The organism is Micromonospora zingiberis, from assembly GCF_004331455.1.
GTDB classification, from domain to species: Bacteria; Actinomycetota; Actinomycetes; order Mycobacteriales; family Micromonosporaceae; genus Micromonospora; species Micromonospora zingiberis.
Genome location: NZ_SJJR01000031.1, coordinates 1 through 47,766, shown reverse-complemented (window position 1 = coordinate 47,766; position 47,766 = coordinate 1). Strand labels below are relative to the sequence as shown.

Genomic DNA, 47,766 nt, shown 5'->3' with positions numbered 1-47,766 from the left:
TCGCGTCGCCTCGCGTCGCCTCGCGTCGCCTCGCGTCGCCTCGCGTCGCCTCGCGTCGCCTCGCGTCGCCTCGCGTCGCCTCGCGTCGCCTCGCGTCGCCTCGCGTCGCCTCGCGTCGCCTCGCGTCGCGTCGCCTCGCGTCGCGTCGCCTCACGTCGCGTCGCCTCACGTCGCGCCTCGTCCCGTTTCGCGTCGAGCCAGCAACTTCATGGATGTTGCTGCCTCGACCGCGAGCTGAGCCAGCAACATCCATGAAGTTGCTGACGCGGTCGGGTGGAGGGGCGCAGTCAGGTGGGGTGGGTGCAGTCAGGTGGGGCGGTGTGGTCAGGTGGAGCGGGTGCGGTTAGGCGGGAGGGGGCGCGGTTAGGTCGGGCTCGTGGATCTTGGTACGGAACGGCCCCCATGGGGGCCGTTCCGTACCAAGATCCACGGCTAGGTCCAGGAGGTCGACCAGCGATGTTGGATCGCGCCGTGGACGAGCAACGCAGTCAGGTCGGACGCGGCTTCAACGGTGCAGGCACTGGCGCGACCAGGCGGCCAGGTACGACATCCTCGGTACCCACGCCTTGCTCGACTCGTCGAACTTCGATCGGCCTACCCGCCGTCCCTGACCAACAAGATCCGTGAGACAGAACCTAGGCGAGGCGGGTGGGTGGAGGGGGGAGGGGGCGCGGTTAGGTGAGGCGGGTGGGTGGAGGGGGTTGATGCGGGGCGGGTGTGGTGATGGTGGGTGGGGGGTCAGGAGGCGGTGGGGGTGAGGGTGGGGGTGGTGTCTTCGTGGGTGGTCTCGGTGGTGGCGTCGGCGCGGCGGTGGCGTAGCTCGATCGGTAGTACCGCCAGGGCCACCAGGGCGCCGACCGCGCCGGTCACGGCGAAGCCCCACAGTGGTGCCGAGGCGTCGATCACCGCGCCGGCCAGCGGGGCGCCGACGGCGATGCCGACGGTGACCGCGGAGCCGTGCAGGCCCATCGCCTCGCCCCGGACGCTCGCCGGAGCGAGTTGGCTGACCGTGTCGGAGGTGGCCGCGATGGTCGGTGCGCAGAGCGCCCCGGCGGGGATCAGCGCCAGGCAGAGCAGCCACCAGTGGGATCCGCCGAGCCCGACCGGGATGGTGCACAGGCTCAACGCGCCCATCAACGCGACCGGGGTGACCGAGCGGCGGACCGCGCCGTAGGCGAAGCCGCCGACCAGCGACGCGACCGCCCACACCGAGAGCACCGCGCCGGTGAAGGCGGCGTCGCCGTTCTCCCGCAGTACGGCGATGACCGCCACGTCGGTGCCGCCGAGCACCAGGGTGGCTGCGGCGCTCACCGCGAACACGGCGACCATGCGGGAGGTGAGCCACTGCCGGCGGGCGATCCTGGGCTGCGGTCCGGTCGCCTCGCTGGCGCTGCGTACCGGCGGATTGAGCAGCCAGAGCACCGCCCCGGCGACGACGATTCCGGCCCCGACCAGGTAGAGCGTGAGGCGGGCCGAGATGGTGGTGACGCCGACCGTGGCGAGGGCGGGACCGATCATGAACGACAGCTCGACCGACATCGAGTCCAGCGCGTACGCCGGCCGCCGCTTCTCCGGCGGCACCAGCGCGGCGACGGACTGCCGGATCACCGAGAAGATCGGCAGGGCCAGCAGGCCGGCGAGGAACGCGGCCGGCAACAGCAGGGCGTACGACAGCACCGGCGCGGTGGACCAGAAGATCGCCTCGGCCACGGTGGTGAGGACCAGAACGGGACGCAGTCCACGGCGGTCCACCAGCCGGCCGAGCAGCGGACCGCCGACCGCCGCGCCGACGGTGATCGCCGCGCCGACCAGTCCGGCCGCGCCGTAGCCGCGCCCGAGGTCCTGCACGACGTAGAAGGTCAGCGTGACCCCGGTCGCCGTCAACGGAACCCGTGCCAGCACTGCCACCAGCAGCAACGACCGCAGACCGGGTAGGGCGAGCGCCTCCCGGTAAGGCTTCATGTTCAATTCGGTCCGTACCTCCGCCGGACATCCTCGACCGGGGGTACGACGACCGCCAACGAATTACCGAATCATGCGGTCCTGATCACAGGTGCGCCGTGCGTGGTGATCCCGGCACCGTCGAACGCCCGCAGCGCGACGTCGAGGGTGTCCGGTGCGACGGCCGCGGTCAGGTCGAGCAGCACGGTGGTGGCGAAACCCTCCTCAGCGGCGTCCAGGGCGGTGGCCCGTACGCAGTGGTCGGTGGCGATGCCGACCACGTCGACCCGGTCGACGTGGTGCCGGCGCAACCAGTCGGCCAGACCCTCGCCGTCCTGGGCGTGCCCCTCGAATCCGGAGTACGCGGCGGCGTATTCGCCCTTGTGGAAGATGGCCGCCACCCGATCGGTGGCCAACTCCGGGTGGAACTCCGAGCCCGGGGTGCCGACCACGCAGTGCTCGGGCCAGGTGCTCACGAAGTCCGGTGGATTGCCGAAGTGGATGCCCGGATCGATGTGGTAGTCCTTCGTCGCCACCACGTGATCCCAGCGATCCGGCTCGCTGGCCAGCAACCGGGAGATCCCGGCGGCCACCCCGGCGCCGCCCGCGACGGCCAGCGAACCGCCCTCACAGAAGTCCTTCTGCACGTCCACGATGATCAGCGCGCTGGGCACCGACTAGCTCCTCTCACTGGGCGGGTACCACGGTGACCGGGATGGCCGGGTCGCCGGTGGAGAGCTTCAGGCCCTCCCACGGGATGGAGATCAGGCACTGCCGCAGGTGCTCGCGCGACTCTTCCAACGTCGGCAGCGTCACCTCGTCCCCTGCGCTCAGGTACGACCGTTGCAGCAGGCGGTCGTTCGGGTGCCGGTCCGGTACCCCCTGCGGGACGATGACCTCCTCGGTGGCGGTGCCGGTCGGCTTGTGCCGGCGGACGGCGACCTTGCGACCGCCGATGGTGGCCTTCTGCTCGGACCGCTTGACCACCGGGCGCCCCTCGACCTCGACCAGCTTGTAGACCAGCCCGGCGGTCGGCGCTCCCGAGCCGGTGACCACGGAGGTGCCGGCGCCGTACATGTCGACCGGCTCGGCGGCCAGCGCCGCGATGGCGTACTCGTCGAGGTCACCGGAGACGATGATCTTTGTCTCGGTGGCGCCGAGGGAGTCCAGCAACTGCCGGGACTGCTGGGCGATCACCGCCAGGTCACCGGAGTCGATCCGGACCGCCCGCAGCTCCGGCCCGGCCACCTCGATCGCGTTGCGGATGCCCTGGCTGATGTCGTACGTGTCGACCAGCAGCGTGGTCTCCTTGCCCAGCGTGGCGACCTGCGAGGCGAACGCCGCCCGCTCGTCGTCGTGCAGCAGGGTGAACGCGTGCGCGGCGGTGCCGGCGGTCGGAATGCCGTAGCGCTGACCCGCCGCCAGGTTGGAGGTGAACCGGAACCCGGCCAGGTACGCCGAGCGGGCCGCCGCGACCGCGGCCTCCTCGTGTGCCCGCCGAGACCCCATCTCGATCAGCGCTCGGCCCCGGGCGGCGGTCACCATCCGGGCTGCGGCGGCGGCCACCGCGCAGTCGTAGTTGAGCACCGACAGCACCAACGTCTCCAGCACCACGCACTCGGCGAAGGTGCCGGTGACGGTCAGGATGGGCGATCCGGGGAAGAACAACTCTCCCTCGGCGTACCCGTCGACGTCGCCGGTGAACCGGTAGTCGGCCAGCCAGGCGGCGGCCGGCTCGTCGACCACGCCGGTACGCCGCAGGAAGTCGATGTCGTCCGGGTCGAAGCGGAACTCGCGGATCAGGTCGATCAGCCGCGCGGTGCCGGCGACCACGCCGTAGCGGCGCCCGGCGGGCAGCCGGCGGCTGAAGACCTCGAACACGCAGTTTCGGTGCGCGGTGCCGTCCCGCAGGGCGGCACTGATCATGGTCAGCTCGTAGTGGTCGGTCAGCAGTGCGGGACGAAGGGTGTGCACGCCTTCAGCCTAAGGTTCAGTTCGCCGCCGTGCCGTTGTGGCCCGGCATCGCCCGCAGCGCCGCCTTGAGCTCCGCCCGACCGTTCAGCCCGAGCTTGCTGTAGACCCGTTGCAGGTGGTTCTCCACGGTGCGAGCGGAGAGGAAGAGTTGCTCGGCGATGGCCCGACTGGTTTCGCCGTCCGCCGCCAGCCGGGCCACCTGCCACTCCCGGTCGGTGAGCGTCGGCGTGGCCGCCCGCAGGGCCGGGGTCTGCACCATGTCGCAGCACCCGAGCAGGACGGCGAGCCGTTCGCTGGCCCCGCTGACCTCCGGCGAGCGGCGCTGCCGCAGCAGGTGTACGGCACCCGCGGCGGCCTCCGCGGCCAGCAGCGTCAGCCCCAGATCCATGAAGTTGTCGGCGACCGAGAGCAGTTGCTCGGGCGAGCCGTCGGCGACCGCCCGGGCGTGCCGGGCCAGCAGCGGGGGAAGCTCCCCGTCGACCTGCTCGGACAGCTCCGCCAGCCGCTGCGCGACGGTGCGGCGGCTGTCGTCGGAGCAGGTCGGGCCGGTCGCCGCGGTGGCCTCACCGAGGCGTACCAGGTCGTGCAGGGCCAGGGTCTCGTGCCCGGCGAAACCGTCGGTACGCAACCGGCCGACCAACTGGTGCAGGTGTGCCACGGCACCGGACAGGTCGCCGCCGGCGGCGAGGGCCGCCGCCCGGGCCTGCTCCAGCCACGGATACAGCACCGCCATGCTCGGTGCGTGGATGCGGTCGGCCTCGGCCATCGCCTCGGCCGCCTGCCGGGCATCGCCGCGCAGCGCGGCGGCCTGCGCCCGCTCGGCTTGGGCCAGGCCGGCGTAGACCCGGCTGGTCGCCAGGATCGCGCAGCCGCCGAGCGCGGCCTGCAGGGCGGCGTCGCTGCGCCCGCGCAGCCGTGCCGCGTACGACCGCAGGATCGCCAGGTAACCGCTGCCGAGCCGGAAGTCACCCGCGTCGGCCAGGTCGGCGAACTCGTCCGCCACCAGCCGGTCGATGCCGGCCAGGTCGCCGGAGAGCGCCAGTCGGGTGCCCCGGGCCAGCTCCACGGCCAGTTGCAGGTACGGCATCTCCGCCCGCCAGCTGGCGGCCTTCGCCTGCACCAGATCCACCGCGGTGGCGCTGCGGCACAACTGACCCTGCACGGCCTGGAGGTGGGCGATGGTGCACCGGGCCAGCTCGCGCGCGGCGACGCTGGCCGCCGGCCGGTCCAGCACGCCCTGCGCGAGGCGCAGTGCGGCCGGTGCGTCCAACCGGTGCAGGCGCATGATCGCCTCGAAGGCGCGGATCCGGGCCTGGGCGGCCGAGTCGGCCAACCGGGTACCTTGCTCGGCGATCTTCTCCACCGTGGACTCCTGACTGAGTCCCCAGTAACTGACCATGCCCCGGACGGTCAGCCACCGGCTGAGGCGTTCCTCGTCGCCGGTGTCCGGGGCGACCGCGTCGAGCACGCCGAGCGCCTCGGCCGGCCGGTCGGCGAACATCAGGATGGTGGCCAGCAGTTCGGCTGCGGCGAATCCGCCGTCGGCATCGAGCGCCGCCCGGGCCAGCCGGGTCGCCAACGGTACGTCGTAGCGCGCGAACGCCTGCGCGGCGGCGGAGGCCAGCAACGACGGGTCCTGCGCGGTGCCGGAGTCCAGCCGCCACACCGCCACCCGGAGCAGATCCTCCCGGCGCCGCGTGCCGACCCCCTCCAGCAGTTCGGCCAGGTGCGCCTGCAACCGGCGGGTCCGGCTGACCGGGCACTGCCGGCGTACCACCTCGCCGTAGAGCGGGTGGGCCAGGCGGACGTCGAGCCGCCGGTCGGAGTTGACCATCGTGATCAGGCCGCGCTCCTCGGCGGTCTCCACATCGGTCTGGTCCACCGCCTTGTTGAGCAGCCGCAGACCCAGTGGTTCACCGAACGCGACCAGCTCGACCACCGCGCGTACGCCGGGGCTGAGCTGGCCGATCCGGATGTCGATCAGATCGGTCAGGCTGGGCGCCAACTCCAGACGGCCGGTCCAGGTCCAGATGCCGTACCGCTTGGTGAGTTCCTCGCTGCCCTGGGCGGCGTGCACCAGCTCACGCAACAGCAGTGGGTTGCCGGCGCTGAGCCGACCCAGCCGGTCCGCCGAGCCGCCGTCGACCGGACCACCGAGGATGACGGCGAGCAGCCCGGCGGTCTCGGTCGGCGCCAGCGGACTCAGCTCGGCAAGGTCGACAAGCCCGTCGGTCCACAGTGCGCGGATCGGCAGCGGGATCTGCTCACCGTCGCGCAGGGTGCCCACCACGCAGGCGTTCTCGGAGCGGGCCAGCAGGTGCACCAGGGCGGCCGACGGTGGGTCCAACAGGTGCGCGTCGTCGACGGCGAGCACGATCCGCCGGCCGGCGGCCTGCTGCTGCAACACGTCGACGGCCCACCGCAGGATCCCGGCGGGCGACAGGCCCTGCGGCTGCTCGACGGGCAGGACCTGCACCAGGCCACCGAAGGGCATCGCCGCGGTGGTGGCGCTGGCCGCGATCCACCAGACCGCGTACTTCTCGGCGGGCAGGGCATCCACCGCCTCCCGCAGCAGGCGACTCTTCCCGATGCCCGCGCTGCCGGTGAAGAAGATGCCCCGCCCTTGGGCACCGGTCACCGCGACTTGCAGGCGGTCGAGTTCCATCGTGCGGCCCACGAACCTCCACCGACTCATTTGCGCAGCATATCGATGGAAGCCGGACCCGGCCGGTAGCCCGAGCGGGCCAAGTTGAGTAGTCAGAGAGTTACCGCTGAGTACTTGAATTGTCCCGTTCCCGACGCTGGCGCCCGTACTCTTCCGGCATCCGGGTGTCGTCACCGGATGTTCACCGCGACCGGCTGTGCCGGCCGCCTTGCCTCGGAGGCCACCGCCTGATGAAGCCGGGCCCTCTCCACCACCTGGGTACGCCCGACGACGCGGCCGGGTCGGCTGATGCCGGTCCCTTTCCGGAGCGGCTCGGCGTCACCGCCACCAGCCCGCACGAGCCGCTCGCGGTGATCGCTGCCGGTCCGGCGGGCGCCGGGCGGGCCGATGTGCTCGCCGCGCTGTTGGGCCTCGACGCCGGCATGCTCTCCGCGCCGGCCGGCAGTTGGCTGGTGGTACGCCACGCGGCCGTGCCCGCCCGGGCCGCCTTCGTGCCCGGCTACCGGCAGTCGCACTCGTACCGCCCGGACCTGCCGGCCGTGGGGCCGGCGCTGGCCAGACCGCCGCGCCGGGTCGAGCTGAGCCTGCCCGAGCCGTTGCTCAAGCGTCTCGCCCTGGTCGACACGCCGGACACCGGGGCGCTGGGGCTGGCCGGCAACAGGATCCTGCTGGACGCGGTCGGCCGGGCCGGCGCCCTGCTCTTCGTGATCGCGGCGGATCAATCGTTCAGCGCCGCCGAACTGAACCTGCTCGCCGAGGTCGCGGGAACCCGGGTCCGGGTCCTCTTCGCGGTCACGCCGGGCACCGGTGGGTGGGCGGCGGCGCCCGAGGGCACGGTGGTCGGGCAGCGTTCGGGGGAGCCCGGCAGCCCGACGGTCGATCCGGTCGCGGTCACCGTCGAGGCGTGCCGGGCCGCGTTGCTCGCCGCCGTGCCCGGACTGGCCGACGCCCGCTGGTTCCCGATTCTCGACGGCGACGCGGCCGACCTGAAACGGGCGCTGGTCGCCTGGGCCTCCGACGAGGGGCTGTGCCGGGCCAGCGGCGAGCCGCCGGAGTTGCCCGGCGAGAACGGCCGGGTGCCGGTGCTGGCCGAGCCGGGCGACTGGTCCGAACAGCTCGACCGGCAGACGCGTTCGATCGCCCGGCGGATCCGCCAGTATCTGGCGCTGGAGCTGGCCAAGATGCATCTGCGCCTGGTGCAGGAGATCCTCTTCGGTGCCGGCTGCGCCGGCCTGCCCCAACTGCTCGACCGCGAGATGGAGGCGTTGTCGCTGCTGGCCACCAGGCAGTGCGACCACGCCGCGCGGGTACTCGTGGACGACACCGCCGGCCGCCTCTTCGGCGCGCCGTTGGCGGCCGGTGTCCGCCGCCGCATCTACCAGGCCGTCCGCTGGAGCATGCCGGAGTTGACCACCGGGCCGGAGCTGGAGCGGGTGCTGCTGATCACCAGCACCGCGGGCGTGGCGGGACTGAGCGGTGCCGCCGCGATCGACGCGCTGTCCGCGTATCCGGTGCCGGCCCGTAGCGAGGTGCTTCCGCCGGTGGCGGTGGCGCTGTCCGGCGGCTGCTGGCAGCACTGGCGTACGCCGGGCAACAACGACCCGAACGCGGCCCGGGCCTGGGCCCAACGCGCGGTGCGGGAGGTCGAACTGGAACTGTCCCGAGAGGTGGCCCGCCGCTTCGAGGTGATCCGCATCTCGCTCGGCACGGTGCTTTCCGATGCTGCCGAACACGGCATCCTGCTCGCCTGACGGCCCCGCGGTGCACCCTGTCGACGGCGCCGGTGGGGCGCCCACGGGCGGTGCGGGAACCGGGTCCGGCGTTCCGGTTCCTCGGTTCCGCCGATCCGGTGGCACGATGGGGGGCATGGCGGCTCCGCAGGTTGCACCGGTCGAGACTCCGGACACCGATGAGGTGCCGGCTCCCGACCGGCCGTGGGTGACGATCGTGTGGGACGACCCGGTCAACCTGATGACCTACGTGACCTGGGTGTTCCAGAAGCTTTTCGGCTACAGCCGGGAGAAGGCCGAGCAGCTCATGCTGGACGTGCACCACAAGGGCAAGGCCGTGGTCTCCAGCGGTGCTCGGGAGCGCATGGAGCACGACGCTTCGCAGCTGCACGCGTACGGGCTCTGGGCGACGGTGGACCGCTCGTGAGCATGTTCCGCCGCCGGGGTGACCGGTACGTCGCCACGTTCGCCGTCGACGAGGTGCGTGTGCTGCGCAAGGTCGCCTCCGAGGTGGTCGGCCTGCTCACCGACGGCTTCGACCACTCCGACCCGGTGGTGTGCCGGCTCTTCCCCGAGGTCTACCCGGAGGACGCGGCGGGGACCGCGGAGTTCCGTCGGTACACCGAGGGTGACCTGAAGACCGCGAAGATCGACCAGGCCGGGGCGATCCTGGCCGCGCTGCCCGGCGACGGCGGCGGAGAGGTACGCCTGGACGCGGAGGCGGCCGAGGCGTGGCTGCGGGCCCTCAACGACGCCCGGCTGGCGATGGGCGTCCGCTTGGAGATCAAGGACGGCACGGACCTGGGCGCCGAGCTGGACGACGCGGTGGCCGACGATCCCTCCTCCAGCCGGGTGTTCCAGCTTTCGGTCTACGCCTATCTGGGCTATCTCCAGGAGTCCCTGCTCAACTCCTTGATCGAGTGACTGTGACCGGCGCCGCCTCGCGGTCGGCCGGCGACGGGCGCTAGGCTTGGCGGCGTGCTGAGCATCGACCGGTCGATCGTTGACGCGATCGTGGCCCACGCCCGTCGGGACCACCCCGACGAGGCCTGTGGTGTGGTCGCCGGCCCGGTCGGCAGCGACCAGCCGACCCGGCACATCCCGATGGACAACGCCGCCCGCTCGATGACCTTCTACGAGTTCGACTCGATGGAGCAGTTGCGGGTCTGGCGGGAGATGGACGATCGGGACGAGGAGCCCATCGTCATCTACCACTCGCACACCGCCACGGAGGCATACCCGTCGCGGACGGATGTCTCCTTCGCCGGTGAACCGGGCGCGCACTACCTGCTCGTCTCCACCCGCGAGCCGGACACGGAGGAGATCCGCTCCTTCCGGATCGTGGACGGGGTGGTGACCGAGGAGCCGGTGCGGATCCTCGACGCCGGGGTGGATCCGCACGCCGTGCAGTCCTACATGTTCGGGCAGAGCCCGGCGACGGTCGACTACGAGTGTTCGGGTCGCTGACCTTCTCAGCCCCACGCACCCGTTCCGTCACCGAGCACACCTGATCTAGGAGTTAGGACATCATGGCCATCGAGGTTCGCATCCCCACCATCCTGCGCAGCTACACCGGCGGCGCGAAGGTCGTCGAGGGCAGCGGCGACACGCTGAACGACCTGCTCACCGACCTTGACTCCCGGCACGCCGGGCTGCGGGGGCGGCTGGTCACCGAGGCCGGCGCGCTGCACCGCTTCGTCAACGTCTACGTCAACGACGAGGACGTCCGCTTCCTCGGCGCGCTGGACGCCAAGCTCTCCGACGGTGACAGCGTCACCATCCTGCCCGCGGTGGCCGGCGGCGCGTTCGGCTTCGCCGCCGCTGCGGCGATCGCGCAGCACAACACCGCGGCCGGGCGCCGGACGCCCGTCACCGTCGGCTGAGGCGAGCGCGATGGCGCGGTACGACAGCCTGCTGGACGCCTGCGGTGGCACGCCCCTGGTGGGGCTGCCCCGACTGTCGCCGACGGTGCCCGAAGGGGCACCGCCGGTGCGGCTGTGGGCCAAGCTTGAGGACCGTAACCCGACCGGCAGCGTCAAGGACCGGGCGGCCATGTTCATGGTCCGCGCCGCCGAGGCGGCCGGCCGGCTCCGGCCGGGCGACACGATCCTGGAGCCGACCAGCGGCAACACCGGCATCTCGTTGGCCATGGTGGCGAAGCTGCGCGGCTACCGGCTGGTCTGCGTGATGCCGGAGAACGTCTCGGCCGAGCGGGTGCAGCTGCTCCGGATGTACGGCGCGGAGATCATCTTCTCGCCGGCGGCGGGCGGTTCGAACCAGGCGGTCGCCACCGCCAAGCAGATCGCCGCCGAGCATCCGGACTGGGTGATGCTCTTCCAGTACGGCAACGAGGCCAACGCCCGGGCGCACTACGAGACGACCGGTCCGGAGCTGCTGCACGACCTGCCGACGATCACCCACTTCGTCGCGGGACTGGGCACCACCGGCACCCTGATGGGGACCGGGCGCTACCTGCGGGAGAAGGTCGAGGGCATCCAGATCGTCGCGGCCGAGCCGCGGTACGGCGAGCTGGTCTACGGGCTGCGCAACATCGACGAGGGGTACGTCCCAGAGCTCTACGACGCCACGGTGCTCAACCGGCGGTTCTCCGTGGGCACCCGGGACGCCGTGCTGCGGACCCGGCAGCTGGTGGAGGTCGAGGGACTGTTCGTCGGCTTCTCCACCGGGGCGGTCCTGCACGCGGCGCTGGCCGTGGCCCACGAGGCGGTTCGCGACGGCCGCCGTGCCGACGTGGCGTTCGTGGTCAGTGACGGGGGCTGGAAGTACCTCAGCACCGGGGCGTACGGCGGCACCCTCGCTGACGCGGAGGATGCCCTGGAGGGCCAGCTCTGGGCCTGACCTGCGATCTGAGTGACGAATTCGAGGGCCACCGGCACGCCGCCGGTGGCCCTCGTCGCGTCGGTCGAGACTGACTGGCCACTCAGCCAAAGTCGGCTCGATCGGACGGCCGGGGTGGGTGTCACGTTGGTGACAACTTCCAGCAGATGATTCTTGCCCTCGCGCGGGCGGGCGTAGGCTGCGCAGCGTGGCGTACGCGTCGGTAGTGATCATCGCCGGAGCGGTGGCCAGCGAGATCACCACCTACCGTGACAGCGAGACAACTCGATGCGACTGACCGTCCTGGGCTGTGCGGGCAGCTTCCCCGGACCCGAGTCCCCCTGTTCGGCCTATCTGATCGAGGCCGAGGACTTCCGGCTCCTGGTCGACTTCGGCCCGGGCTCGCTGTCCACCCTCCAGCGCTACGCCGGGCTGCACGCCCCCGACGCCATCCTCCTGACCCACCTGCACTGCGACCACATCCTCGACGCCGCCTCGTACGTGGTGGTGCGTCGGTACGCCCCGGACGGCCCGTACCCGCCGTTGCCGGTCTACGCCCCGGCCGGCGCCCCGGAGCGGCTCGCCACCGCGTACGGGCAGGAGGACAGCTCGGTCGAGGACGTCTACCAGTTCTACGCGCTGCAACCCGGCACCTTCCCGATCGGCCCGTTCACCGTCACCGTCGACCGGGTGTTGCACCCGGTGGAGACGTACGGCGTCCGGCTGGAACACGGCGGCCGGGTGCTCTGCTACTCCGGCGACACCGCCCCCTGCGAGGCGTTGCTGCGGCTGGCCCAGAACGCCGACGCCTTCCTCTGCGAGGCCAGCTACCTCGACGGCGTGGACAACCCGCCGGATCTGCACCTGACCGGCCGTGAGGCGGGCGAGGCGGCAGCCAAGGCGGGCGTCGGCCGGTTGCTGCTGACCCACCTGGTGGCCGCCTGGGGCAGCGAGGCACACACCGTCGCCTCCGCCTCCGCCGCGTACGCCGGCCCGCTGGAAGTGGTCCGCCCCGGCGCCAGCTACGACATCTGACCCACGCGGGCCCGGGCGGGCAGGCACCGGGGGACGGGTGGATCACGGCACCACATAGGGTGCAGGCATGGCGCGACCTGACGGGCGGCAGCCCGACCAACTTCGTCCGGTGACCTTGACCCGTGGCTGGAGTACCCATCCCGAGGGCTCGGTACTGGTGGAGTTCGGCGCGACCCGGGTGCTGTGCACGGCGAGCGTCACCGAGGGGGTGCCCCGCTGGCGTCGTGGTTCCGGGCTGGGTTGGGTCACCGCCGAGTACGCGATGCTGCCCCGGGCCACCAACACCCGCTCGGACCGGGAGAGCGTCAAGGGCCGGGTCGGTGGGCGTACCCACGAGATCTCCCGGTTGATCGGTCGCAGCCTGCGCGCGGCCATCGACCTCAAGGCGCTCGGCGAGAACTCGATCGTGCTGGACTGCGACGTGCTCCAGGCCGACGGCGGCACCCGGACCGCGGCGATCACCGGGGCGTACGTGGCCCTGCACGACGCGGTGAGCTGGCTCGCCGCGCGCAAGGCGCTGGCCGGTAAGCCGGAGAACGTGATGCACCGGTCGGTGGCCGCGATCAGCGTCGGCGTCATCGGCGGCGAACCGCGTCTGGACCTGTGCTACGACGAGGACGTGGCCGCCGAGGTCGACATGAACGTGGTCTGCACCGGCACCGGCGACTTCGTCGAGGTGCAGGGCACCGGCGAGGCCGGCGTGTTTCCCCGTGAGCAGCTGGACGCCCTGCTCGACCTGGCCGTCGTCGGCTGTCTGGACCTGGCCGAAGCCCAGCGGAAGGCTCTCTCCCAGGCGTGAGGCGCGAGGCGTGAGGCGCGAGGAGTGAGCTTGCGAGCCCCGCAGTCCCGAACGAAAGGTAGTTCAGTATGAACAAGGTGCTGCTCGCCACCCGGAACCGCAAGAAGCTGATCGAGTTGCAGCGCATCCTGGACGGGGCGCTCGGTGCGCACCGGATCGCCCTGATCGGGTTGGACGACGTCGAGGCGTACCCGGAGCTGCCGGAGACCGGGCTGACCTTCGGTGAGAACGCGCTGATCAAGGCGCGGGAGGGCTGTCGGCGCACCGGGCTGCCGACGATCGCCGACGACTCGGGGCTGGCGGTGGACGCGCTCAACGGGATGCCGGGGGTGTTCAGCGCCCGGTGGGCCGGCCGGCACGGCGACGACCAGGCCAACCTGCAACTGGTGCTGGACCAGGTCGCCGACGTACCGGACGAGCACCGGGGCGCCTCCTTCGTGTGCACCGTGGCGCTGGTGCTGCCCGGTGGCAAGGAGCACCTGGTCGACGGTCGGCAGGCGGGCCGGCTGTTGCGGGCGCCGCGCGGCGACGGTGGCTTCGGCTACGACCCGATCTTCCTCGGCGACGGCCAGGAGCGCACCAACGCCGAGTTGACCCCGCAGGAGAAGGACGCGGTGAGCCACCGCGGCAAGGCCCTCCGCGAGTTGGCCGTCCTCGTCGCCAAGGTGCTCTGACCCGCCGGATCTTGGTACGAATGCGCCCTTCCAGGGGCGCTTTCGTACCAAGGTCCGCGTGGCATCGCCTAGTGGAGTGGGCCGGTGTGGCGTTCGATGGTGGTGCGGAGATCGGGGGCGGAGACGACTGTGCGGGCGGCCTCCATGAGGGGGGCTAGGAAGACGTCGGGGCCGGGAGGGCCGGCGATCTCGCCGAGCGCGGCGACGGCCGCCCGGCCAGCCGGCGACGGGGTCAGCGGGGCGCGCAGTTGGAGTCCGCGGACGGCGGCGAGCAGCTCCACCGCGAGCAGGCTGGTCAGGTTGTCCAGCACGGTACGCAGCTTCTTGGCCGCCGCCCAGCCCATCGAGACGTGGTCCTCCTGCATGCCGCTGGTGGGCAGCGAGTCCACCGAGGCGGGCGCGGCCAGCCGGCGGTTCTCCGCGACGATGCCGGCCGCCGTGTACTGGGCGATCATCAGCCCGGAGTTCACCCCGGCGTCGGGGGAGAGGAAGGCCGGCAGGTTGCGGGAGCGGGTCACGTCGAGCAGCCGGTCCACCCGTCGCTCGGAGATCGCGCCGACCTCGGCGGCGGCGATGGCCAGGAAGTCGGCGGCGAAGCCGAGCGGGGCGCCGTGGAAGTTCCCGGTCGACTCGACCCGGCCGTCCGGCAACACCACCGGGTTGTCCACCACCGACAGCAGTTCCCGTCCTGCCACGGTACGCACGAAGTCCAGGGTGTCCCGGGCCGCGCCGGCCACCTGCGGGGCGCACCGCATCGAGTAGGCGTCCTGCACCGCGTGGGCCACGTCGTCGCGGTGCGAGTCCATCACCGCCGAGTCCTGCAACAGCCGATGAATGTTGGCCGCCGAGACGCCCTGCCCGGGGTGCGGGCGGATGGCGTGCAGCTCCGGCAGGAACGGCCGCTCCGAGCCGAGCATCGCCTCGATGGCCAGCGCGGCGGTCACGTCCGCCATGGTGAACAGGTGCGCCGCGTCGTGGCTGGCCAGCAGCAGCATGCCGAGCATGCCGTCGGTGCCGTTGATCAGCGCCAGCCCCTCCTTGGCGGCCAACTCGATCGGGGCGAGGCCGGCCCGGCGCAGCGCGTCGGCGGCCGACCGGCGCTCGCCGTCGGGGCCGAGCACCCAGCCCTCGCCGAGCAGTACCAGCGCGCAGTGCGCCAGTGGCGCCAGGTCGCCCGAGGCGCCCAGCGAACCGTGCTCCGGCACCCACGGGGTGACGTCGTGGTTGAGCAGGTCCACCAGGGCCGAGGCGACCAGTGGGCGGACGCCGGAGTGGCCCAACGCCAGCGAGCGGACCCGCAGCAGCATCATCGCGCGGACCACCTCGCGGGGCATCGGTGCGCCGACCCCGGCGGCGTGCGAGCGGATCAGCGCGTGCTGCAACTCGGCCCGGCGTTCGGGGGCCACGAAGGTGTTCGCCAGGGCCCCGAAGCCCGTCGAGACGCCGTACACCGGGCGGCCGTCGGCCTCGATGCCGTCCACGATGGACCGGCTGGCGACCATGGCGGCCACGGTGGCCGGGTCGAGGACGACCTTGGCGTTGCCACGGGCCACGGCGAGCACGTCGGCGGGAGAGATCCCGGTGGGCTGGATGGTCACGGTCATTGCGGTACTCCGTTGTGCAGGACCTGGCGGATCAGGGGCACCCCCGGCCGGTAGGCCAGGTGCAGGTGGGACGGGGCGTCGAGGACGATCAGGTCGGCGCGGGCACCGGGCCGCAGCACCCCGATGTCGTCGCGGCGCAGCGCCTGTGCGCCACCGGCGGTCGCGGCCCAGACCGCCTCCGCCGGGGTCATCCGCATCTCGCGTACGGCCAGCGCGATGCAGAACGGCATCGACGAGGTGTACGACGAGCCGGGGTTGCAGTCGGTCGCCAGGGCCACGGTGACGCCGGCGTCGAGCAGCCGGCGGGCGTCGGGATAGGGCGACCGGGTGGAGAACTCGGCACCGGGCAGCAGCGTCGCCACCGTCGTGGTGTGCCCGCCGTCGGGGCACATGCAGTCGAACCGGGTCGACGCCAGCGCGTCGATGTCGGCGTCGGTCAGGTGGGTGCAGTGGTCCACGCTGGCCGCGCCCAGCTCCACCCCGAGCCGTACACCCGGGCCCGGGCCGAGCTGGTTGGCGTGCACCCGCACGCCGAGCCCCAGCGCCTGCCCGCAGGCGAGGATCGCCCGGGCGTGGTCGGCGTCGAAGGCGCCCCGCTCACAGAACACGTCGACCCAGCGGGCGTACGGCGCGGCGGCGGTCAGCATCGGCCCGCAGACCAGCCCGACGTACTCGTCGGGGCGGTCGGCGTACTCGGCGGGCACCACGTGCGCGCCGAGGAAGGTGGTCTCCTCGCTGACCTCGGCGGCGATCCGCAGCGAGCGGGCCTCGTCGGCGACGGTGAGGCCGTACCCACTCTTGATCTCGATCGTGGTGGTGCCCTGCCGCAACGCCTCGGCGTGCAGCCGGCGCACGGTGGTGCGCAGCTCCCCGTCGGAGGCGGCGCGGGTGGCGCCGACGGTGGTCCGGATGCCGCCGCCGGTGTACGGCTGCCCGGCCATCCGGGCGGCGAACTCCGTGGCCCGGTCCCCGGCGAAGACCAGGTGGGCGTGGCTGTCCACGAACCCGGGCAGAACGGCGCCGCCACCGGCGTCGACCCGCCGGTCGGCGGCCGGCGCGTCGGCCGCCGGCCCGATCCAGGCGACCTCACCCTGCTCGACGAGGACCGCGGCGCGTCGCCGGATGCCCAGCGGCCCGCCCTCGCCCGTGCCGGCCACATTGGTGACCAGCTCACCGATGTTGTCGACCAGCAGGCTAGACAACGGTCACCTCCGCGATCGACGTGGCAAGTTCCTGCGGTACGTCGACGGTCAGGTGGTGGCCGTCGCGGACCAGCACCCGGCCGTCCACCACCACCTGGGCGACGTCGGCGGCGCCGGCCGCGAACCAGACGCCCGCCGGGCTCACCCCGGCCGTGCGTACGCTGTCCAGCCGTACCGTGACCAGGTCGGCGCGGTCACCGACCGCGATCCGCCCGGCGTCGGTCCAGCCCAGCGCGGCGTGTCCGGCCGCGCTCGCCGCCGTCAGCAGCTCCACCGGGGCGAAGTGGCCCCGCTTGCGGGTGCGCAGCCGTTCGTCCAACTCGACGGCGCGGGCCTCCTCGAACGGGTCGATCACGGCGTGGCTGTCGCTGCCCAGGCTGAGCGGGATGCCGGCGTCGGCCATCCGGCGGGCCGGGCCGATGCCGTCGGCGAGATCCCGTTCGGTGGTCGGGCAGAGGCAGACCCCGGTCCGGGTCTCCCCGAGCAGGTTCACGTCGCCGCTGGTCGGGTGGGTGGCGTGCACCGCAGTGGTGGACCGGCCGAGCACCCCGTGGTCGGACAGTAGGCCGGTCGGGGTGCGGCCGTGCGCCGCCCGGCAGGCATCGTTCTCGGCCGGCTGCTCCGACAGGTGTACGTGCAGCGGCGCGTCCCGCCGGTGCGCCCAGCCGGCCACCGTGGCGAGCTGTTCGGCGGGCACCGCGCGTACCGAGTGGATCGCCGCACCGAGCCGGGCGTGCTCGCCGTCGGGAGTGAACGCGTCGACCCGCTCGGCCCAGCGCGACGCGTCACCGTCGCCGAAGCGCAGCTGCGACCCGGTCAGCGGTTTCCCGTCCACGCTCGCGGTCAGATAGCAGGTGTCCAGCAGGGTCAGCCGGATGCCGGCGTGCGCCGCCGCCTCGACCAGCGCCGCGCTCATCGCGTTCGGGTCGTCGTACGGGGTGCCGCCGGCCCCGTGGTGCAGGTAGTGGAACTCGCCCACGCAGGTGATCCCGGCCAGCGCCATCTCGGCGTAGACCGCCCGCGCCAGTGCCAGGTAGGAGTCCGGGTCCAGCCGGGCGGTCACCGCGTACATCTGGTCCCGCCAGCTCCAGAAGTCACCGCGCCCACCGTGGGTGCGCCCGCGCAGCGCCCGGTGGAAGGCGTGCGAATGGGCGTTGGCCAGGCCGGGCAGGGTCAGCCCCGGCAGCCGTACCGCGTCGGCCAGCACGTCGACCCCGGCGTCCGGCGGGCCACCCGGCGACAGCGGGGTGACGCCGGTGATCCGGCCGTTGACCGTCTCGATCAGCACGTCCGGGGTCGGCTCGGCCTGCTCGGGCAGCCACGCGTACTCGGCGAGCCAGCGGGTCGAGGTCATCGGGCCTGCCTCCTGTCGAGCTGAACCGTCTGCGCCATCAGTCGACCACGGCCGGGCCGGTCAGCTCCGTCAGGACGCGGGCCAGGGCGGTCACCCCGGCGGCACAGTCGGCGTCGGTGGCCGATTCGGCGGGGGAGTGCGAGACGCCGGTGGGGTTGCGGACGAAGAGCATCGCGGTCGGCACGTGTGCCGCCAGTACCCCGGCGTCGTGACCGGCACCGGTGGGCAGCACCGGGGCGTCCAGCAGCGTCGCCAGCCGGTCGGCCAGGCCGCCGTCGAAGGCCACCAGCGGGGTCACCGACTCCTCGGTCAACGCGATCTCGGTGCCGTCCCGGCGGGCCCGCTCGGCGGCCTTGGCCCGGACCGCCTCGACCAGGCCGGTCAGCGTCTCCGGTTCGGCGGCGCGGGCGTCCAGCCAGCCGGTCACCCGCGACGGGATGGCGTTCGTCGCGTTCGGCTCGACGGCCACCCGGCCGACGGTGGCGTGGGCGTCGCGCAGCCGGGCCTCCTTGTTGGCGGCGAGCACCGTGAACGCGTACGTGAGCATCGGGTCGCGGCGGTCGGCCATCCGGGTCGTACCGGCGTGGTTTGCCTCGCCGGTGAAGTCGAAGCGCCAGCGGCCGTGCGGCCAGATCGCGGTCGCGACCCCGACCGGCGCGGCCTGCTCGATGAGGGCGCGACCCTGCTCGACGTGCAGCTCCACGAAGGCGGCGAAGCGGCCGAGCAGCGCCGGACCGGGGCCCGCCGGCCGGGCGCCGAGCGCCTCGGCGAAGCTCACCCCGGCCGCGTCGCGCAGCGCACCCGCCCGCTCGGCGTCGATCTGCCCGGTGAGCAGCCGAGAACCCAGGCAGGGTACGCCGAACCGGGCCCCCTCCTCCTCGACGAACGCGGCGACGACAAGCGGCCGGGTCGGGGTGACGCCGGCCGCGCGCAGTTCGTCCACGGCCAGCCAGGCGCTGACGATGCCGAGTGGTCCGTCGTACGCCCCGCCGTGCGGCACCGAGTCGAAGTGGCTGCCGGTCAGCACCGCGTCGCTGGCGTCCGGGTCACCCCACCAGGCGAAGAGGTTGCCGTTGCCGTCCTCGGCGACCGGCATGCCCCGCTCGTCGGCCTGCGCGCGGAACCATTCGCGCAGGCGCAACTCCGGCTCGGTGAGGGCGTAGCGCAGGTAGCCGTCGCTGCGCTCGTCGCGGCCGATCGGCGCGATCTCGTCCCACAGCGTGCGGAACCTGTTAAGAAGGGGCCCTTCCTCTACCGTATGCGTTAACAAGGGGCCCTTCCTTCGGTCATGGGAACGCGGACGCCGCTGTGCGCGGCTACCGCGCTCGCCGCGTCGTAGCCGGCGTCGACGTGCCGGATCACTCCCATCGCCGGGTCGTTGGTGAGCACCCGCTCGATCTTCTGCCCGGCCAGTGCGCTGCCGTCGGCCACGCAGACCTGGCCGGCGTGGATGGACCGGCCGATGCCCACGCCGCCGCCATGGTGGATGGAGACCCAGGATGCCCCACTCGCCGTGTTGACCAGGGCGTTGAGCAGCGGCCAGTCGGCGATCGCGTCGGAGCCGTCGGCCATCGCCTCGGTCTCCCGGTACGGGCTGGCGACGCTGCCGCAGTCCAGGTGGTCCCGACCGATCACCACGGGCGCGCTGAGCTCACCCGAGGCGACCATCTCGTTGAACCGCACCCCGGCCCGGTCCCGTTCGCCGTAGCCGAGCCAGCAGATCCGGGCCGGTAGGCCCTGGAAGGCGACCCGTTCGCCGGCCATCCGGATCCACCGGGCCAGCTGCTCGTTCTCCGGGAACAGGTCGAGGATGGCCCGGTCGGTGGCGGCGATGTCGGCCGGGTCGCCGGAGAGCGCCGCCCACCGGAACGGGCCCTTACCCTCGCAGAACAGCGGCCGGATGTACGCCGGCACGAAACCGGGGAAGTCGAACGCCCGCTCGTACCCGCCCAGGCGGGCCTCGCCCCGGATCGAGTTGCCGTAGTCGAAGACCTCGGCACCCGCGTCGAGGAAGCCCACCATCGCCTCGACGTGCCGGGCCATCGACTCCCGGGCCCGGTCGGTGAACTCGGCCGGCTTGGCCGCCGCGTAGTCCCGGGCGTCGCCGACCTCCACCCCGACGGGTAGGTACGACAGCGGGTCGTGGGCGCTGGTCTGGTCGGTGACCACGTCGATCGGTACGCCCCGGCGCAGCAACTCGGGGAAGATCGTGGCGGCGTTGCCCACCACGCCCACGCTGAGCGCCCGACGGTCCCGCTTGGCGGCGAGGACCCGCTCGACCGCGTCGTCCAGGTCGTCGGCGACCTCGTCCAGGTAGCGGTCGTGCACCCGGCGCTCCAGCCGGGTCCGGTCCACGTCCACGATCAGGCAGGCACCGCCGTTCATGGTGACCGCGAGCGGCTGGGCCCCGCCCATCCCGCCGCAGCCACCGGTCAGCGTCAGGGTGCCGGCCAGGGTGCCGCCGAACCGCTTGGCGGCCACCGCCGCGAACGTTTCGTAGGTGCCCTGGAGGATGCCCTGGGTGCCGATGTAGATCCACGAGCCGGCGGTCATCTGGCCGTACATGGTCAGGCCGAGCTGTTCCAACCGGCGGAACTCCGGCCAGGTGGCCCAGTCGCCGACCAGGTTCGAGTTGGCCAGCAGGACCCGGGGCGCCCACTCGTGGGTGCGCATCACCCCGACCGGGCGGCCCGACTGCACCAGCATCGTCTCGTCGTCACGCAGGTCGGTGAGCGTCCGCACCAGGGCGTGGTACGACGGCCAGTCCCGCGCGGCCTTCCCGGTGCCGCCGTAGACGACCAGGTCGTCGGGGCGTTCGGCGACCTCCGGGTCGAGGTTGTTCATCAGCATCCGCAGGGCGGCCTCCTGCGGCCAGCCACGGGCGGTGCGCTCGGGACCGCGCGCGGCGCGAATCGGCCCGGTGCGGTGGGCGGCTTGGGTCATGGTGCGTCTCCTCCTAACCGAGGAACAACTGGCGACGGGCGGCGGAGGCTTCGAACGCCTCCAGCCGCCGCTGGGTCTCGGCCGGGGCGGCGTCGCAGATCGCCTGGAGCAGCACCATGGCCAGGGTCATCGGAGCGGTGTGCAGGTCGAACACGAGTTGGGCGCCGACCGCGGCGGGCAGCACCACGTCGGCGAGTTCGGACGCCGGACTGACCGGCGAGTCGGTGATCGCGACCACGGTGAGGCCGGCGTCCCGGGCCGCGCGCAGCGCGTCCAGGGTTTCCCGGGGATAGCGGGGCAGGACGAAGGCCAGCAGTGCGCTCGCCCCGGCCTCGGCGGCCTGTTCGAGGCGGTCGGTGAGCAGGCTGCCGCCGTCGTCGAGCACCCGCACGTCCGGGTGCACCTTCGCGGCGAAGTACGCGAAGTACGCGGCCAACGGCGCGGCGGCGCGCAGGCCGAGCACCGGCAGTGGTCGGCTGGCGGCCAGCAGTCGCCCGGTGCCGGCCAGCCGTTCGCGGTCGGCGAGCTGCTCGGCCAGCCGGTCCAGGTTGCCGATCTCGGCGCGTACCGCCTGTTGGAGTTCGTTGCCGGCGGTGGCCGGGCCGGGCGCGGCGGCGGTCAGTTCCCGCAGCCGGCGACGCAGCGCGGGGTAGCCGTCGAGGCCCAGCGCGACGGCGAAGCGGGTGACCGACGGCTGGCTGACCCCGGCCAGCTCGGCGACCTCGGCGGCGGAGAGGTAACCGACGGCGGGCGCGTGCTGCACCAGGCAGTGCGCGATGCGTCGCTGGGTCGGGGTGAGCCGAACCCCGTCGAACAGGCCGACGACCCGTTCGGTCGGCGCCATGGCAACCCCGTCATTCATCCTGTGACTCTATGCATGAAAACTTTCAGTAGGCAAGTGGTCGACTCAGCTCCGAGCTGCGGTTTCGCGACGGTGATCCGGAGGGCGGCTACCGGCGGGCCGGGTGAGGTGCGACGGCTCGGTAGGATCCGCACGGCGGTCGAGCAGAGGAGTTGCCATGCAGCCGGACGGCCCCTACCGGTACACCCACCTGCTGGGCGGGTCACCGGTCGGCAAAGCGTGGGCGGCCCTCGACCAGCAGGGCCGGTTCGTGACGGTCGCCGTTCTGGACGCCACTGTGGCCGCCGCGCCGGGCTGGCGGGAGGCGTTCGCCGGCATCGTGAACAACCTCGCCCAGGCACCCGGCGGAACCCCCTTCGCGTACGCCGACTTCTCGGCCGCCGCCCCCTGGGTCGCGTACGGCGCGGAGGCCGGCCCGGCGGCGGAGAAACTCTTCCGGGCCCTTGGCGTCGACTACCAGCCCGTGCCCACGCCCGGCCCACCGGCGAGCCCGCCGTCGCCCGTCTCCGGCCCGCCGATTTCCGGTAGCCCGCAGCCGATCTCCGGCCCGCCGCAATCCGTCTCCGGCCCGCCCCAGCCGGTCTCCGGCGCACCACAACCCGTGTCGGGTGCACCGCAGCCGGTCTCGGGTGCACCGCAGCCGGTCGGCCCGATTCCCACCCAGCCGGTCTACTCGGACCCGGTCTCGGGTGCGCCGACCTCGCCCAGCTTCGGCCCGTCCTTCGACGATCCGGCGCAGCGCGACCCGTTCACCTCCCCGGCCCGCCGGATCCAACCCTCCGCGCCCGCCAAGCGCCAGCCGGGCCTCTGGGTCGCGGTCGCCGCACTGCTGCTGGTGGCCGCCATCGGTGGTGGTGCGGGCGTCTGGGCCATCTCGGCGGGCGGGACCGACGACCCGTCGCCGGTGGCCGCTCCGACCGCCACCCCGGCCCCACCCGGGCTCAAGCCCTGGGCCGAGGCCACCCCGCGCAGCCCGCAGGAGCACGCCCTCGCCACGGCCGCGCCCGCGATGGTCTTCCTCGACGCCATCTTCACCGGCTACGTCCGCAACAAGCAGGACAATGCCCTGCTGCACCCGGAGCCCTTCACCTTCAGCCGGCGCTGCACGGGCGTCGTGGTCAACCACGATGGACACGTCCTCACCAACGCCCAGTGCGTGGCGCCCACGGTGGGCATCCTGCTCGAACACGCGCTCGGCTCGCTGGCCGACACCCTCGTCGCGGAGGGCAAGCTGAAGGCCGGCGAAGTCGGCGGATACGTCCGGGGCCGGCAGGCGAGCAGCGCCTTCACCGGCCCGGATGCCGGCACCGAACCGGTGGCCACCCTGCACGGGCAGTTGAACGTGGCCAAGGGCGACCTCAAGGACGCGCCGGCGATTCCCGGCACCGTCGTGCGTGCCCTCACCGTGGAGGAAGGCAACCTCGCGCTGGTCAAGCTCGACCAGGCGAACCTTCCCGCCGCCGAGCTGAACACCTCCGCCACGATCGCTGCGGGGACGGCGCTGCACGTCCTCGGCTACGCCACCACCGACGTGGAGTACCGCTCCGCCACCTACCAGGTGCGGGCCAAGGCGGTCGAGGTGACCGACGTCGACATCGAATCGTCGGCGTACCGGATCAGCGAGGATGTCGGCGCCTACTCACGCGGCGGGATCGCGATCGACCCGCAGGGACGGGTGGTCGGGATGCTCGACAACGACCTGCTGGCGCCCGAGCGGCCGAACCGCCTCGTGGCACCCGTGTCCCGGCTGACCGGGCTGCTCGGCGCGGCCGGGGTGGAGAACCGCCTCGGCGAGCCCGACCAGCGCTACCGCAGCGCACTCGACGCGTACTTCCGTGGTGACGAGGCGAAGGCCGCGCCACAGTTCGCGGAGGTCGCGGAGCAGGCGCCCGCCAACGCGCTGGCACCGGCGTACCGCGAGGCGGCCATCGCCGCCGGAGGCGACGCAGGGTCCCGACCCGGCTGGGCGGTGCCACTGCTCGTCGCCGCCGGAATCGCGCTCGCGGCGGGGCTCGGCGCGCTGGTCTGGTCCCGGCTGCGCGCGAAACGCTAGCCGGTCAACCCTGCCGGCTGTGCTGTTTGACCGCGAACTCGCAGACGTCGAGCAGCCGCCGCACCGCGCGCATGGTCTGCACCACGTTGGCCGGGATCCCCGACCAGGTGTGGACGTCGTCGACGTCCTTCGACGGTGGAGACGGCGATTCTCATGGCGAGGATTCTGCCGTAGCCGTGGTACGCCAGGCGGGGCGCGGGTGACCGGCTAGTCGGTCGGTTTGCCGAGTACCGGCGCCAGCGCCTCGTCGAAGAGCGGGGTCAGCTTGCCGGCGTACTCGGTCGTGACGTGGTTGCCGTCGCGCCGGACGATGACGCCGCCGACGAAGATCGGGCACCGCCCGGCGGCGCAGAACCAGTCCGTGGTGGCGATGTGCCAGGAACCCCGGCCACCCCAGGCCCGCCGCTCCGCCTCGGCGTACGACCGGTGCTCGTCGCCGAGCCGGGAGACGCAGTCGTCGGGGGTGGAGACCCGGGTGATGCAACTCTTCGGATCCTGACCGACGGGCGGCGGTTGCAGGGCGACGATCTTCCCTGCGCCGGTGAGCCAGTTCTCCCGGGCGGCACGGGCCGCCTGCTCCCAGCCGGACAGCGACGGGTAGCCACCGGTGCCGGTGAACCGTTGGTGGTACGCGTTGCTCACGATCACCAGGTCCGGCCGGCCGTTCTCGATGACGGTCCGTACCGCCTGCCGGTGACCGGGACAGGCTCGGGTGATGCGTTCGATCGGCGAGACGGTGTCCGCGGCGAGGAACGGGCAGCCGGCAAACGTCAGGTCCTGGACCACCCATCCCGCCGGCTCCAGGCCCCCCCGCACCAGCGGCAGCCAGGCGCTGGCCATGGAGTCTCCGACGACAACCGCCCACCGGGCGGGACGCGGTGCCGGGACGGCGCAGTCGTTGCCGTTCGGGATCGCCGGCCGGCACCCCTGCCCGTCGCCACGGGTGATACCCAGGTCGCCCAGTTCGCCGGGGGGAGGGGTCAGCACCGGCCAGTCGGCGGCAGCCAGGGCGGTGTGGATCTGCGCCGTCAACTCGTCCTGCGAGGTGACCACCGTCGGTTGCGTCGGGGCGTACGGTGACGGGTTACGTACCGCCATCGCGGTGACGGTGCCCACCGTGGCGACCAGCGCCACCGACCCGGCGACCCGCCGCACCAACGCCGCCCTGGTCCGTCGGTGCGGCACGCCCGGCTGCCGCCGCTCCAACCAGGACGACCGGCGGACCGGATCCTCGACCAGGTGGTAGGTGAGCACCGAGAGCAGCGCCGTGCCGACGAGGGTGAGCACCGCGATGGCGTACCCGCCGGTGGGCAGCGCCGCGCCGATCAGGATGAGCAGCGGAAAGTGCCACAGGTAAAGGGAGTAGGAGATGTCGCCGACGTACCGGACGGCGCGGTTGGTCAGCGGGAACATCAGCCGCTGCCCGCCGACACCCCCGGCGATGACCAGTGCCGTCGAGATCACCGCCAGGAAGGCACCCGGGACCGGGAAGGGCGACTCGGCGGTGATGGCGAGCACCGAGACGACCAGGCCGGTCAGGCCCAGCCACTGGTATGCCGGACGTGCCGCCGCCGGGATCCGGGCCAACAGCGGTGCCGCCACCGCGAGCAGGGCACCGACGCCCAGTTCCCAGACCCGGGAGAAGGTCGAGAAGTACGCGACCGTCGGACGATGGTCGACCTCCCAGAGCGCGAAGAGGATCGAGGCCAGCACGATCGCACCGAGGACCAGGCCCACCGCCCACCGGGACCGGCTGCCGTAGCGACCTCGACGGGCGGCGAGGCCCAGCACCGCCACCAGCAGCACCGGCCAGACCAGGTAGAACTGCTCCTCGACCGAGAGCGACCAGTAGTGCCGCAGCGGTGAGACCGGACCGTCGGTCTGCCAGTAGTCGGTGCCGGTGGCCGCGAAGCGCCAGTTGGCCGCGAAGAGGCTGGCCCAGAGCGCGTCCCAGGCCGTCGACCGCACCCGTTCGCCGAGGAACAGCAGCGACGACGCGAGGTACGTGCTCACCAGGACCAGCATCGCCAGCGGCAGGATCCGCCGGGCCCGCCGACGGTAGAAGTCCACGAAGGAGACCCGGCCCCGCCGGTCGTGCTCGTCCAGCAGCAGGCCCGTGATCAGGAAGCCGGAGATCACGAAGAAGACGTCCACCCCGACGAACCCGCCGGCCGGCCAACGGAAGACGTGTTCGAGGACCACCACCACGACCGCGAAGGCCCGTAGCCCCTGGATGTCCGGCCGGAAACCGGACGGTGCGGCGACCGGGCGTCGAGGGACGGTTGCCCGGTCAGTCCCGCGCATCGGTCGTAGCCTGGCCGACCCGCTGCCTGCCGACCACCCGGCGGAGCCTGGCCAGCGGACCCGGTCGATCGGCGGAAGCGTCCGGCTCGTTCGGCGCGACGGGATCCGCCGATCCCAGCGCGGAACTGGTCAGCACCATCAGGACGACGATCCAGGTCAACCCGTCGACGGAGAGCGGGTTCCAGACCACCTCGGTGAACGAGTAGACGATGAACAGCGCCACCGGCGCCTTGGCGGAGAGGGCCCGGCCGTCGACGACCGGTGCGCGTAGCAGGGTGGCCAGCAGGAAGGTCCACAGGGTCAGGGCGACGAAACCACCGGAGAAGATCGCCAACACGTACCCCGAGTGGAAGAAGTGGTACGGGGCCTCGCCGATGTCCCGCAGGTAGTACCACTTGGAGACACCGACGCCAGTGGCCTCCGAACCGGCGATGTACTCCCGGACGTGGACCCAGATGTTGCCCCGGTTGCTCAGGGTGGTCCTGGACGCGCTCCAGGTCAGGTAGGTGGCCGTCGCCGCGGCTCCGACGACCAGGGCCAGGCAGAGGGCGAAATGGATGTGCGGGTACGACCGCCGCCGTTCGAGCAGCGCGGCACCGAGCACCCACCCGCCCACCGCGGCGAGCGCCAGGTAGCTGGTCCGTGATCCGGTGGCGACGATGATCAGCAGGCAGAACGCCACCACCGCCAACCGCTCCGCGCGGCGCAGCGCGCAGACGGCGGCGACCAGCACGAACGAGGCGATCAAGGCGACGTAGTTCTCGGAGTTGTAGAAGCTCTTGAACAGTGCCCCCGCCACCGAGCACTTCTCCAACTGCCCGTCGGTGCAGGCCCGCCACGCCTGTCCGTAGCCGGCCGTCGGGATCGTCAGGATCGACAGGACGGCCAGCCCGGTGTAGGCCAGCGCGCCGAGGCTCACCGTGGCGCTGGCCCCCAGCAGCCAGGCCGCCAGCAGCAGGAGCCCTGCGGTGGCGTACGCCGGCAGCCTCGACCCGTACACGCCGTCGCCGCTGAGCAGGTCCACGCCGAGGCACCAGAGCAGCAGTGCGGCGGCCAGCCCCAGGCAGACCCGTCGCCAGACTCCGGGCGGTCCCCACAGCCGCTGCGGACCGGTGGCCACCAGCCAGCCGACCAGTGCGAGCACCAGCAGGCCGATCAGCGCCGACGAGTGGTCACCGGCGATCACCGGCGCGGCGTTCGCGAGCACCGCGAATCCGATGAACGCGATGGCGGTCGTACCGCCGCCGAAGGTGACGGCGACGGCTCGCCGCGCGTGGACCAGCCACCCGGCCACCGCGAGGCCGCCCGCGCTCAGCAGGACACCGAAGAGTGTGGTCACCTCAGACCCTTTCCATGGGACGTGCCGAAGGGGGTGTGCCGGCCCGGTCGCGGCGAACGGCGGCGGCGAGGCAGCCCCAGAGCAGTACGGCGAGCAGCGCGTCGCACGCCAGGCTGGAGACGATAGCGCCCTGCCATCCGTAGGCCGGGATGAGCCACAGGTTCAGCAGTGCGTTGAGCACGCCGATGCCGATCTGGCAGATGGTCCGCCGTCCCTGCATCCGCGCCCCGGACAGCGCGTCGGCGGCGAGGTAGTGCAGCGACTTCAACACCAGCAGCGCGCTGAGCCCTTGCAGCGCCGGGATGGCCGCCTCGAAGTCGTCCCCGAAGACCAGCGGCATCATCCAGGCGAACGCGACCAGCAGCAGGCTCACCGGCACGCTGAACGCCAGGAAGCGCGGCACCAGCCCACGGGCCATCCGCAGCGCCTCGCGTGGGCCGTTGCGGCCCGCTTCGAAGAAGCCGGGGTAGGCGACCGAGCCCATGGTCCGGGCCGGGGTGTAGGCGAGGTCGACCACCCGGTAGGCCGCCGCGTAGATGGCGGCGCTCTCCGGGGTGCCCAGGCGGGACAGCATGACCTTGTCGCTGTCGTTGTAGACCGACTGGGCCGAGAGCCCGACGGCGAACAGCATCCCGGTCCGGGCCTGCCGCAGCGAACCCCGTACGCCCAGGGCCTGGCCGGCGGCACCGCGCAGGCCGCCCAGGACCACGGGTAGGCACACGACGATCGAGATCACCACGGAGGTCGTCGCCCAGCCGCGCAGCGTCACCGGCCCCGCCGAGAGGGCCAGCGCCACGGCTCCGGCCAGCCGACAGACATGCAGCAGGGCGGGAATGAGCGCGGCGAGCATGATCCGGCCACGGACATGGAACGAGGCCGCCACGGCCTCGATGAGCCGCCAGGCGACCAGATCCGCGAAGGCGAGACAGAGCAGGTCGACAAGGCCGACGTGGGCGCCCCAGATGGCCAGACCCGCAGCGGTCACCAACACCGTGGCCGCCGAGCCGAAGACCGTGGACAGGAACAGGCCACGGCACAGGTGGCGGGGCCAGTCGGACGGCGAGTCGGCGTAGTTCTGGACGATCAGGCTCGGCGCACCGGCTGAGGCGAAGGGCGACACCACCGCGACGAGCGCGGTGACACCGACGAACAGTCCGTAGGTGTCGATCGCCATTTCCCGCGCCAGCAGCACGTAGAGGGCGCCCTGCGCGAGGGTACGCAGCAGGTTTCCGGTGAAGAACTTGCCGAACTTGTGCAGGAAACCGTCGCCGCCACCGGACCTGCCTCGCCAGCGCGACCGCTGTGGCTGCCGGTCCTGCTCGGTCGCCGGCCGGTCCACGTCGCCCGGAACGGCCGTCATCGCAGGGCCTCCACCCACCGGCGACCCACCTCGGTGGGGTCCAGTGCCGCGCATCGGGCGTGCCAGGCCTTCTCGAAGTCCGCGACGGTGGGCCGTCCGCCACCGGTCAGGTGCAGGATCGCCTCGGCGAGCGCCGCCGGTGAGGTGTCCGCCGCCAGGGTGCCCGGCACGAACGTCGGGATCATCTCGTCCACGGCGGGCACCGGCAGGGCGGCGACGGGCAGCCCGGCCTCGGCGGCCTCCACCAGGCTGAAGCCGAACGTCTCGGCGCGGGACGGGTGCACCAGCAGGTCCGCCTCGGCGAGCAGCCCGGCCACCCCCGGCACCCGGCCCAGGAAGGTCGTGCGGTCGGCCAGTCCGAGCGTACGAGCCCTGTCGTGGAGGAGGTCGCGCTGCGCACCGTCACCGGCGAGGGTCAGGTGGTAGTTCGCGGGCAGCAGCGCCAGCGCTTCGAGCGCGCCGCAGTGGTTCTTGATCGGGCGGAACGCGCCGGCGGTCAGGAGTCTGATCCGCTCGTGGTCGGCGACCTCGCGGGGCGGCACGAACGGCCTGGGTGGCATCAGGTTGGGAATGGTCACCACCGGCTGCCCCGGGGCGAGTTGCCCTACGGTCCGCGCCACCCCGTCGGAGACGGCGACCACGAGGCGGGGCCGTAGTCCCCTGACCCGGGCCATCCGGGCGAGCGCGCGTACCCGGCCGTCGACGCGCAGCCGCTCCGGCAGCAGGGAGTGTTCCCAGGCGACGAAGCTGCGGTCGGAGCCGGCCAGGGCGGCACCGACCGGGACGCTGCCCCACAACCCGCTCGCCACGATCCGTACGTCCGCCGGGAGTGCCCGTAGCCGGCGTCGCAACGGTGGGACCGCCTCCATCAGGCGGGTGATCCGGGTGCCCAGGCCGAGGGCGTCGATCGCCAGGCCGTCCAGGGTGGGTGGCACCGACCCGGACAGGACGGTCGCCGACACCTCGACACCCTGGGCCCGCAGCTCCCGGATCAGCAGTGCCGCCGCGAGTTCCATGCCGAACAGCGGTTCCAGCTGGGGGAGTACGAAGTGCAGACGCATCAACGGGACCCGCCCGCCCGGAGCGAGTCGGAGTCACCGACGGTCCGCGAGCCGCGCATCGCGACGCGTTCGAGCGCGGATCTCGGCACGAGACCGAGCGCCGCCAGGGCCGCGTTGCGGGCCGACGGGGGCGAGTTGCGGCGGATGGCGCGCACCATCTCCCGTACGCCCTCGCGGTCGCGCGCCTGGAGTGCGTACCGCAGGGTCTGCGCGGCGATGAAGTCGGAGAAGGTCTCCGGCGCCCACACTCCCTCCCAGCGCCGGGCCCAGTCCCAGGAGGTACGCCAGTCGGCACCGGCCGAGATCGACCCCGGGCTCCCCACCGTGTAGATGGCGGTCGCCTCCTCGATCTGCACGATCTTCGCTCGCGGGAGCCGGGCCACCCGGACCAGCCAGTCCCAGTCCTGGTGCCGGGGCAACGACTCGTCCCACCGACACTGCCGGGCGACGTCCACAGTGGTCAGCAGTGTCGAGGTGGGCAGCGACTGGCGACCGACACCGAGTTGCCGGCGGCGGAAGAGGTAGTCCTCGGGCAGCGTGCCGTCGGCGATCAGCGTGGTCGGTACGGCGGACGGAAGCGGGGTGCCGCCCGCCTTGCGTTGCAGCGTTCGGGAGGACACCACCGGCAGCCAGCCCTGCCCGGCCAGCCGTTCCAGGACGGGCAGTTGGGCGGCGAGCTTGCCGGGCAGCCAGGCGTCGTCATCGTCGAGGAACGCCACGTGGGTGCCGGCGGCGGCATGCTGGACCCCGAGGTTGCGGGCGTACGATCCCCGCCGTCCGCCGCCGGTGCAGACGATCTCGTCGATCTGGTCGCGCAGCTCCGCCACGGCGGTCGGCACTTCGGCCAGGTCGCAGACCACCACCAGGTGTACGGACACGCCCCGCTGGGCGCGGGCTGTGGCGACCGCCTCCGCGAGGCTGGGCCTACCCGTGGTCGGGATGACCACCGAAACGTCCGGCATCGGATTCTCCAAGAACTCGGCTGAGCGCCACCGTGCCGAGTCGGCGGCGCGTACGGCGGGAACCGTCGGTGCGGGGTGTCCCCGAGGCCGATCGGAGCGGAGCCTACCGCCCGCCCGGCCCGGAGTCCGACCGGTCGCTCAGCGACCACCGCCGCGGAACACCTCGGCCACGGTCCGCAGGAGGACCTTGGCGTCCAGCCACAGCGACCAGTTCTCGATGTAGTAGTTGTCGAACCGGGCCCGGTCCGAGATCGGGGTGTCCCCGCGCAGGCCGCTGACCTGGGCGAGGCCGGTGAGGCCGACCGGGACCCGGTGCCGCATCGCGTAGCTCGGGTACTCGGCGGAGAACTTCTCGACGAAGTACGGGCGCTCGGGGCGCGGCCCGACGACACTCATGTCGCCCTTGAGGATGTTCCACAGTTGGGGCAACTCGTCCAGGGAGGTACGCCGCAGGAACCGACCGATCGGCGACACCCGCCGGTCGTTCGCTATCGACCAGTTGGTCTGCGACTCGTGCTCGTCGAGTGGCCGCATGGTGCGGAACTTGATGATGTCGAACGGCTTGCCGTGCCGGCCGATGCGCTCCTGGCGGAAGAAGATGCCCCGACCGCCGTCGACGAACGCCAGCACCGCGCACAGCACCAGGATCGGGCTGAGCAGCAGCATCGCCAACCCGGCGAAGATCACGTCCGAGGCGCGCTTGAGGGCCCAGTGCGGCCCCGACAGCGTGGTGTCGCCCACCTGGACGATCGGGATGGCGCCGATGTGGTCACCGTGTGACCGGGAACCCCAGAGTCGGGGCGCGGCCCACAGGTCGCAGTTGGCCACCCGCGGCTGCCGCAGGATCTCCATCAGCACCAGCTCGGGGCACGCCGGGTCGGCGATGATCAGCACGTCGCACTCGGTCAGCCGGACCAGGTGTTCGAGCTGGTCGAGTGTGCCGATCACCGGCACCGGTGACGAGGTCGCCGGGGAGGGGCTGTCCACGTGCCCCACGAACCGCAGGCCGTACCTCGGATAGCGGCGCAGGAGTCGGGCGAGTTCCACGGCGGTCGGACCGCTGCCGATGATGATGGCGTTGTGCTCGACCCAGCGCTGACGGCGGGCCAGGGTGGCGATCTCCCTGGTGAGCAGGCGACCGGCGAGCACCAGGACGGCGGCGATCGCCATTCCGCGGATGAACCCGACGAGGTACTGCGGTGAGTCGTGGCGCAGCGCGGCGATGATGACGACGATCGCCGAGGAGGCCAGCAGCCGGCCGCAGAGGCTCGGCAACTCGTCGAGGATGCTCACGTGCCGGCGGGCGTGATAGAGCCCGCCGGCGGCGAAGATGGCCACCGTCAGGCCGGTCATGGTGAGGGTGCCGCGCCAGTACTGCTGACTGACCAGCAGCGGCGACAGCAGCGCGGCGACGTCGACGGGGGCCGTCAACATCCAGGCCCGCAGGCCCCGGGTCCGGGTCGAGGTACGGGATCCGGGGTACGGCAGCACCGCCGTCACTTCGAGGCCCGGCCGCGCCTTGTCGCCGTTTCCCGCTGGTGTCGGCCGCACCTCGCCCGGATCGGCCGGGCTGGCAGGTTCACCGTCGTCGTCTGATTCCGCTGTCGTGGATCGTTCACCCGGCACCGTTGCCCCCACCGTATCGGGCACGCTCGTGGCCGGGTAACCCACGACAGGTTGCCTCGACATTGCAGTTCCTCCCCCGTGGAGTGACATCCGTTGACGCCTGAGAAGCCACCGGAGCGAACGCAGGATACGGCGGCTCTGGCGACAGCCGCCAGAGCCGCCAGGCGAATTCGTGGCCTATTTTCCGGCGCTGAGGATCTCCTCGACCGCGTCCCGTCGAACGGCGTCGTAGAAGCTGGACGCCTTGTCCGCGTCCTCGAAGACGACGCTCTCGCTGCCGACCCGCCCGGTTCCCTTGGTCGGGTTGGTCATGAAGGTCAGGTCGTTGCCGCGCAGGCCGCGTAGGTCCATCGCCATGTCCACAAGAGACATGTCCTTGTCCACGGATACGGCGCTCGACGTGGCGCGGACAAACGAATTGAGCTTGGTGGGATTTGCCAAGATTCCACCGGATGCGGCTTTGTCCAGAATTGCCTTGATGACCTGCTGCTGATGCTTGATCCGGGTGAAATCGCCGTCGGCGAACTGCTTGCGCTGCCGCGAGAAGTCCAACGCGGTGGCCCCGTCCATCTGTTGTTTGCCCTGCTGGAAGGTGCGGAACGGCGGGTGGATCGAAGTGAACTTCTTCGCCGAGTTGATCTCGATGCCGCCGAGGGCGTCGATGATCTCGGTGAATCCGGCGAAGTCCACCATCATCACGTGGTCGATCCGGACCTTGGTGTACTGCTCCACGGTCTGCACCATCAGCGGCAGGCCACCCCAGGCGTACGCGGCGTTGATCTTCGCGTCACGGCCGCCGCGCCCCTGCTTCGTGCGGGGGATCGAGACCCAGGTGTCGCGGGGGATCGAGACGAGTTGCGCGCCGGAACGGTCCTTCGGTATGTGCGCCAGGATGATGGTGTCGGCGCGCGAGCCGCCGGTGCTCTCCGGATCCCGCGAGTCGCTACCCAGGATCAGCATGTTCAAGGCGCCCGTGGCGACGACCTCGGGGCGGGTCTCCTCGGGAATGCTGTCGAAGGCATCGAAGCGCTCGATGTCCGACTCGACCGACTTGAGATAGAAGCCGGCGGCTACCGCCCCGCCGATCCCGATCAGTGCCAGCACCACCACGCTGATCAGCGTGATCCGCAGCCACCGTCGGCGCGGTTTGCCGCCCGGTGCGTCCGCTGTCGTTTCCGGCCCGTCGGTGCCCTCCGCCGGCAGATTCTTCTCCGGAACGGCGGCCCCCGCCTGCTCTTCACTCGACATGGCCGCGATGCTACTGAACCTCACGTATGCGGGGTGCCCCGGCAGGGGCGTACCAATCAGGTCACCGGGTCATTGTGTTACCCCCATGTTTCGATCCGTCTGGTACAACCCTGCAGTGGACGCCGTCAAGCTGCGTCGGGCCATCGCCCGCACCCGCCTCGCCCCCGTCGCCGCCTTCCCCAAGCGGCTGGTCGCGGTGGCCCGTCACGACGCCAAGGTGCTGCGCACCTCGGCCCGATGGCTGGTCGCCTCACGAGAGCATCACAACTACACGTACGAGCTGACCAAGCTCAGCCGTAGCCACCTCGCCTGGTTCGTCAGCGTGGTCTGTGACCTGCCGGTCCAGCAGGTCCGCGGCTACCTGGAGGAGATCGAGTCGGACGACGCGCTGCGCCAGCACATCGCCTCGGCCACCGCCGGCGCCGCCCGTCGCGGCCTGGCCGACAAGCAGGTCCGGTACGCCCGGCGGATCGGCTGGTACGCGATCGTGCGGGCCCGCCGGCCCGCACACGTCGTGGAAACCGGGGTGGACAAGGGATTGGGCAGTTGCGTACTGGCCGCCGCCCTGCTGCGCAACGCCGCCGAGGGGCACCCCGGCCGGGTCAGCTCCATCGACATCAACCCCGAGGCCGGCTACCTCGCCCGGGTCGCCCCCTGGTCCGAGGTGATCGACCTGGTGATCGGAGACTCGGTCGAGTCGATCAGCGCCCTGGACCGGCCGGTCGACCTGTTCCTGCACGACAGCGACCACAGCCGGGCGTACGAGAAGCGCGAGTTCGACGCCGTCGAGCCGAAGCTGGCCCCGGCGGCGATGCTGCTCACCGACAACGTCACCCACACCAATGTGCTGGCCCGGCACGCCGAGCGCACCGGCCGCAGGTTCCTCGCCTACCGGGAGACCCCCGCGAACCACTGGTACCCGGGGGACGGCATCGGCGTGGCATGGTGACCGGGTGCGGCTCAGTGAGATCAACACGTATCCGATCAAGGGTTGTCGCGGTCTGACCCACGACGAGGCCGAGGTGCGGCCATGGGGGCTCGACGGCGACCGGCGCTGGATGCTGGTCGACGCCGACGGGGTCGGGATCACCCAGCGGGAAACCACCGCGCTGGTCCGGGTGCGCGTCCGGCCGGATCGCGATGGCCTGCGGCTCAGTGCCGCCGGCCAGCCGGACCTGCTGGTACCGGAGCCGACCGGCGCCGCCCCGGTCCAGGTCCGCACGTTCCGGCGCCGGTTGCTGCGGGTCGACGCGCTGCCCGCCGGCCCGGCCGCCGACACCTGGCTCGGCACCGTGCTCGACCGGCCGGTCCGCCTGGTCTGGCTCGCCCAGCCGGCCCGACACGTCGAACCGGGCCGCAAGAAGTACGACCCGGGCGATCAGGTCAGCTTCGCCGACGCGTATCCGGTCCTGCTGACCAGCACCGCGTCGCTGGCCGCGCTCGGCGACTGGCTCACCGAGGCCGGCGCGGAGCCGGTCCCGATGACCCGGTTCCGGCCCAACCTGGTGGTCGACGGGGCACCCGCCTGGGCGGAGGACGGCTGGGAAGGACGCGAGATGCGGATCGGTGGCGTCGCCTTCCGCGCCGCCGGGCCGTCGGCCCGCTGCCTGGTCACCACCACCGACCAGGAAACCGGCGTACGCGGCCGGGAGCCGCTGCGTACCCTCGCACGGCACCGCAACATCGACCGTCAGCTCCTGTTCGGACTGAACGTGGTGCCGCTGGAGTCCGGTCGGCTGCGGATCGGTGACCGGGTGGCTCTGACTGGTTGATCTCGTCTTATCTTTCGCTTAGTTCGCTTGTCCGGCATGGCCGTCGTCCGGAAGCATCGGTGCGCGTGACCGACGGAACCGACGGCCCCGCCGCACGGACAACAGCCCAGCGTCCCCGCCGGGGTCGCTGGCTGGCTGGCGGGGCCGTGGCCCTCATCGCCACGGTCCTCGGGCTCACCCTGGCGCTGCGCTCGGGCGCCGCACCCGCCTGCGCCGCGCCGATCCGGCCGCACACCGCCGCCGCGCTGCTCGCCCCACCCGCCGCCGGCACCCTCCACCAGGGCAAGGCGACCTTTTACGACTCGAAGGGCGCGGGCGGCAACTGCTCCTATCCCGCCGCCCCCGCGGATCGGCTCTACGTCGCGCTCGGCCCCGACGAGTACGCCGACGGCGCGGCCTGCGGCGGATATCTCGACGTGACGGGCCCGAAGGGCAAGGTGCGGGTCATGGTGATGGACCAGTGCCCGGAGTGCGGCCCCGGACACCTCGACCTGTCCAGGGAGGCGTTCGCCCGGATCGCCGACCCGGTCCGGGGCATCGTCGACGTCAGCTACCGCCTGGTCGTCGACCCGCCGCTGGCCGGCCCGCTCACCTTCCGGATCAAGGAAGGCGCGTCGCAGTGGTGGTTCGCGGTCCTGGTCGCCGGGCACGGCAACCCGCTGCGCGCCGTCGAGGTACGCCAGGGCAGTTCGGGTGGCTGGCGGGCGGCGAGCCGGGAAAGCTACAACTACTGGCTGATCGACTCCGGGGCCGGCCCCGGCCCGTACCAGATCCGGGTCACCGACAGCCGTGGCCACCGGGTCATCGCCAGTGGCATCCGGATGGCACCGGGTCAGGTGCAACGCAGCACGGTCCGGATGTACGGCGCCGCCTCGGGCGGGTCGACCACGACGTCCGCGTCGCCCACGGCCGGTCCGAAATCAGCCACCAGCGCGGCGGCCCGGCCGAGTCCGTCCCCGTCGACCGAGGTGCCGGCCGCCACGCCGACCTCCGCCGCAGCGACTTCGGACGTTGCGACCTCCGGCCGGGCGACCGAGGAGGCGGCGGCACTCGCACCCGCGTCGCTCGCGGCGGCCCCGCCCGCCTGCCGGTGACAGCCGAGCAAACCTTCCCGACCCGGTCGGCCGGCCCGGCTCGGTTCCCGGCTGCCCCGCCGGGCGTTGCTCGTCCCTGGATCTTGGTGCGAAACGGCCCCCATGCGGGCCATTTCGCACCAAGATCCGCGACGGACAGAATTTAGTTCGGCGGTTGGTCCTCGGTCAGGCTGAGCCACATCAGGATCTCGTCTCGGTCGTCGTCGGGGGCGACCCGGATGGCCCCGGGCCACCGGCCCACCTCCCGGTACCCGAGCCGCTGGTAGAACCGGTCCAGCCCCAGCCCGTCCCGCACGGTCACGTGCAGCGCGGCCAGCCCGAGGTCCCGGCCGACCTGGGCGGCCGTACGCATCAGCGCCTCGCCGACGCCACGTCCCTGCGCGTCCGGGTGCACCATGACCCGGGTGAGCACCCGCAGGTGCGGCTTCAGGTGGAACCGGGGATCGGTGAAGATCGCCATGGCGACGAGCCGATCGTCGTGGTAACCGAGCAGCAGCCGGTCCGGACCTTCCGCGATGCCCGCCAGGGTCGGGTCGGCGATCGTCCGTACCTCGTCGGCGGTGACCGGTGCCACGAAGCCGACCGCGCCACCGGCGTTGGTGACGTCGACCCAGAGCGCGACGATCCGGGCGCGCAGGTCAGGGGTCAGCTCGGGATCGAGTACGAAACGCAGGCTCACGGCGCTCATCCTCGCCGGGCCGGCCGCCCGGTGCGTGCGATCGTGATGCTCCCGACAGGGAGATGTCGCTGGTGCGGGAGGGGGGATTCGAACCCCCACGTCCTTTCGGACAATAGGACCTAAACCTACCGCGGCTGCCATTACGCCACTCCCGCCGACCCTCAGAGTCTAGGGCGTCGCCCCGGCACGGTGTCGAGCCCTCCGCCGCGTGATCGACACCGTCTCGGCGCAGTGGCGGTATCGGGCCGACCGGATACTCGCGGTTCCGCCGTAACGGAGTCGATCACCCCCGGTCGGTGCCTCAGTCCAGGCCGAGGTCGCGGCGCAGTTTGGCGACGTGACCGGTGGCCTTGACGTTGTAGAGCGCCCGCTCGATCTTGCCGTTCTCGTCGATCACGAACGTCGACCGGATCACGCCGGTGACGGTGCGGCCGTACGACTGCTTCTCGCCGTACGCCCCGTAGGCGGTCAGCACCGCCTTGTCGGTGTCGGCGACCAGCGGGAAGGTGATCGCGTCGCGCTCGCGGAACGTGGCCAGCTTCTCCGGCTTGTCCGGCGAGATGCCGATCACCTCGTAGCCGGCGGCCTGTAGGGAGGCGAGCGAGTCGCGGAAGTCGCAGGCCTGCTTGGTGCAGCCGGGGGTCATCGCCGCCGGGTAGGCGTACAGGATGACCTTGCGTCCGCGCAGGTCGGCCAGGGTGAGCTGGGTGCCGGCGTCGGTGGGGAGGGTGAACTCGGGCGCCGGGTCACCGGGGGAGAGGCGGGCGGGTGCGGTCATGGCACGACCCTACCGCCGGGCCGGACGGGCCCCGTCGGGCGCCGCGCCCGGTCGGGCGTGACGAATCCCATGCTGTTGCCAGGTATTGGCAACAGCATGGGACGAGAAATACGCTCACCCTGCCGGCGAGCGCGGGCCCGCCGTCACGTGGGAGGTCACGTGGAAACACTGGCGATGCACATCTCGAACGGGATCATCAACGGTCCCGTCGCCGCGCTCTTCGCGGTGATCGCACTGGCCGCGATGGCGCTCGCCGTCCAGCGTGGCCGGCAGGACCTGGACGACCGGCTGGCCCCGATGGCCGGGCTGGTCGCCGCCTTCATCTTCGCCGTACAGATGCTCAACTTCCCGATCTTCACCGCCGGAGTCAGCGGCCACCTGCTCGGTGGCGCGCTCGCCGCCATGCTGGTCGGTCCCTGGGTCGGTGCGCTGTGCCTCGCGGTGGTGCTGGTGGTGCAGGCGCTCGTCTTCGGCGACGGCGGCGTGGCCATGCTCGGCCTCAGCATCACCAACATGGCCGTGATCGGCGTCGCGGTGGCGTACCTGCTGATCGCGCTGCTGCTGCGGGTGCTGCCGCGTACCGTCGCCGGGTTGGCCGTCACCGCCTTCGTCGCCGCGCTGGTCAGCGTGGTCGTCGCGGCGTTGGGTTTCGTGTTGCAGTACTGGCTCGGCGGCACCGCCGACCTCGGCGGCAACCTGGCCGGGCTGGCCGGGACGATGGCCGTGTCCCACCTGTTCATCGGCATCGGCGAGGGCCTGATCACCGCCACCACCGTGGTCACCGTGGCGAAGGTCCGACCCGACCTGGTGTACGCGCTGCGCGCCCGCAGGCCGGCCACCCCGGCGACCGTCCCCACCGTCGGAGGCGTCCGGTGAAGCGTTCCTGGGGTTTCCTCGCCGGAGGGCTGCTGGTGGCCCTGCTGCTGGCCGGCGTGGTGAGCAACTTCGCCTCGCCGCACCCGGACGGGCTGGACTCGTCGCTGCGGGAGGGCTGCACCGTCGACGCGGACGGCGAGATCACCGGCGGCAGCTGCCCGGCCCAGCAGGAGAAGGAACACGAGATCGGCGGACCGCTGGCCGACTACGGCATCGCCGGCCTCGACAACGACTTCCTCTCCACCGGCCTGTCCGGCGGGCTGGGCGTACTGCTCACCTTCGCGGTGGCCGGCGGCGCGTTCTGGCTGGTCCGTCGGCGCGGCACCGGACCGGCCGGGTCGCCCGACGTGGACCGGCCGGGCACACCCACGCCGAGTCAGGGGTAGTGCCGGTGGGCGCCGGGCACGCGCACGTGCTCTACCGGGACGCCAACTCACCGGTGCACCGGCTGCCGCCGGAGGTGAAGATCGCGGCGATGGTGGCGTTCACCGTCGCCGTGGTCGCCACCCCGCGCGCGGCGTTCTGGGCCATCGGCGCGTACGCCCTGCTGGTGGCGGTGGTGGCGGCGCTGGCCCGGGTGAGCCTGCCCTGGCTGCTGACCCGGTCGGCGATCGAACTGCCCTTCGTGCTGTTCGCGTTCGCACTGCCGTTCATCGGCGCGGGCGAGCGGGTGGAGGCGCTCGGCATGAGCCTGTCCGTCGAGGGTCTCCACGGCGCGTGGAACATCCTCGCCAAGGGCACCCTCGGGGTCTGGGCGTCGCTGCTGCTGGCCGCGACCACCACCACCCGCGACCTGATCGTCGGGCTGGACCGGCTGCGCTGCCCGCAGATCATCACCCAGATCGCCACCTTCATGCTGCGCTACCTGGACGTGCTGGTCGGCGAGGCCCGCCGAATGCGGGTCGCCCGGATCTCCCGGGGTGACGACCCGCGCTTCCTCTGGCAACTGCGCGGCTTCGCCGCCGGCATCGGCACGCTGTTCCTGCGCGCCTTCGAACGAGGTGAGCGGGTCTACCTGGCGATGCTGTCGCGCGGCTACACCGGCCGGATGCCGGCGGTGTGGCAGGGCGCGGGGGCGGCCACCACCGGGCAGTGGCTGATCGGGGCGACCGTACCGCTGCTGGCCGGCACCGTCGCCGCCACCGCCGTCGTGCTGACATGATTCAGGACGTGCCCTCGACCACCCCCAGCCTCGACGTGCGTGGCGTCCGGTACGCCTACCCGGACGGGCACGTCGCCCTGCACGGGGTGGACCTGACGGTGGCCCGGGGCGAACGGGTCGCGCTGCTCGGCCCCAACGGCGCCGGCAAGACCACGCTGGTGCTGCACCTCAACGGCATCCTCACCGCCACCGAGGGCAGCATCACCGTCGGCGGCCTGGCGGTCGAGGCGGACCGGGCGCGCCTGGCCGAGATCCGTCGGCGCGTCGGCATCGTCTTCCAGGACCCGGACGACCAGCTCTTCCTGCCCACCGTCGCCGAGGACGTGGCGTTCGGGCCGGCCAACCTCGGGCTGCGCGGGGCGGACCTCGCCGCCCGGGTGGACGAGGCGCTGGCCGCGGTGGGCATGTCCGCGCAGCGCGACCGGGCCCCACACCACCTCTCCTTCGGGCAGCGGCGCCGGGTGGCGGTGGCCACCGTACTGGCCATGCGCCCGGAGATCCTGGTGCTCGACGAACCGTCGTCGAACCTCGACCCGGCGGCCCGCCGGGAACTCGCCACCATCCTGCGCGCCCTGCCGGTGACCCTGCTGATGGTCACCCACGATTTGCCGTACGCCTTCGAACTCTGCGACCGGTCGGTGATCCTCGACGCCGGCCGGATCGTGGCCGACGGACCCACCGCCGACCTGCTCGGCGACGAGGAACTACTCGCCCGGCACCGCCTCGAACTGCCGTACCCGTTCAGCCCCGTCCGGAAGTAGCCGCTCCGGCGGGTGCGGCGGCGACCGCGCGGCCGGTGGCGTGCAGCCGCAGGGCGGCGGCGGCGAGCGCGCCCGCCCCGACGGCGATGACCAGGGCCACCAGCAGCCGGGCGAGCGTCGGTGGCCACGGCACCGGTACGACGGCCCGAGCCAGGATGGCCGCGTTGGTCACCCCGGCGAACAGGGCCAGACACGCCCCGGCCAACGCCACCACGAAATCGGCGCCGGGCCGACGGCGCGACGCCCACCGGGCGGCGGCGAGCGCGCCGAGCCCGGCCAGCAGCGTCCACAGCGGCCCGGTCAGCAACCCGACCAGCACGGCACCGACCCCCGCCGCCCCGGCGTCCAGCACCCGACCGACGGCGAGCAGCACCGCCGCCGCCCCGCCGGCCGCCAGCAGCGCGCCGACCCCGACCAACGCCCGGCCGCCGGGGGCCGAGGCCGCCGGGAGCAGCCCGAGCGCACCCACCGCGAGCGCGCCGAGGACGGCCACCACCCACCAGTGGTACGCGTCCGGCGGCGGCACCCAGTCCAGGGTGCCGCGGATCTCCACCGGCCCGTGCGCGTCGCGCAGCGGCACCACCCAGTCGCGTACCCGGTGCTCCCGATCGGGGGCGGCGCGGACCTGGGCGGGCGGCCCCGCCTCGCGCCACAGCGCCCGCTGATCGTGCCAACGGGCGGTCGAACCGGCGTCGACCCGTCGCCACTGCGGCTCGGCCGCCGGATCCGCCTCCGCCGGCAGGACGGTGTCCCCGACGATGGTGCGGTTCAGGTACGTCGCGGGGGACCGGGTGTTCTCGTACACCCCGTCCGGTCCGACCCGCAGGTACGGCTCGCCGGAGTAGCCGATCACCTCGACCGGCTCGTCGCCGGTGTTGGTCAGCTCCAGCCGGGCCCCCGCCTCGATCACCCGTACCCGAAGTTGCGGCCGGTCCGGGGCCACGGCGGTGACCTCGACCCGGTAGTCGGTCCCGTTCGGCGCGTCGGCACCGTGCGCCACCGCCGGGGCGGCGGTGGCCAGCAGCGCGGTCACCGTACCGGCGAGCAGCAGCCCGACCCGGGTCAGCAGCACTCCGCTCACCGGCCGGCGGCCTCCACCGCCGCGGTGATGTTCTCCGGCGTCCACTCCCGCACCTGCTGACCGTTCACCAGGACGGTCGGGGTGCCGGTGACCTTGGCGCGGGTGGCCTCCTCGCTGACGTGCGCGGTCCACGGCTTGAACTTCCCGTCCCGTACGCAGGCGCCGAAACTGTCCCGGTTCAACCCGACCTCGGCGCCGATGTCGATCAGCTCGTCGTTGCTCAGCCCGGCACTGTTCTCCGGCGGCTGCTTGTCGAACAGCGCCTTGCCGAACGCGTGGAACTCCCCACCCTCGGCGGCGCAGCCGGACGCGGCCGACGCGCGGGTCGAGTACTCGGTGCTGGAGAAACGGTTCAGGTAGGCCACCGGGTGGTACACCACCCGGACCTTGCCGTCATTGATCAGCTTGTCGATCGTGGCGCCACTGGTCTGCTCGAACTGCTTGCAGGCCGGGCAGAGGTAGTCCTCGTAGATGTCGATCGTCACCGGCCCGTTGCCGACCACGATGCCGGTGCCGTCCCCGGTCGCGCCCGGCGGCGCGGTGAACTCCCGGGAACCCTGGCTGGACAGCGCGCTCCAGCCGATCAGGCCGGCGACCACCAGCACCGCCACCGCGCCGATCGAAATCCACAGCGTCCGCTTGCGTCGCCGCTCCCGGGCCAGATGCTCCCGGACCACGCGGGCCGCGTCCTTGCGCCCCTTGCGACTACTCATCCTCGTCCTCCACCGGTTCGCCCGTCAGCGCGCCGTCCACCGAGACGGCCGTGCGGGGCCAGATCAGCAGGAACCCGGCCAACGCCAGGAAGCCCAGGTCCCGAAGTACCTCTGGGAAGTAACTGGGGCTCTGCCCGGCCGGCAACTGGCCGCCGGTGCCGAAGCAGCCGCAGTCGATCGCCAGCCCTCGCGACCAGGCCGAGACGATGCCCGCGATGAAGACCACCAGCAGCGCCCCGGAGACCCCGGCGACCAGCCGGGTGGCCAGCCCGAGCAGCAGCAGTACGCCGAGCGCCAGCTCGACGAAGGGCAGCACCGCCCCGACCACCACCGACACGTCGTACGGCAGCACCTGGTAGGCGTGCACGGCCCGGCCGGAGGCGGCCAGGTCGCCGACCTTCGACGCCCCCGCGTACAGCCAGACGGCGGCCAGGCCGAGCCGGACGGCCAGCCCGAACCAGGGCAGCAGCTTCCAGTTCACCCGGCCAGCGCCTCGCCGACGGCGTCCACCAGTTCGCTGCGGGCCCGGGCCACCCGGGACCGGATCGTGCCCACCGGCACCCCCTCCACGGCGGCGGCCTCCGCGTACGACAGGCCCAACAGTTGGGTGAGCACGAACGCGCCACGCCGCTCGGCCGGTAGCCGGCGGAGCAGGTCGGCCGCGCCGAACTGCCCGGCCGGGTCCGGGTGCGGCACATCCGTGTACGCGTCGGCGGTGAGCCGCTGGGCCAGCCGGCGGCGCCGAACCACCGTGCGCAGGTGGTCGGCGCAGGTCCGCCGGGCGATGCCGAGCAGCCAGGTACGGGCGGTCGACCGCCCCTCGAAGGCCGGCAGCGCGCGAAACGCCCGCAGGTACGTCTCCTGGGTCAGGTCGTCGGCGCTGTCCGAATCGACCAGGGCCGCCGCGAACCGCCACACCTCGGACTGGGTGGCCCGGACGAAGTCGGCCTGGGCGACCGGGTCGCCACCCCGGGCGGCCAGCGCGGCGGCGGTGGCCGAATCGGGCATCACCGCCGATTCCGGCGTACGGTCACCGGCCGCCTCGGAGTCGGTGGCGGCGGCGTCGCGCGGGGCGGGGATCACGACAACCCAGGTTACGCGGCGGTGCGCTGAGCAGCAGGGTCCTTCGGCCCTTCCGTGCCCGGCACGAACGGCGGGAACTTTTTCCCGCCACCGGCCGACTACCCGGGCATGACTCCCGGCCCCGAATCGGCGAGCATGGCCAGCATGACTGCCGCCCCTCGCCGCCGATTCGCCCGGCTGACCGCCGCCGCCGGTCTGCTGGTGACCGTCGTCGCCCTGCTGCTCGCGCCGGCGAGCCCGGCGACGGCGCACGCCGTGCTGTCCAGCAGCAGCCCCGCTGCCTCGTCCGTGGTGCCGAACGCCCCGACCGAGGTGGTGCTCACCTTCACCGAACCGGTCCGCAAGGTGCCGGACAAGATCCGGGTGATCGCGCCGGACGGTTCGCGGGCCGACCGGGGCGAGCCCACCTTCGCCGACAGCGTGGTGAACATCCCTGTCGACACGTCTGCGGGTAACGGCACCTACCTGGTCACCTACCGGGTGATCTCCGCCGACAGCCACCCGGTCTCCGGGGCGTTCACCTACTCCGTCGGCGCCCCCTCCGAACCACCGGTGGACACCGGCGACGACAGCCGGGCCGACCCGGTGGTCAGCAACGCGATCAAGGCCGGCAAGTTCGTCGGCTACGCGGGACTGCTGCTGCTGGTCGGCCCGGCGCTGGTGCTTGCCCTGCTCTGGCCGCGCCGGCTGCCCCGGACCGGCCCGGCCCGGCTGGCCTGGATCGGGCTCGGGCTGGTCGCGCTCGCCACGGTCACGGTGACCCTGTTGCAGGTGCCCTACACCAACGGCGGTGGGCCGTTCGACATCACCGGTGCCGGCCTGAGCCTGGTGCTCGGCAGCACGTTCGGCGCCGCCCACCTGGTCCGGCTGGGGCTGCTGGCCGCCGCCGCGGTCCTGCTCCGGCCGTTGCTCGCCGGCACGGCGGGCCGCACCGACCTGGTGATCCTCGGTGTGCTCGGCGGGGCGGCGCTGCTCACCTGGCCGCTGGCCGGGCACCCGGCGGCCTCGCCCGCCCCGGCCGTCTCGGTTGTCGTCGACGCGGTGCACCTGGGCAGCATGGCGGTCTGGCTGGGTGGCCTGGTGATGCTCGCGGCGTTCCTGCTGCCCCGGGCCGACGAGCGGGAGCTTGGCGCGATCCTGCCGATCTGGTCGCGGTGGGCCGCCCTGGCGGTGTCCGCGCTGCTGCTCGCCGGCATCGTCCAGGCGCTGATCGAGGTGGCCACCCCGACGGCGCTGGTGAGCACCACGTACGGCCGGCTCGTGCTGGCCAAGGTCGGGCTGTTCGCGCTGGTGATCGGGGTGGCCGCGTACTCGCGGCAGCTGGTACGCAAGCGGGTCGCGGCCAGCCGGCCGGCACCGGTACGCCGGGCGGTCTGGGTGGAGTTGGGGGTCACCGCGGTCGTGCTCGCCGTGACGGCGGTGCTGGTGCAGACCCCGCCGGCCCGCACCGCCGGCGCCGACGTGGCGGGTGCCCAGAGCGGCTACTTCACCACCACCGTGCAGAGCTCGCTCTACTCCATGCAGATCGAGATGTCACCGGCGCAGCGGGGCAACAACTCGGTGCACTTCTACACGTACACGCTGGAGAACCAGCCACTGCCGGTCGTGGAGTGGAAGGCCACCGTCGCGCTGCCGTCGGCCGGGATCGAGGCGATCGACGTACCGCTGCTGCCGTTGACCGACAACCACGCCACCGGCGAGATCAACCTGCCGGCGGCGGGCGAGTGGGAGCTGCGGGTGACCGCCCGGACCACCGAGATCGACCAGGCCACGGTGACCGCCACCGTGCCAATCCGATAGAGAGGTTCCATCGATGATCCGTCACCGGCGTACCGTAGGCGCCGTCGTCGCCCTGACGCTCGGCACCGTCGCCACGGCCGTGTTCGGTTTCGCGGCGCCCGCGTCGGCGCACGTGTCGATCAACCCGAGCGAGGCGGAACAGGGGGGCTACGGCCGCTTCGCGTTCCGGGTGCCGAACGAGAGTGACGAGGCCTCGACCACCAAGCTGGAGATCTTCCTGCCGGAGGACGCCCCGGTCGGTTCGGTGTCGACCATGCCGGTGCCCGGCTGGACGGTGGCGGTGGAGAAGCGCCGGGTCGACCCGCCGGTGCAGGTGCACGGCGCCGAGATCTCCGAGGTGGTGTCCAAGATCACCTGGACGGCCGGTGGCGACGCGGCGGCGATCGCCCCGGGCACCTTCCAGGAGTTCCCGATCTCCCTCGGCCCACTGCCCGAGGTGAACCAGATGGTCTTCAAGGCGTTGCAGACCTACTCCGACGGTGGCGTGGTGCGGTGGATCGACCCGCCGGAGCCGGGTGGCGAGGAGCCCGCCGCCCCGGCGCCGGTGCTCACCCTCACCGCGGCATCGTCGACGCCGGAGCCGGCCGGATCGCCCGCCGAATCCCCGGCTGCGGCCGGCGGGGCGGCCGAGGACGGCGACGAGGGTGGCAGCGGGCTGGCGGTCGGGCTGGGCACCGCCGGGCTGGTGGCCGGGCTGGCCGGGCTGGTGCTGGGCGGCCTGGCGTTCGCGCGTACCCGACGGGCCGACGGTGAGCCGGGTCAGCGCGGCGAGGCCACCCCGGCGACCCCCTGACCCCGATACCGGTCGACGCGAGACCCGCCGGACGCCCCGGCGGGTCTCGTCGTCTCAGGTCGACTGTCCGGAGCCTGCCGTGCACCGTGACGGTCAACCGGTGGCAGCCCGCCGTGGTTCCCGACAGTCTTCTCCGCGTCCCTGCCGATATCCACTGATCAGCCGTTCGTCCTAGGTAAGGTCGTCCGGGTATCTGGCTACGGAGAGGGACAGGGCGGATGCGTTTCGTGTGGACGCTGGCCGGAATGCTGTTGCTGGCCGTCGGCATCACCGCGCTGATCGGCGCCGCCGTGCTCGGCCTACTGACCGAACACGCCGACCCCGGCGGTGGGTACACCGCGCGGTTCGAGACCGTGCAGACCCCCGGACACGCGGTGGTGGTGAGCGACCTCGACGCGCTGGTACGCCAGGAGGTGCCGCTCGCCCGCGTCGGCGAGGCCCGGCTGCGACTGGACGCCCACACCCCCGACGGTCCGGCCTTCGTCGGGCTGGCCCCGACCGAGGAGGTGCGGTACTGGCTGGCGGGCGCCCCGTACGCCGTGGTCGAGCGAATGGCGTTGGCCCGTGGCCCGCTACCGGTCCGCTTGACGCAGGTCACCCCGGTCGACGGCGTGGCGACGACCGTCCCGGCCGGCCCCGGCGCACAGACCTTCTGGACCCGGGCCGGTAGCGGCGTACTGGAGTGGACCTCCGACGAGTTGGCCGGTCAGAAACTCAGTCTGGTGCTGATGCACCCCGACGGCGGCGCCGACCTGGCTCTGGAACTGCGCGCCGAGCTGCGGCCCGGCTGGCTCGTCCCGGCCACCTGGGGCTCGCTGGCCACCGGCATGCTGCTGGTGATCGTCGCCGGGTTGCTCCTGCTGCGCCCGGTCCGCCCCCGTGAGGTGGTCTTCGTGGTCGAACCGGACCAGGTGCCGATCCTCGCCGGCCGCCTCGGGATCAGCTCTCTCAGCGGACTGGGCACCCCGTCCCCGAACCCGTTCGCCGAGCGCCAGCTCGTCGCGGTAGGCAGCGCCCTGCCCGCCGCCCGCGCGGCCATCGCCCCCGTACCCCGCCCGCAAACCCTCGCCGACCTCCCCGCCCCCCACCACCCCCTACGCCCTCCCGCCCCACCCCACTAGGTTCCGTCTCGCGGATCTTGCGGGTCGAGGGCTGCGGGTAGGCCGATCGACGTTCGACGCGTCGAGCAAGGCGGGGAAGTGCGCACCGAGCATGTCGTACCTGGCCGCCTGGTCGCGCCAGTGCCTGCGCCGTTGAGGCCGCGTTCGACCTGGCTGCGTTGCTCGTCCACGGCGCGGTCCACCATCGCTGGTCGGCCACCCGATCGACACCGCCGTGCGACCCGGTCCGCTTCACCCGATCCCAGCCGCGGATCTTGGTACGGAACGGCCCCCATGAGGGCCGTTCCGTACCAAGATCCGCGAGACAGAACCTAGCCCCCGCACCGAAGACCCTGGGCCCCACCACCTCCCCCGCACCCGCGCACCCGCGCACCCGCGCACCCGCGCACCCGCGCACCCGCGCACCCGCGCACCCGCGCACCCGCGCACCCGCGCACCCGCGCACCCGCGCACCCGCGCACCCGCGCACCCGCGCACCC

At 72.5% G+C, this 47,766-nt stretch carries 43 protein-coding genes and 1 tRNA gene; 20 read left to right on the top strand and 24 right to left on the bottom strand.

What is annotated here, in order from left to right; all coding sequences use genetic code 11:
* Positions 1-738: 738 nt before the first annotated feature.
* From E0H26_RS27615 to E0H26_RS27600, 4 genes are all read right to left on the bottom strand, one after another.
* Entirely contained in the window at positions 739-1,962 is a 1,224-nt protein-coding gene (locus E0H26_RS27615) for an MFS transporter (protein ID WP_131309145.1), read from the bottom strand.
* A 71-nt stretch (positions 1,963-2,033) separates the two neighbouring features.
* Complete coding sequence (locus E0H26_RS27610) at positions 2,034-2,615, bottom strand: isochorismatase family protein (protein WP_131309142.1); 582 nt, start codon at positions 2,613-2,615, stop codon at positions 2,034-2,036.
* 13 nt (positions 2,616-2,628) lie between these two features.
* Positions 2,629-3,915, bottom strand: a complete 1,287-nt coding sequence (locus tag E0H26_RS27605) for a nicotinate phosphoribosyltransferase (RefSeq protein WP_131309139.1) — start codon at positions 3,913-3,915, stop codon at positions 2,629-2,631.
* Between the two features lie 16 nt (positions 3,916-3,931).
* Entirely contained in the window at positions 3,932-6,610 is a 2,679-nt protein-coding gene (locus E0H26_RS27600; protein ID WP_165522005.1) for a LuxR C-terminal-related transcriptional regulator, read from the bottom strand.
* Between the two features lie 200 nt (positions 6,611-6,810).
* Here E0H26_RS27600 and E0H26_RS27595 point away from each other — a divergent pair, with 200 nt between their 5' ends.
* The 9 genes from E0H26_RS27595 (at position 6,811) to rdgB (ending at position 13,656) form a co-directional block, all read left to right on the top strand.
* Positions 6,811-8,331, top strand: coding sequence for a P-loop NTPase family protein (locus tag E0H26_RS27595; RefSeq protein ID WP_131309136.1), 1,521 nt, complete (start codon positions 6,811-6,813; stop codon positions 8,329-8,331).
* A 115-nt stretch (positions 8,332-8,446) separates the two neighbouring features.
* Positions 8,447-8,737, top strand: a complete 291-nt coding sequence (clpS, locus tag E0H26_RS27590; protein ID WP_111215002.1) for an ATP-dependent Clp protease adapter ClpS — start codon at positions 8,447-8,449, stop codon at positions 8,735-8,737.
* 2 nt (positions 8,738-8,739) lie between these two features.
* Entirely contained in the window at positions 8,740-9,234 is a 495-nt protein-coding gene (locus tag E0H26_RS27585; protein ID WP_206025404.1) for a DUF2017 domain-containing protein, read from the top strand.
* 54 nt (positions 9,235-9,288) lie between these two features.
* On the top strand, positions 9,289-9,777 hold the full coding sequence (locus E0H26_RS27580; protein ID WP_131309131.1) for a M67 family metallopeptidase: 489 nt from the start codon (positions 9,289-9,291) through the stop codon (positions 9,775-9,777).
* A gap of 62 nt (positions 9,778-9,839) precedes the next feature.
* On the top strand, positions 9,840-10,193 hold the full coding sequence (locus tag E0H26_RS27575) for a MoaD family protein (RefSeq protein WP_131309128.1): 354 nt from the start codon (positions 9,840-9,842) through the stop codon (positions 10,191-10,193).
* A 10-nt stretch (positions 10,194-10,203) separates the two neighbouring features.
* Positions 10,204-11,169 carry a PLP-dependent cysteine synthase family protein gene (locus E0H26_RS27570; RefSeq protein ID WP_131309125.1) on the top strand — a complete coding sequence of 322 codons (966 nt, stop codon included), beginning with the start codon at positions 10,204-10,206 and terminating at the stop codon, positions 11,167-11,169.
* A gap of 267 nt (positions 11,170-11,436) precedes the next feature.
* Entirely contained in the window at positions 11,437-12,183 is a 747-nt protein-coding gene (locus E0H26_RS27565; RefSeq protein WP_131309122.1) for an MBL fold metallo-hydrolase, read from the top strand.
* Between the two features lie 67 nt (positions 12,184-12,250).
* Complete coding sequence (rph, locus tag E0H26_RS27560; protein ID WP_131309119.1) at positions 12,251-12,982, top strand: ribonuclease PH; 732 nt, start codon at positions 12,251-12,253, stop codon at positions 12,980-12,982.
* Between the two features lie 68 nt (positions 12,983-13,050).
* Entirely contained in the window at positions 13,051-13,656 is a 606-nt protein-coding gene (gene rdgB, locus E0H26_RS27555; RefSeq protein WP_131309116.1) for an RdgB/HAM1 family non-canonical purine NTP pyrophosphatase, read from the top strand.
* 68 nt (positions 13,657-13,724) lie between these two features.
* Here rdgB and hutH read toward each other — a convergent pair whose 3' ends face one another.
* From hutH to E0H26_RS27525, 6 genes are read right to left on the bottom strand one after another with little or no spacing between them, the layout of a single operon-like run.
* The gene (gene hutH, locus E0H26_RS27550; RefSeq protein WP_131309113.1) at positions 13,725-15,260 is read right to left on the bottom strand and encodes a histidine ammonia-lyase; all 1,536 of its coding nucleotides are present in this window, start codon (positions 15,258-15,260) and stop codon (positions 13,725-13,727) included.
* On the bottom strand, positions 15,257-16,462 hold the full coding sequence (hutI, locus tag E0H26_RS27545) for an imidazolonepropionase (RefSeq protein ID WP_131309110.1): 1,206 nt from the start codon (positions 16,460-16,462) through the stop codon (positions 15,257-15,259). Before hutI ends, hutH begins: the two co-directional genes overlap by 4 nt.
* Positions 16,455-17,816, bottom strand: coding sequence for a formimidoylglutamate deiminase (locus E0H26_RS27540; RefSeq protein ID WP_131309107.1), 1,362 nt, complete (start codon positions 17,814-17,816; stop codon positions 16,455-16,457). The genes hutI and E0H26_RS27540 overlap by 8 nt, the downstream gene beginning before the upstream one ends.
* A gap of 37 nt (positions 17,817-17,853) precedes the next feature.
* A complete protein-coding gene (locus E0H26_RS27535) occupies positions 17,854-19,086 on the bottom strand; it encodes an allantoate amidohydrolase (RefSeq protein ID WP_131309104.1) in 1,233 nt (410 codons plus the stop codon).
* Positions 19,080-20,759, bottom strand: coding sequence for a urocanate hydratase (hutU, locus tag E0H26_RS27530; RefSeq protein ID WP_131309101.1), 1,680 nt, complete (start codon positions 20,757-20,759; stop codon positions 19,080-19,082). The genes E0H26_RS27535 and hutU overlap by 7 nt, the downstream gene beginning before the upstream one ends.
* A 13-nt stretch (positions 20,760-20,772) precedes the next feature.
* Complete coding sequence (locus tag E0H26_RS27525; protein WP_131309098.1) at positions 20,773-21,621, bottom strand: MurR/RpiR family transcriptional regulator; 849 nt, start codon at positions 21,619-21,621, stop codon at positions 20,773-20,775.
* 157 nt (positions 21,622-21,778) lie between these two features.
* Between E0H26_RS27525 and E0H26_RS27515 the strand changes: the two genes are divergently transcribed.
* Positions 21,779-23,674: a trypsin-like peptidase domain-containing protein gene (locus E0H26_RS27515; RefSeq protein ID WP_165522004.1), complete on the top strand. Its 1,896-nt coding sequence runs from the start codon at positions 21,779-21,781 to the stop codon at positions 23,672-23,674.
* 207 nt (positions 23,675-23,881) lie between these two features.
* On the opposite strand, the gene E0H26_RS27510 is transcribed toward E0H26_RS27515, so the two are convergent.
* The 7 genes from E0H26_RS27510 to E0H26_RS27480 form a co-directional block, all read right to left on the bottom strand.
* A complete protein-coding gene (locus E0H26_RS27510) occupies positions 23,882-25,978 on the bottom strand; it encodes an acyltransferase family protein (RefSeq protein ID WP_131309089.1) in 2,097 nt (698 codons plus the stop codon).
* Positions 25,965-27,317, bottom strand: coding sequence for an O-antigen ligase family protein (locus E0H26_RS27505; protein WP_131309086.1), 1,353 nt, complete (start codon positions 27,315-27,317; stop codon positions 25,965-25,967). The genes E0H26_RS27510 and E0H26_RS27505 overlap by 14 nt, the downstream gene beginning before the upstream one ends.
* Position 27,318: 1 nt before the next feature.
* Positions 27,319-28,677, bottom strand: a complete 1,359-nt coding sequence (locus tag E0H26_RS27500; RefSeq protein WP_165522003.1) for a lipopolysaccharide biosynthesis protein — start codon at positions 28,675-28,677, stop codon at positions 27,319-27,321.
* A complete protein-coding gene (locus E0H26_RS30200; RefSeq protein ID WP_131309080.1) occupies positions 28,674-29,738 on the bottom strand; it encodes a glycosyltransferase in 1,065 nt (354 codons plus the stop codon). The genes E0H26_RS27500 and E0H26_RS30200 overlap by 4 nt, the downstream gene beginning before the upstream one ends.
* A complete protein-coding gene (locus E0H26_RS27490; protein ID WP_131309077.1) occupies positions 29,738-30,700 on the bottom strand; it encodes a glycosyltransferase family 2 protein in 963 nt (320 codons plus the stop codon). The genes E0H26_RS30200 and E0H26_RS27490 overlap by 1 nt, the downstream gene beginning before the upstream one ends.
* Before the next feature lie 138 nt (positions 30,701-30,838).
* Positions 30,839-32,134, bottom strand: a complete 1,296-nt coding sequence (locus E0H26_RS27485) for a sugar transferase (RefSeq protein WP_206025400.1) — start codon at positions 32,132-32,134, stop codon at positions 30,839-30,841.
* A gap of 369 nt (positions 32,135-32,503) precedes the next feature.
* Positions 32,504-33,574, bottom strand: a complete 1,071-nt coding sequence (locus tag E0H26_RS27480; protein WP_131309071.1) for an LCP family protein — start codon at positions 33,572-33,574, stop codon at positions 32,504-32,506.
* 115 nt (positions 33,575-33,689) lie between these two features.
* Here E0H26_RS27480 and E0H26_RS27475 point away from each other — a divergent pair, with 115 nt between their 5' ends.
* The 3 genes from E0H26_RS27475 to E0H26_RS27465 all read left to right on the top strand — a co-directional run bounded on the left by E0H26_RS27475 (position 33,690) and on the right by E0H26_RS27465 (position 36,440).
* A complete protein-coding gene (locus E0H26_RS27475; protein WP_131309068.1) occupies positions 33,690-34,523 on the top strand; it encodes a class I SAM-dependent methyltransferase in 834 nt (277 codons plus the stop codon).
* Positions 34,524-34,527: 4 nt separating this feature from the next.
* The gene (locus tag E0H26_RS27470; protein ID WP_131309065.1) at positions 34,528-35,346 is read left to right on the top strand and encodes an MOSC domain-containing protein; all 819 of its coding nucleotides are present in this window, start codon (positions 34,528-34,530) and stop codon (positions 35,344-35,346) included.
* A 65-nt stretch (positions 35,347-35,411) separates the two neighbouring features.
* A complete protein-coding gene (locus E0H26_RS27465; RefSeq protein WP_240742418.1) occupies positions 35,412-36,440 on the top strand; it encodes an expansin EXLX1 family cellulose-binding protein in 1,029 nt (342 codons plus the stop codon).
* 142 nt (positions 36,441-36,582) lie between these two features.
* Here the strand turns inward: E0H26_RS27465 and E0H26_RS27460 are convergent, their stop codons facing one another.
* The 3 genes from E0H26_RS27460 to bcp form a co-directional block, all read right to left on the bottom strand.
* Positions 36,583-37,119, bottom strand: coding sequence for a GNAT family N-acetyltransferase (locus tag E0H26_RS27460; protein ID WP_131309059.1), 537 nt, complete (start codon positions 37,117-37,119; stop codon positions 36,583-36,585).
* A 69-nt stretch (positions 37,120-37,188) separates the two neighbouring features.
* Positions 37,189-37,274: transfer RNA gene (locus E0H26_RS27455), tRNA-Leu, on the bottom strand.
* Positions 37,275-37,420: 146 nt separating this feature from the next.
* Positions 37,421-37,897 carry a thioredoxin-dependent thiol peroxidase gene (gene bcp / locus E0H26_RS27450; RefSeq protein ID WP_131309056.1) on the bottom strand — a complete coding sequence of 159 codons (477 nt, stop codon included), beginning with the start codon at positions 37,895-37,897 and terminating at the stop codon, positions 37,421-37,423.
* A gap of 159 nt (positions 37,898-38,056) precedes the next feature.
* On the opposite strand from bcp, the gene E0H26_RS27445 reads away from it, so the two are divergent.
* Genes E0H26_RS27445 through E0H26_RS27430 form a run of 4 tightly spaced genes read left to right on the top strand, consistent with a single transcriptional unit; the run spans position 38,057 to position 40,696 of the window.
* Positions 38,057-38,773, top strand: a complete 717-nt coding sequence (locus E0H26_RS27445; RefSeq protein WP_131309054.1) for an energy-coupling factor ABC transporter permease — start codon at positions 38,057-38,059, stop codon at positions 38,771-38,773.
* Positions 38,770-39,159, top strand: coding sequence for a PDGLE domain-containing protein (locus E0H26_RS27440; protein ID WP_131309050.1), 390 nt, complete (start codon positions 38,770-38,772; stop codon positions 39,157-39,159). Before E0H26_RS27445 ends, E0H26_RS27440 begins: the two co-directional genes overlap by 4 nt.
* 5 nt (positions 39,160-39,164) lie before the next feature.
* On the top strand, positions 39,165-39,935 hold the full coding sequence (cbiQ, locus tag E0H26_RS27435) for a cobalt ECF transporter T component CbiQ (protein ID WP_131309046.1): 771 nt from the start codon (positions 39,165-39,167) through the stop codon (positions 39,933-39,935).
* On the top strand, positions 39,932-40,696 hold the full coding sequence (locus E0H26_RS27430; protein WP_131309043.1) for an energy-coupling factor ABC transporter ATP-binding protein: 765 nt from the start codon (positions 39,932-39,934) through the stop codon (positions 40,694-40,696). Before cbiQ ends, E0H26_RS27430 begins: the two co-directional genes overlap by 4 nt.
* On the opposite strand, the gene E0H26_RS27425 is transcribed toward E0H26_RS27430, so the two are convergent.
* Genes E0H26_RS27425 through E0H26_RS27410 form a run of 4 tightly spaced genes read right to left on the bottom strand, consistent with a single transcriptional unit; the run spans position 40,677 to position 43,573 of the window.
* The gene (locus tag E0H26_RS27425; protein WP_240742417.1) at positions 40,677-41,777 is read right to left on the bottom strand and encodes a hypothetical protein; all 1,101 of its coding nucleotides are present in this window, start codon (positions 41,775-41,777) and stop codon (positions 40,677-40,679) included. The genes E0H26_RS27430 and E0H26_RS27425 overlap by 20 nt on opposite strands.
* Complete coding sequence (locus E0H26_RS27420; protein ID WP_131309040.1) at positions 41,774-42,490, bottom strand: DsbA family protein; 717 nt, start codon at positions 42,488-42,490, stop codon at positions 41,774-41,776. The genes E0H26_RS27425 and E0H26_RS27420 overlap by 4 nt, the downstream gene beginning before the upstream one ends.
* On the bottom strand, positions 42,483-42,971 hold the full coding sequence (locus E0H26_RS27415; protein WP_131309037.1) for a MauE/DoxX family redox-associated membrane protein: 489 nt from the start codon (positions 42,969-42,971) through the stop codon (positions 42,483-42,485). Before E0H26_RS27415 ends, E0H26_RS27420 begins: the two co-directional genes overlap by 8 nt.
* The gene (locus E0H26_RS27410) at positions 42,968-43,573 is read right to left on the bottom strand and encodes a sigma-70 family RNA polymerase sigma factor (protein WP_131309033.1); all 606 of its coding nucleotides are present in this window, start codon (positions 43,571-43,573) and stop codon (positions 42,968-42,970) included. Before E0H26_RS27410 ends, E0H26_RS27415 begins: the two co-directional genes overlap by 4 nt.
* Before the next feature lie 135 nt (positions 43,574-43,708).
* Between E0H26_RS27410 and E0H26_RS27405 the strand changes: the two genes are divergently transcribed.
* From E0H26_RS27405 to E0H26_RS30675, 3 genes are all read left to right on the top strand, one after another.
* Positions 43,709-45,373, top strand: coding sequence for a copper resistance CopC/CopD family protein (locus E0H26_RS27405; protein ID WP_131309030.1), 1,665 nt, complete (start codon positions 43,709-43,711; stop codon positions 45,371-45,373).
* 13 nt (positions 45,374-45,386) lie between these two features.
* Positions 45,387-46,166, top strand: coding sequence for a YcnI family copper-binding membrane protein (locus E0H26_RS27400; RefSeq protein WP_131309027.1), 780 nt, complete (start codon positions 45,387-45,389; stop codon positions 46,164-46,166).
* 218 nt (positions 46,167-46,384) lie between these two features.
* On the top strand, positions 46,385-47,287 hold the full coding sequence (locus E0H26_RS30675; protein ID WP_131309024.1) for a hypothetical protein: 903 nt from the start codon (positions 46,385-46,387) through the stop codon (positions 47,285-47,287).
* Positions 47,288-47,766 lie beyond the last annotated feature (479 nt).

Excerpts from the sequence above, each read along its gene's own strand:
- bcp (WP_131309056.1), bottom strand. The coding sequence starts at position 37,897 with ATGACCGCACCCGCCCGCCTCTCCCCCGGTGACCCGGCGCCCGAGTTC.
- hutU (WP_131309101.1), bottom strand. The coding sequence starts at position 20,759 with ATGACCCAAGCCGCCCACCGCACCGGGCCGATTCGCGCCGCGCGCGGT.
- E0H26_RS27575 (WP_131309128.1), top strand. The coding sequence starts at position 9,840 with ATGGCCATCGAGGTTCGCATCCCCACCATCCTGCGCAGCTACACCGGC.
- hutH (WP_131309113.1), bottom strand. The coding sequence starts at position 15,260 with ATGACCGTGACCATCCAGCCCACCGGGATCTCTCCCGCCGACGTGCTC.
- E0H26_RS27600 (WP_165522005.1), bottom strand. The coding sequence starts at position 6,610 with ATGAGTCGGTGGAGGTTCGTGGGCCGCACGATGGAACTCGACCGCCTG.
- E0H26_RS27585 (WP_206025404.1), top strand. The coding sequence starts at position 8,740 with ATGTTCCGCCGCCGGGGTGACCGGTACGTCGCCACGTTCGCCGTCGAC.
- E0H26_RS27570 (WP_131309125.1), top strand. The coding sequence starts at position 10,204 with ATGGCGCGGTACGACAGCCTGCTGGACGCCTGCGGTGGCACGCCCCTG.
- E0H26_RS27490 (WP_131309077.1), bottom strand. The coding sequence starts at position 30,700 with ATGCCGGACGTTTCGGTGGTCATCCCGACCACGGGTAGGCCCAGCCTC.
- E0H26_RS30675 (WP_131309024.1), top strand. The coding sequence starts at position 46,385 with ATGCGTTTCGTGTGGACGCTGGCCGGAATGCTGTTGCTGGCCGTCGGC.
- E0H26_RS27485 (WP_206025400.1), bottom strand. The coding sequence starts at position 32,134 with ATGTTGACGGCCCCCGTCGACGTCGCCGCGCTGCTGTCGCCGCTGCTG.
- E0H26_RS27540 (WP_131309107.1), bottom strand. The coding sequence starts at position 17,816 with ATGACCTCGACCCGCTGGCTCGCCGAGTACGCGTGGCTGCCCGAGCAG.
- E0H26_RS27615 (WP_131309145.1), bottom strand. The coding sequence starts at position 1,962 with ATGAAGCCTTACCGGGAGGCGCTCGCCCTACCCGGTCTGCGGTCGTTG.
- E0H26_RS27525 (WP_131309098.1), bottom strand. The coding sequence starts at position 21,621 with ATGAATGACGGGGTTGCCATGGCGCCGACCGAACGGGTCGTCGGCCTG.
- E0H26_RS27515 (WP_165522004.1), top strand. The coding sequence starts at position 21,779 with ATGCAGCCGGACGGCCCCTACCGGTACACCCACCTGCTGGGCGGGTCA.
- rph (WP_131309119.1), top strand. The coding sequence starts at position 12,251 with ATGGCGCGACCTGACGGGCGGCAGCCCGACCAACTTCGTCCGGTGACC.
- E0H26_RS27480 (WP_131309071.1), bottom strand. The coding sequence starts at position 33,574 with ATGTCGAGTGAAGAGCAGGCGGGGGCCGCCGTTCCGGAGAAGAATCTG.
- E0H26_RS27405 (WP_131309030.1), top strand. The coding sequence starts at position 43,709 with ATGGCCAGCATGACTGCCGCCCCTCGCCGCCGATTCGCCCGGCTGACC.
- rdgB (WP_131309116.1), top strand. The coding sequence starts at position 13,051 with ATGAACAAGGTGCTGCTCGCCACCCGGAACCGCAAGAAGCTGATCGAG.
- E0H26_RS27510 (WP_131309089.1), bottom strand. The coding sequence starts at position 25,978 with ATGCGCGGGACTGACCGGGCAACCGTCCCTCGACGCCCGGTCGCCGCA.
- E0H26_RS27430 (WP_131309043.1), top strand. The coding sequence starts at position 39,932 with ATGATTCAGGACGTGCCCTCGACCACCCCCAGCCTCGACGTGCGTGGC.
- E0H26_RS27500 (WP_165522003.1), bottom strand. The coding sequence starts at position 28,677 with ATGACGGCCGTTCCGGGCGACGTGGACCGGCCGGCGACCGAGCAGGAC.
- E0H26_RS27595 (WP_131309136.1), top strand. The coding sequence starts at position 6,811 with ATGAAGCCGGGCCCTCTCCACCACCTGGGTACGCCCGACGACGCGGCC.
- E0H26_RS27400 (WP_131309027.1), top strand. The coding sequence starts at position 45,387 with ATGATCCGTCACCGGCGTACCGTAGGCGCCGTCGTCGCCCTGACGCTC.
- E0H26_RS27565 (WP_131309122.1), top strand. The coding sequence starts at position 11,437 with ATGCGACTGACCGTCCTGGGCTGTGCGGGCAGCTTCCCCGGACCCGAG.
- clpS (WP_111215002.1), top strand. The coding sequence starts at position 8,447 with ATGGCGGCTCCGCAGGTTGCACCGGTCGAGACTCCGGACACCGATGAG.
- E0H26_RS27420 (WP_131309040.1), bottom strand. The coding sequence starts at position 42,490 with ATGAGTAGTCGCAAGGGGCGCAAGGACGCGGCCCGCGTGGTCCGGGAG.
- E0H26_RS30200 (WP_131309080.1), bottom strand. The coding sequence starts at position 29,738 with ATGCGTCTGCACTTCGTACTCCCCCAGCTGGAACCGCTGTTCGGCATG.